The following is a 56,224-nucleotide window of genomic DNA, read 5'->3' on the forward strand; positions in this document are numbered from 1 at the left end:
GAATTAAGTAAAACGTATCGCGAAGGTAGCATGAATGTTCGTCAACTTGTTCATCACATTGCAGATTCACAGTTGAACATGTATCAACGTTTGAAGCTGGCTTTAACAGATGACCACCCAACCGTACCCGCTTTTGATCAAGATAAGTGGGCCATTCAACCTGATACAGAGCTTCCTGTAGAAAGTTCCATTAAAATGTTAGAAGGGATAAATGAGCGCATCGTATCTTTAGGTCATCATTTAACAGAGGAACAATTAGACCGTGCCTTTATCCATGAGAATAACGGAAAAATAACTGTTGCAACAAAAGTGGCTAAGTTAGCCTGGCATGAAGAGCATCACTTAGCCCATATCAAAAATGCATTATCAATTTAATGCGAAAATGGCTTATCGAACCTCGATAAGCCATTTCTGTTAAACAGTTTATTTATCCTCTTCCGTATCCTCAATTTTTTCCTGTATCTTTTGTTCTTCTTCTCTCCACCATAGCTCTTGATCTGTTTCTTTTATAACTTCTTTGACTTCATGCTCATCCGTCACTGCAGGTGGGGAACCCCTAAGTGGTTTGCCGGATGTATTTTTCAGAAATAAAGAAACCACCACAATACCTATGAGCGAAGCTACTATTAGATAGTACGCCGGTATTAACTCGCTGGCCGTAACGCTGATTAAGTAGGAAATCAGTAAAGGAGTCGTTCCTCCAAATACAGACGCGGAAATATTGTAGGCAATAGCCAATCCTCCATACCTGACTTCCGTAAAAAATAGGGATGGTAATTGGGAAGTCATCGTACCTTTTATAGACGACAAAAGCGTTCCTAAAATCAACAATCCAAAGAATACAAGCCAATTATTCCCACTTCCGATTAATAAAAACGATGGAACCGCCAACAAAATAATACTTATCAAACTCACTTGAATGATTCGTTTATTCCCGACTCTGTCACCCAAATAACCTATAGTTAATACAATCGGTATCATGATAAACATTACAATCAAAATTAACAGGAGTCCTTTTGTCTCTCCATATCCTAAAACCGCTGTTAAGTGGGAAGGCATGTAGGTTAGGACGGTATAATCGATTACATTATAGAAGAAAACTAAAATTAAACACATTAATAGTGAACGTCGATGAAACTGAAACAATTCTTTCATAGAGACATGCGGTCTTTTTTCCATCTCTTTCGTTTTCTCTTCCATCGCTGCGAAGGCAGGGGATTCCTCTAGGTGGCTTCGGAGATACAGTCCTATGATTCCAATTGGGCCGGCAATTAGAAATGGAACTCTCCATCCCCAATCATACATCGTTTCTGATCCCAAAATATAGGTAAGTAACGTAACTAGTCCTGCCCCAAAAATATAACCGACTAATGTTCCTACTTCCAACCCACTTGCCATAAAACCACGTTTTTTATCCGGGGTAGATTCTGCAATAAAGGTCATTGCACCAGCATATTCACCCCCCGTAGAAAACCCCTGTACCAACCTAGCAATAAGCAATAGAATTGGTGCAGTGATTCCAATAGAGGCATAACTTGGGATTAATCCGATACTGAACGTTGCAACAGCCATCATAATCAATGTGATAGCTAAAATCTTTTTTCGTCCCAATCGGTCACCCAACATTCCAAAGAACATCCCGCCAATTGGCCGAACAAGAAAGGCAACGGCAAACGTACCAAAACTAAAAACCAATTGAGCAGAATCACTGACACCAGAATAAAACACATGCCCTATGATCACAACTAAATAAGAATAAATTCCAAAATCAAACCATTCCATGGCATTACCCAATGCGGTGGTCACCACAGATTTTTTTGCTAAATCAGTGTCAATGACTGTTACATCGTCCTCACGAAGCTTGCGTTTTTTACGTTTTCTTTTATCTTTTTTCTGAGCCACTATTAGATACCTCCTCTTTACTTAGATATTCCCTTGACGGTTGTAAATATTCGTTACCCAACTCTATATTTGGATGTAAACAACTATCTTTTTTAGCTGTATGCAAACGGGCACTGGAAGGGTATATAAAAGCTTAGAAGGAATAAACCTCCCCTTTCCCTAATATGTATAGGAATGTGTGATGAATAGTACGCAAAGGATGGAGGTTATTATGGATAACGAAAAATCATCTTCAAGAAAAAATTCTGGTGACAAGAAAGATGAACAGCTTGAAAACTATCGTCATAAAAACACAGGTCCCGGGAAGAAGATGACCGATGATAATGGTACAAGAGTTTCCAATGATCGAACCTCTTTAAGAGCGGGAAGGCGCGGTCCAGCACTTCTTCAAGACTTTCATTTTTACAAAAAACAGACGCACTTTGATCGGGAAAGAATACCGGAAAAAGTGGTTCATGCAAGAGGTTTTAATGTGTATGGGGAATTTGAGGCCTATCAATCAATGAAACATGTGACACGAACGCATTTCCTTGGCGAGGCGGGCCGAAAAACTCCCGTAAATGTACGTTTTTCCACATTCCAAGGAAGCAAAGGATCCAAAGACACGGCTGTAGATATTCGAGGATTTGCAACCAAGTTCTACACACAAGAAGGGAATTACGATTTGTTATCCCTGCAATTCCCCGTATTTATTGTCGCGGATGGAATGAAATTTATGGATGTCGTTCATGCTGCAAAACCAAATCCACGCAATGAAATACCACAAGCCACAACGGCACATGATAATTTTTGGGACTATATCGCCAATAATCAGGAAAGCGCACATATGGTGATGTGGTTGATGTCCATGCGTGGCCGTCCTCGAAGTTGGCGGATGATGGCAGGCTGGCCGATTAATACATTTTTGTTTGTGAATGAACAAGGAAAAGGCACTTTTGTCCGGTTTAAATGGATTCCTAAGCTGGGTGTTCATTCTTTGTTACTTGATGAAGCCAATGTCATCGGAGGGGTCGATCCCGACTTCCATCGCCGGGATATAATAGAAGCCATACAAAAAGGTTATTATCCGGAATATGAACTAGGTGTCCAGATGATTGCGATGGAAGACGAATTTAAGTATGATTTTGATGTCTTAGATAATACGAAACTTTGGCCAGAAGAAGTGATCCCTATGGAAGTAGTCGGTAAGATGACGCTAAACCGGCTCGTCGATAATTTTTTTGCGGAGGGAGAACAATCTGCCTTTGACCCTGCGAATGTCGTTCCAGGAATCGACTTTACCAATGACCCTGTTTTACAGACACGAGCCATTGCATATCGGGATACCGAATTGCACCGTCATCATTCGGCTAATTTTGAAGAATTACCAGTTAATAAACCGATTGTCGAAACGGATTATAACTTGAGGGACAGTTATTTAAGGTACAGGATTGATGTGGATTCTGTCCATTATCATAATAATTCATTAGCTGGAAACACACCATCTGAAGCAACACCGGAAGAAGGCGGCTATGTTCATTATCCGGAGGAAGTAGAAGGTCAAATGACAAGAGATGTCCCAAGTGACTCCTTTACCGATTTCTTTTCCCAACCTAGAATGTTTTGGAACAGTTTATCATCCATTGAGAGACAGGACCTCAAAGAATGCCTTACGTATCATCTTCAGTATGTTAAAAGTAAATCAGTCAGACAGCAAAATGTTGATATGTGGGCAAATGTAGATATCGGTTTGGCAACGGTTTTAGCAGAGAAATTAGGAGTAAATCCTCCTAAAGGATCCCATGTACCGGTTGAAGCCAGTTACCCTTCCCTTAGCCAATTAAATACACCACATGTAGCTACTACGCAAAAAGTAGGGGTTCTCATTGGTAATGGGTTTAATGGTAGGGAAGTAAAAAATATGTTGAACACTTTCAAACAAAAAGGGGTATTTATGGATGTTATTAGTGAACACCTTGGCTTTGTTACCGGATCAGATGGTACGAAAATAGAGGTAAACGAAACGTTTCTAACTAAATATCCTGTTTTATATGATTCCCTTTACGTTGTTGGTGGAAAAGCTCAGAATCAAGCAAGGTTCATGCAAGACGTACAGGAATTTGTTTTTAAGGCCTATAAACACTTTAAACCAATTGGTGTTGCAACAACTGGCCAATCGTTTATCTTAACATCTAAAGATAATAACCTAGCGGGCGTTGTTTTTGCAGAAAATAACCCCAATTTTGAGCAAGATTTTATCACTGCTATAGGTAAACAGCGTTTTTGGAATCGAACGTAATTTCTTTGCTTATTGAAAAACAGACAACGAACATACAACACACACTATTTCTTCGCAGAAGTAGTGTGTGTTTGTTGGTATAATGGTTAAATGATTTTTAGGATGCTAAATTATTAAGTCAGAATGGTATTGTAGTTGACAGTTTCCAAACAATTATCAATAATTTAGCTATAATTACTAAACAAAATAGGTGATGGAGTTCACCATAAACCGCCCGTATGAGGCTGATGACTCCTGCCAAAGATAAAAGGGATACCTATGTCTTTTGGCAGGAGTCCTTTTATTTTTTTACAACTGAAAAACAGAGGGGTAATTTAAATGAATTTATTATTAGTGATGACTGGTGGTTTTTTTGGAGCTATATGTAGATTTACTTTGGGTGAATGGATATATACAAACAACGGATTTCCTTTAGGTACCTTTTTAATCAACCTCATTGGATGTTTTATTCTAGGGTGGTTTCTAACATTCGTTAGCCAAAATAAAAAAATAAGACCTGAGTATACTCTGCTAATTGGAACAGGATTTATCGGTTCTTTTACAACTTTTTCAACCTTTTCGGTAGAGACTCTTAACTTATTCCAGGAAGGTCTTATATTTATGGGGATACTCTATGTGTTGGCTACCACAGTGTCAGGGTTAGTGCTGGCATATGTAGGTCGCAAATTAGCTTTATCAAGAGAAAGGGAAGGTGATGTAATGTGATATGGGTTATAGGAATAGGTGGTTCTTTAGGTGGCGCAGCTAGATTTATAGTAGGAAACTTGATTAGTAAAGGAGCACAAAAATCACATACCTTTCCAATGGGGACTTGGATAATAAATATCACTGGTTCATTTTTACTTGGATTAATTACTCACCTTCACCTTTCGAATCATATTAGCGAGTGGTTATGGCTTTTTGGTGGTGTAGGTTTTTGTGGTGCATTTACAACTTTCTCAACCTTTGGGAATGAAACCATAACTCTAATACAATTAAATAAAATTAAATTAGCTACCATATATGTCGTTACATCAATTGTAGTAGGTATTATTTCAGCAATGATTGGTTTTTACATTTAGAATATGTGAATAGGTCAATTAAGTAAGAAGGGCAATCACCCCTTGTGCTAACTGGTTCTTTTCTTCCAGAAGCCAATGGCACCCTTTTTATTAGCAGATTAGTGAAACAGTACAGATTGTAACATTAAATAAAAACACGACATAAGGAGGAGATTTGATGACATCTTGGGTTTCTTGGGTAGCTGTGGGACTTATAGTATCTGTATTAATTTATGCGTTTTTTAGCTTATATTTAAAGAAACCGATTGCAGCTGCTTTCCATATTGTTTTGGGGATTTTGTCACTTCCTTCAATTGGATTATATGTGGATAAACAAACCTGTTATATTGAATATTTTAAACACTCTAGCCAACATTATTAAACTATCCTCAACCTATCATGGGGATAGTTTTAATACAAACGTGAGAATCTTCCAGCTGAAGCAATTGCAGGTTTACCGGTTTCTTCCGGAGTTATAGAGGGAAGAGCGCTCGTCATCTTAAAAATGGAAGATGCAAATCTAGAAGATGGTGATAACTTAGTAACATCCTTTACTGACCCTAGCTGGACACCATTATTTGTATCCATAAAAGGCCTCGTCACTGAAGTTGGTGGATTGATGACCCATGGAGCAGTTATTGCACGTGAATATGGATTACCAGCAGTTGTTGGGGTGGAGAATGCTACTAAACGAATAAAAGACGGGCAACGCATTCGCGTGCATGGAACAGAAGGGTATATACAAATATTATAAATGATAATTTCCTCAGTAATTTCAAATTAAGTATTCAATCATTATCGAATATCTTATAGAATAAAAGAGAATGTGATGGAAGTTGCCCTTGTTCTTTACAGTGGTAGAGAATGACCAGAATTAGAATTAAATGAATAACATCATGACTATGGATTATGGTTATGATGTTATTTTGTTATATAGGTGAAAGAATACACGTAAACAAACTGGTGCGGTACTTGAACAAGCGTATAAAGTATATCCAGTTATTTCTTGAATGGAAGGAGGAGAAAAAATGGGAACGTTGCTTGATTTACTTGGTTCAATAGGAACGTTAGTAATTTCTTCTATGAAGGATGTTACGGAAGAGGAAATTGAAAAAAACATTGAATTCTTAAAAAAATATCAATGGTTCCAGGATTACCTGGATAATGAAGAATATAAGCATCTAATCCATGAAAATAATAATGTGCGGAACACCATTGGAAAACTTGATACATATAAAATGGTGAAAAATTCCTATCAACAAAAGTGGAGAAGGAAAATATTCAAATCGTTACTTAAAAATCTACGATAGTGTATTGATTTATCGAAGCAGGCTTTCATTTTCTTTTATTTATATGGCTGGTACGTGAAATGTTTACTCATACAGAATATCCTTTTATGTATTACTTTCTAGTACCTTTTTCAATATTTAATCTTGTAGTTATCTTTATCCATTTTAAGTTTAAGATAGCAGAAGGTTCAAATCCTTTTATTTGCACTTATGATTTACAAAAAGGAAATGGACCATAAACAAATGGATTGTATGAAGTTTAAACGTGTTGGTTGGGGAAAGAAAAGTGTTACTGTAAAAAGCAATAAAGGTTTTAATTTGCGAATTTCTAATTTTTATCCAGAACGAATTTATAATGATTTGATTGACTTTGCAAGTAAGTATGGAATACCTATTTCTAAGAAAAAGGATTATTTATTATTAGAAAAACGAAAATGATGTTTTCATTGTGGATCTACGTCCATATTTCAGACACAAAATAGTTACATTTAAAAATACCTTCTAAATTGTACTATTATTTAACCTTTCGAGGCTTGACATGGACGCCTCGAAAGGCATGATTTCGATGCCTGGAAGCCGGCTATATTAAAAACAATACTAGCATGCTACTGGAGGCTATCATACCCACCACTCCATGTAAAGCCCCGTGCAGGGAATTGTCTGTTGTGCAATGCCATCCCTCCTATATTTTTCTTTACTGTGTTGGTCTAAACTTCTTAGAACGAATATTAGCCTATTTCATCTTACTTCGTTGAGAAGAAAGTCAAAAATATTCTACAACGTTGAAATGCATGATAATATAAGCACATGTTCCTTATTCCATATTGGTTAGAATGGGGAGTATAGTGAAGCTAAGGGTACAACCTTTCTAAACTGGGAAAACGACCAGGATAGCAACAAACATTGAACCAATTGTAGATATTACAATTACCCCATAATCACCGGGGGTATACTTTAGTGTAAATACCAGTTTATTCATTTAAAGTCATGTATATATATTTACATACGAAGATAATCCAGATTGTCTAATGTGTTTCATAATTTAATAGAAGTAATATTATTGCTAAAGAAGTTAGAAATTGAAAATTAGAGAATTTACTTTAACTACCATTTTTTTATCGGTCATATTATTATGCGCTTTTACACCATTTGGTTTTATACATTTAGGAGTAATTAAAGCGACGATAATCCATATTCCAATCATTATAGGTTCCATTATATTAGGACCAAAAATTGGTGCTTTCCTAGGATGTGTGTTTGGAATCACTAGTATTGTAACTAATACGCTCGCTCCAACATTACTGTCATTTGCTTTTTCCCCAGCGATTCCTGTTTTGGGCACAAGCCAAGGAAGTCTTTGGGCATTATGTATTGCAATCGTTCCAAGAGTAATAATTGGTTTTATCCCTTACTATATTTTTAAAGCTGTTGATAAAACTATAATAAAGAAAAAGTCCAACCAGAAACCGGCTTTATTTTTAACTGGTCTGCTTACAACGTTTATACATACATTTTTAGTAATGGGTTCTATATCTTTAATATTTCAGGATGCCTATGCTCAAGCTATTCAAGCCAGTAGCACGAGTGCCATTTACCAAGCAGTTTTAACTGTGTTTTTTACAAATGGAATCGTTGAGGCATTTCTTGCTGCATTTGTAACAGCGACAGTTGTCCCCCCGCTATTTAAACTATCAAAAAAATAAATACCGTAATTTAACAACAAAGAAGTCGTGGAATATTTGAGAAACTTGTCTATTCCTCCGCCCGATATCAATACTGTCAGGGGAAAACAAGGATAAAATACGGTCATTAACACCACATACACTTCGTCATGGGTTTGCTATATTGAGTGTAGAACATAAAATGGATGTGTATCGGATTATGCAAACCCTGGGACACGAAATAATTGAGACCACTCCAATTTATTTAGAGAACAAGCAAAGTAAAGAAACGAATGCAGCACATGATTGGAAAAATAATACACACCTTAATATGAGGCCGGGACAAAAGTGTTTATATCAATGTGAAATCCGAACATGGTCGTGCATATAATCCGCTACGGAAATACACTACGCTTTCCGCGGCCGCTGCTGAGCCTACTTCGAGCTATCGCTCTTCGTAGTCTCACCTAGGCTTTTCTTGCCGCAGGAGTCTCCGTGTATTTCCTTCGCTAGTAAGATGCAATGTTTGGATTTGGGCTAAACACTTTAGTTATGTCCCAGACTCTTTTTTCTAAAAAAGTCTACCGCTTCGAGCGTTGAAGGAAACAACCCAAAGACTTTTTCTTTTCTATTTTTCTTAGACCTATTGTAATGCTTTTGCGGAAGATGAAATTTTTCGTATTTTTTTCAGGTCTCCTAAAGTATCTTCCAAACTAGTAACATTGAAATCCCTTTCTAATAAAATCATATCTGGTTTTGATCAGGTAGCTTGTTAACAATTAGATCGATATCAAGTCGGTCTTTTTAATTTATTTAATTTCCTGAATATTGTAAGTGGACAAATGAAATGTATGTTAGGATAAACTGTTAGGGGGATTAAAATGGGAAAAGGCAAAGAAACACCTGAAGAAAGAAGAGAAAGACTAAGACAACAAGGATGGAAAGACAACCAGACTGGCAATTTAAACGATTCATTAAATAGAGGTGCTAATGGTAGCCTTGCTGATTTAGTGGGCGGTTTAGGTTGGAAAGGTACAGGAATACTTATTCTTGTCATACTATTAGGATTTATAATATATGCCGTTTTCTCTCGTTAATTGGTGCTCTTCTTGAATAAGAAGGTGTCTTTTTGATATGCCTTCCACATGAAGGGATTAGATGTATAAAGGAAAAAACATGGTGAACTTTTTCGATCTGGTGTGTGTAAGAAGATAAACGCTCAGAGTTTAAAATTTCTGAGCGCTTTTTATGGTATTTTATCAAAAATGTGGGGGTCACCTCAAACCTGTCTTCGTGCCCCTTACTTCGTTATTCCTGACATTCCTTGGGACGCGGGACCTGACCCCATGTCCCGGTCCCAGAAGCGGGATTGGGCAATAGCTGTAACAAAATCCTGCTTAAAATTGGTACTATTTGCTGCCATGACGACACCTACTAGGTTTTCCGAATCTGTTGGTGCAATCATGGACTGACCAGTAGTAGCAATACCTAGAGGCTTGTAGAGTTTATAAGCCATGTTCACAAACTCTAAAACATTTTGCTTAAACCTTTTTTCATTAGGAGTATTTCCTCCGACAACGTAAACGGAGTCAACTAAGTATGGACCAGAAGTCAGGAACGTTTTATTCACCTTGATTTTTCCTCCATTGGCTCCAGTGACGAATCCAAGCCGCTCGCTAATAATATCGTAAAAAACCTTTTGCTCGTCAAAGAACTGAAGAACCTCGGTTACTTCTTGATCATTAAAACCATTGCCAATCAGTACACCAACTTTTTTCGTATACGCGCTAGGAGGTGTGTTGAATTGACTTAAAGATGGATAACTATCCGAAACTGGGACATGGCTGCCTGATGGACGAGCAACACCAATATTATCTGCAACAGTCGACGCCAGTTCTACATCGACATTGGCTAATAAATTTACATTTTGTTGACGAACGGATTCATCCATTACGTTACCGAGCTGATAGCTAAACGCTTCGATGGTATGCATTTTTTCTACAGGAGTTAAGCTATTCCAGAATATTCGTGTCTGTGAAAAGTAATCATTGGCCGAATCAATCCGTTTACGCGTTGTGCGAGCCCCTACTTCTTTCGGATAATGTTCATAACCACCTTCGTCGATTGGTGTTTCATGAGGGGTATTATCCGCTAACGAATTATTATGGTAGTTCACATGGTCCACATCAATTCGATAACGCATCGGTCCACGTCTTTGGTTATTATGGAATGGACAAACCGGTTTATTAATTGGCAACTGTTGGAAATTTGGCCCAATCCGATAAAGTTGTGCACTATGATACGCAACTAATCTACCTTGCAATACAGGATCATTGGAAAAATCAATCCCAGGAACAACGTTGGCAGGATTAAACGCGACTTGTTCGGATTCAGTATGGTAATTTTCAATGTTTCGATTTAGCGTCATTTTACCAATGATCTCTACGGGAATCAGTTCTTCTGGCCAGAACTTGGTCGGGTCAAGGACGTCAATATCATATTTGTGCTCATCTTCAACAGGGATAAGTTGAACCCCTAATTCGTATTCCGGATAAGCACCACGGTCAATTGCTTCCCGGAGGTCTTTTCGATGAAAATCAGGATCAATTCCACCGATTTTAATTGCCTCTTCTTGAAGAAAAGATTCAACCCCAAGAACAGGTTTCCAAACAAACCGTACATAAGTTGCTTTCCCTTGTTCATTCACAAACGTATACGTATTAATGGACCACGACTCCATATGGCGATAACTTCTTAACACCCCTCTGTCTGACATAATCCATGTAACCATATGAACCGCCTCGGGATTATTCGCGACATAATCCCAAAATTTGTCGTGAGCACCTGTAGCTGTTGGGATATCATCATCCTGTTTGGATTGGTATGCATGCATTGCATCCGGGAATTTCATTGCGTCAAAGTTAATAAGTACAGGCATAGCAATGGTTGTTAAGTCATAATTTCCCTCTTCCGTGTATAACTTAACACCCTGACAACGTAAATCTCTCGCTGTATCATACGAACCTCTTGGCCCTTGGACGGTTGAAAAACGAATAGTTAGAGGGGTCTTTTTCCCAGATTCTTGTAGAAAATTTGCTTTTGTAACATGTTTCATTGATTTGTAACATTCAAACTCCCCATGGGCACTGTACCCTCGGGCATGGACCACCCTTTCAGGTTCCTCTTCATGTACAAAATGAGTGATTTTTTCAAAGTACTGCCAATCCTCATGTAATGTTGGTCCACGTTCGCCTGCTTTTAATAATTCCCTGTCATTTGCAATGGTCCTTCCTTGACCGGTCGTCAATGGTTTCCCGATGTGCTGAACACGATACTCGTCTAATTGTTTTTGTTTCTTATCTTTCATTGGATCGTTATTCAAAATAATATTCCTCCTAAAGGTTTTTAAGAAATACGATTATTAGATTTCACCAACAACCCACAAATATGCATACTTGGTAAAATTTTGGGGCGTAAAGGAAGAAGTTTTACTATGAGATGCATGTCATCATAATGAGCTAATTTTATATCCAGTATTGAGCTGCCCGAGAAGGATTAATCGCCTGGATGGGGCAGAAGAGTGGAATGAGGAACAAGGTGCGTAATGGATCTATGTTATAAATAATGAAGTTTTCACCATTCCTTATTTAAATTTGCAAACATACATATCGTCGGTCGTCTCTTTTCTTCCAAATGGAGGAAATTATTTTTGAATGTTGTGTTAGTATGGAGTGGGATAGGAGAAGGATGTACGGAAGAATAGATGATCGAAAACTGGTTATGGAAATGGGGGAAGTATATGCGAAAATTTAGTAAATCATTTCTAATATATTTTAGTGGTATCGTTGTATTAACATTAGGAATTTCTCTCACGATTCAATCTGAATTAGGAACTTCTCCGTTTGATGCATTACTCGTTGGTTTATATCGCACATTTGGGTTAACGATAGGTAGTTGGGAAATTGTTGTTGGGTCTGCGATGGTGTTGCTGAATGCCATAGCTCTAAAAGCAAGACCCGAACTTTTAGCTATATTAACTTCCCTTATTACAGGAATTGGTATTGATACGTGGCTTTTATTATTAGGAGAATGGTTAATACCGCAATATTTCTTGGAACAAGTTTTATTCGTGTTACTAGGCATTCTTTTTAGCGGGATAGGTATTGCTATTTATTTAGAGTCAAGCTTTGCACCGAACCCAATGGACCGCTCGATGGTTATTTTAACAGATAAAACAGGGTGGTCCTTTAGTAGGTCACGGGCAATCATTAGTATTGTATTAGTCATTATTGCTTTCTTTTTCAATGGTGCGATTGGTATTGGCACCTTGCTTAACGCATTACTTACTGGGGTTATTATCCAGTGGATTCGCCCATATGTGTTAAACATGCTTTATAGACACCCTATAAAAAAGGAACATATCAGCTAGTTGTTCCAATAATTTGGTGCCTTCCTCAATAAGGATGGTGCTATTTTTTTGTATTTTTTTCTTGATAATTCATGCGTAAAAATGAAATCCTGCCGTAAATAAGATTTGACAATATGGAAATGTCGGTTTAAAATTACTTTAAATTAAGTATATATTAATTCATTATATATTAATTAAAAGTAAATAAACAAAAATCCTCTGGGAGGAGAATGAATGGGCTGAATTGGAAAACCTAGTAAAGGAACGACGCTCATTAATAATTTTTACCTAATAATCCGATTACTAGAAAAGAATTAAATGAGATATTTGGATAAATAGGAGGATTGTTCATGCTTTCTTTTGACCCTCGAAATAATAAAGAGCGGGAAAATTATAAACTGCTAATCGGCAGTATTGTGCCGAGACCGATTGCGTTTGTGACAAGTATTGCGGAAGATGGAACAGTAAACGGTGCGCCATTTAGTTATTTCAATATTGTTTCGTCCAATCCACCCATGTTATCTGTATCAACCCAACGGAAAAATGGAGAGATGAAAGATACTGCACGAAACATTAAGGAGAATAAAGAATTTGTTGTGCATATCGTGGATGAACAAAATGTTGAAAAAATGAACATCACGGCAGCATCCTTACCACCTAACGTGAGTGAAATTGAAAAAGCGGACTTATCACCGATTGAGAGTGAAAAACTTTCCGTACCAGGTGTGAAAGAAGCCAAAGTCCGATTGGAATGTAAATTAGAGTATTCCCTTGAACTTGGCGAAAATGATTCGATTGGCACGGACTTCATAATTGGAAAGGTCGTCCAATTTCACATAGATGAGGCTATCTATGAAAATGGAAGAATAAATCACGAGACGCTCGGTGCGGTTAGCCGACTAGCTGGATCTAATTATGCGAAGATCGGTGATGTATTTTCCATAGAAAGACCAAAGTAAAGGGGGAAGAATAAGCTTGAAAACATCCGGAATTCATCATATTACGGCAATTGTCAATGATCCACAAGTAAATGTTGATTTTTATTCCAACGTATTGGGATTAAGACTTGTGAAAAAAACAGTGAACTTTGACCGACCGGAAGTATATCATTTATATTTTGGGAATGAATCAGGTCATCCTGGAACCATTATCACATTCTTTCCTTGGCCAAAACTTCCTAAAGGACGTATCGGTACTGGACAAGTAGGTACCACAAGTTATGCTATTCCGGTAGGTTCAATGGATTTTTGGAAAAATCGTTTGCGTGAACAAGGAATTTCTTTCACATCGGATGTCCGTTTTAACGAAACGTATATCGAGTTTGAAGATCCAGATGGACTAAAACTCGAGATGGTGGAACGGGAAGAAGGACCAGAAAATAGTTGGAGCACGAAGGGTATTCCATCCAAATACGCCATTAAAGGATTTGGTGGAGCCATTTTAAATTCCAAGCAGCCGAATCAGACGGTAGATATATTAGAAAATGTATTAGGAATGGAATTTATAGCTCAAGAGAATAATTATTTACGTTTTCAAACGCAAGGCTCCTTAGGGAATAGGATTGATATGAAACTATCTCCATCTGTCCGGGGTCTTGCTGGTGCAGGAACGATTCATCATATTGCATGGAGGGCGAAGGATGATGAAGAACATTCCAAATGGAGAGAGTTATTGGAAAAGAAGGGATATAAACCGACTGAAATAAAGGAACGTCATTATTTTAAAGCCATTTATTTTTATGAACCAGGGGGAATCCTTTTTGAAATAGCGACCGATCCTCCAGGGTTTGCAGTGGATGAAGAACCAGAAAAACTTGGTGAGGAATTGATGCTACCAAGTTGGTTGGAAGCAAAAAGGAAAAAATTTGAAAAGACTTTACCATCTATTAGGGAGGAATAAAATTGAATCAATTAAAAGGTCTACATCACATAACAGCAATCACAAGCAGTGCAGAAAAGATTTATGAATTTTTCACGTATGTGCTAGGCATGCGTTTAGTTAAAAAAACGGTGAATCAAGACGATATTCAAACGTATCATTTATATTTTACAGATGATAAAGGAAGCCCGGGTACCGACATGACGTTCTTTGATTTTCCTGGTATACCAAAAGGCGTTCACGGTACGAATGAAATTTTCAAAACATCCTTCCGTGTGCCGAATGATAAGGCACTGGATTATTGGGTAAAACGTTTCAATCGGCTTGAAGTGAAACATACAGGAATAAAAGAGCAATTTGGCAAAAAGACACTTTCTTTTGTCGACTTTGATGACCAGCAATATCAGTTGATTTCTGATGAAACCAACACAGGTGTTGATTCCGGTACACCATGGCAAAAGGGACCTATTCCTTTAGAATATGCGATTACTGGTTTAGGCCCAATCTTTGTACGGGTTGACAATGTTGATTATTTTAAGGAAATGATGGAAAGAGTTCTATTATTTAAAGAAATAGATAACGAAGGTTCCTTCCACCTATTTGAAACGGGTGAAGGTGGAAATGGTGCCCAAGTCATTGTGGAGTATAATACGATTCTACCTCCAGCACGACAAGGATATGGAACGGTTCACCATGCAGCATTCCGTGTTAATGACCGTCAAGAATTGGATGAATGGATGAAACAATTGAACACCTTCCGCTTTCCTAATTCCGGATATGTGGAACGTTACTATTTTGGATCATTGTATACGAATGTGGCACCACAAATATTATTTGAAATGGCAACAGATGGCCCAGGGTTTATGGGGGATGAGCCCTATGAAACACTTGGAGAAAAATTAGCTTTACCTCCTTTCTTTGAATCCAAAAGGGAAGAGATTGAAAAGTTAGTTCGACCTATTGACACAGTGAGAAGTACAAAAGAGTTTGTGAAGGAATATGAGGAATAAAAATGGAATCTCAACCAATAAAAAAAGGGGAATTGACGATGAAACATATCTTTCAAAAAGGAAATGATCCATCCAAACCAACATTACTATTATTGCATGGAACAGGAGGGACAGAACATGACCTTCTGCCACTCACAGATAAGATTGATCCAGATGCCAATATTTTAAGTGTACGAGGAAATGTTCTGGAGAATGGAATGCCACGCTTTTTTAAAAGATTAGCGGAAGGGGTATTTGATGAAGAAGACTTGATCTTCCGTACAAAAGAATTGAATGAGTTTTTAGATGACGCAGCTGGTAAATGGTACAAGGGTGTATAAACATTTACTGCTCGCTATTAACTGGGATGACGGTTAATAGTGAAAGAATGATGTAGTTTTTAAAAAAGGAAAAGAGGTGCTCGTTGTATGGTAACCCTCTATATAACGCCAAGCTGTACGTCCTGTAGAAAGGCTAGAGCATGGTTTCAAGAAAATGAAATACCATATAAAGAACGAAACATGTTTTCTGAAACTATGTCGATCGATGAGATAAAAGAAATATTACGATTAACGGAAAATGGGACAGAAGAAATCATTTCAACGCGCTCCAAGGTATTTCAAGAATTAGATGGTGATATGAATCAGCTGCCAATGAAAGAGCTATACCCAATGATTCAAAAAAACCCTGGAATTTTAAAAAGACCAATTATTGTTGATGGAAAAAGATTGCAAGTAGGTTATAACGAAGACGAGATTCGAAGTTTTCTCCCTCGATCCATAAAGACACTTCATTTACATGAAGCTCAAAGAATAATCGATGAAACGGCAATGGGCTAAAACAAATCCCTAGGAGCATTAGATGATATAGGAGTACTTCCTCCAGGCATATTTGTGAGATTCATGAATAATAACTGTTGACAAATGTGTGACCAAGGGTTATGTTTATATTGAATTAAATATAAACTAACTCGTAATATATTAATTATATATATTTATAAAGGAGGGAAGGATATATTCGTATTTGTTTAAAAAGCATAAGAATTTTTTAATCAATTTGAAATAGAGATTTATTAATTGTACGTTACCTTTCGTTATATTGACATTTGGTACAGTGCGAGATAAATTATATTTAGTATGAATTTGGGATATATAATTGGATATATATAAATTAAAGGCTTTATATTGCCTCCGTACAGAAAAGTTAAAAGGAATGAATAAAATGGATAAGTCTAAGCAATACAATGAAAACTCTGAATCATCTTTAAAATTATTCATTGTTTTGTCTCGCGCGTTAGAATCTATTGAAAAAAAGTTAGCTGAAAGTATCAAGGGCTATGGACTGAATCTAACAGAGTTTGGAGTTCTTGAGTTGTTATTTCATAAAGGTGACCAGCCTATACAGAAAATCGGAAAAAAAATACTGATTGCTTCGAGCAGCATCACCTATGTTGTGGACAAATTGGAAAAGAAAAAATACATCAAACGAGTGGCCTGTCCAACCGATCGGAGGGTTACTTATGCTGCTATTACCGATGAGGGTAGAGAGTTGATGGAAGAGATTTTTCCGAAACATCAAGCATTAATGACGGAAATGATGAGTGTTTTAGATTTAGAAGAAAAGGCGACTATGATTGAGCAATTAAAGAAATTAGGGTTATCTGTAAAGAACTATACAATAGAGTAATTTTTATAAAAAGGCTATTGACAACTCATAGGAGGTAACATACAATCTGTATTAGATTAATATATTATGAATTAAATATAATTGTATGTTTCCATTTTTTAAGTAGATATTTCAGTTTAGTAATATACTAATTAGCATTATTAAGTAGGAAGGTTGTTTTTATTTTTTTTGACTAATATCTTTAATTACTAATATATCAAATAATAATATATTAATCAGGAATAATTAAGTAATCATATGGAATGGAGGAATTATTTTTATGTTATATACAAACAGAGTTGAAATTGGTAATTTTTTACTTCGTGTTGTGATAGGACTTGTTTTCTTAGCAAATGGAGTATCTAAGTTTCAAGGTGGAATAGGTAATACAGTTGGTTGGTTTGAAAGTTTAGGAATACCAGGATTCCTTGCCTATGTAGTAGCCATAGTAGAATTAGTAGGTGGTATTGCAATCATCCTTGGGTTAGGAACCAAGATTGTATCGGTATTATTCGGATTAATTATGCTTGGCGCCATCTTTACGGTTAAACTTCCAGATGGATTTCTAAATGGATATGTGTATGATCTTGTTTTACTAATCATTTCTGTACACTTGATTATAAATGGCAGCAAGCTTTTATCTCTTAATCATTTCTTTTTTAAAGGGCAAAATGAGAGTAATTTAAGTAGCTAAATCAAGCTTAAATAAATGAAAGAAATAATAAATGGAGATTCAAATAAATTCCTCTAATATGGGGATAAGAAGTATGGAGTAACTTCGAGTTCCCCGTTTTAATGGAGGTGGTTTTTATAAGAGTAAGTAGAAAAACAACCTAGAAAGGGTGCATAAAAAAATGGGATTATTAGACAAATTATTTGGAAAAACAAAGGAGAATGAAACTATGTCAAACGTTAATTTAGCAGTTGTTTTTTATAGTATGAGTGGAACAAACTACCAGTTGGCAAAATGGGCAGAAGAAGGAGCAAAAGCAGCAGGTGCTGAAGTAAAAGTATTAAAAGTAGAAGAATTAGCTCCAGAATCTGTTATTGAAGGAAACGAAGCTTGGAAAAATACAGTGGAAGCTACAAAAGACGTTCCGGTAGCAACTTCTGATGATCTGGAATGGGCAGATGCAATCATCTTCAGTGTACCTACACGATTTGGTAATATGCCTTCCCAAATGAAACAGTTCCTTGATATACAAGGCGGACTTTGGGCAAATGGTAAAACAATCAATAAGGTTGTAAGTGGTATGACTTCTGCACAAAACCCACACGGTGGTCAAGAAGCAACACTTCTATCATTGTATACATCCATGATGCACTGGGGTGCAATTATTGCAACACCAGGTTACACAGATCCAGTCATTTTCGGTTCGGGTGGAAATCCATATGGAACAAGTGTAACCGTAGACCAAGACGGTAAGATGGTTGAAGATGTAGAAGGTGCTGTGAAACATCAAGCAAAACGTACGGTAACGATTGCTGAATACGTTAAAAAAGGACAGCAATAATTTAAATAGATGAAGTGAACTCACATATAGGATAAAACATTTATGATATAATCGTTTTTCCTAAAAAGGTTCACGAAAGCCTAATGTCTCATTTACAAGAGATATTAGGCTTTTTTATGTTTCTTTGCTTACATCCATGTTTTGAAATCCTATCTTGATTAGCAATTATGCTAAATGGGAGGATTGCTGAATAAGCAAAACAGGGTTTTGATACGATTAAGTGGGAAATCGGCCTAAAATTGGAACTTCTATCCGATTCAACCGTATTAAAATATAAAAGGGTGGGATTATTGAATATTAAACCAGACACCATATTTTCTATTGTAGGAATAATACTGTGTTTTATCTTATTTGTCGTAGGTATGCTGTTTGCTGAACAAATTCCTTTACTTATTATAGTAGGTATCTTAGGGCTTGGTGGTATGGGTTATTTTGTGTCTCGCATTGTAACGAGGGCTATGAGAAATCAGAAATAATTACCTATAATATATTTAAATAAACCAGCAAATAAAGGATGTTTTTTTAAACAAAAGGTTGCAATACAGTAAGAAGATGATCTAAAATGGTCGCCTTTAATTCATTCCAATAATATGCTTTGGAATATTATATTAGCATGGATGTGGAAGTTATTATACGGAGCAGGATCGATATCAAATGGAAAGGGAGGATAACATGGACGAAACAAAATGGAATATACAAGAAGTGAAGCGCTTGAAAAAGAAGCAATTAGTCCAAAACAATCTCGTATTGCTTCTGATATTCGCTCTTTTTGGTTATTTTGCCGAGAACGGAAAGTCCTCCCTTCTCATTGGCGGATTTTGTGTGCTTATGTGGATTATCGTAGTCATCACGTTGTACACCTTAAAGACGGGAAGACCTATTGGTACAAAGACAAATAGAATGGTGCACAAATTGGACAGCATTCGTTTGGGGGAGAAGCGTTGGAAGCGAAGGAAAATCATTGATACCGTTATTATCAGTGCTATCAGTGTTCTTATTACAGTTTTAGTGTTCGTTAATGGTTTAAACTCTATAAGATTGGACTTTCCTATGGATGCTTTCCCATTTATAGGTGCTTGGGTAGGCTATAATATTGGAGAGATTATCCGAATGAAAAATTTGTCAGGGTGATTGAAATAAATAAAAGCTTTTATTCAAGGACCCGGAGCGATTGTTCAATAAGTGGCAGTCACCATTCCTTCTGTATCTCATAAATAGAGGAAAAACGAATTATGTAGGTGGGGGATGAAAGACCCCACCTGATGGAAGATTCACTTCATTCTTTTTAAAACAGCCTTACATCTGTCGCTAACTGATTATACAAATGCATCTTCAAAGAATGCCATTGCTTTTTTAATTCCGCTCACGAGTGAGGTAACATCTTCTTCTGTATTGTACAGAGAGAAACTAGCGCGTGCTGTTGCGGATACCTGTAACCATTTCATTAAAGGTTGGCAGCAATGGTGTCCAGCTCGTATGGCAATTCCTTCCGAGTCTAAGACGGTTGCCAAATCATGAGGATGGACATGATCCACATTAAATGTAATTAATCCCCCTCTTTGTTTCGGGTTCGTTGGTCCATAGATGGAAATGCCATCGATTGAAGATAGTTGCTCCAATGCAACGCTTGTTAGTTTTTCCTCATGAAGTCGTATCGCTTCCGGTCCAATTTGCCCCAAAAAGTCAATGGCTGCGCCAAGACCGATTGCTCCTGCAACGATTGGCGTACCACCTTCAAACTTCCAAGGGAGTTCTTTCCAGGTAGATTCATATAAACCAACAAAATCTATCATTTCTCCACCATATTCAACCGGAGGCATTTTTTCTAAGATTTCCTTTTTCCCATATAAAACGCCAATTCCAGTTGGCCCCATCATTTTGTGACCAGAAAACGCTAAGAAGTCACAATTAAGGTCTTGCACGTCTACCGGAAGATGGGAAACACTTTGGGCGGCATCCACGCAAAGGACTGCTCCTTGTTTATGTGCTAGCTCTGCGATTTCTTTGATCGGATTAATCGTTCCTAATACATTCGAAACATGTGTAATCGAAATAAATTTTGTCTTCGCAGTGATGGATTTCTTTACATTCTCCAAATCTATCGTTCCATCTGGGGATAGGGGAATGTACGTTAATTTCGCTCCTATCTTTTTGGCTACCTGCTGCCAGGGTATTAGATTGCTATGATGTTCCATCTCGGTAATTAAAATTTCATCGTCTTCATGGAGAAATTCTCTCACATAACTTTGAGCAACCAAATTTAAGGAGGTAGTGGTACCGCGTGTAAAAATAATTTCCGCCACTTCTTTTGCATGTATAAACGTTTTCACTTTTTCTCTTGCCTCTTCATAAGCATCGGTTGCTTTCATTCCCAATGTATGTACTCCTCGGTGTGGATTGGCATTGTAAGATCGATAGTATGTTTCCAATGCATCGATAACCACTTTTGGTTTTTGCGAAGTGGCCGCATTATCTAAATAAACTAAAGGGTGTCCATTAATAGATTGCTCCAAAATGGGAAACTGGTTTTTTATTTCTGTTACGTTCATCTTCTATACTCCTCTCACTAGATTCCTATCTTTATTTTGACAGCGAAAAGAGTATAATACAAATATAATTATTATTATAATACTATAACAAAAATATTATAGGTGGGATGATGGATGAATACGAATCATTTATCTGTATTTAAGAGAGTGATGGAGATAGGGAATATTAGCCGCGTTGCAAAAGAAATCCATGTCAGTCAACCGGCTATCTCGATGATGATTAAACGGCTGGAACAGGATGTAGGCGTCCACTTATATACCGTTGTCGGGAGAGACTTAATGCCAACCGAAGCTGGTCAAACGTTATTGGAGTATGCGGAATCCATTCTGTCTTTAGAAGAACAAGCCTATCGGGCAATGGAAGAATTTCAGGAAGGGAGTAAAGGAAGAATTGTTGTCGGCACCTCCCAAGTATTAGGTACCTATTTATTACCGAGCATTATCCGTTCTTTTCATGAAAACCATCCCAATATTACGGTAGATTGGGAAATAAGAGCAGATCAGGAAATGGAAAGGTTCGTTCGATCAGGCCGTATTGATATAGGTATTACATTAGCACCTCCAGAGGATCATTTTTCTTTACGAATAAGGAAAGTATCTGATGATAAACTTATAGGAATTCAGCCTCCATATCCTATCGATTCCCAAACGATATTTATTCCTAGTGACATTCCTATAAATGGGGAATTAAATGACCAAACGAAGCGCATCTTTTCAACAGAGGCGGTAAAGCAATATGTCATAAAAGGTATGGGATATGGAATGGTATTAAAATCTGCGGTAGAGTTAGAGATTTCGTGTGGGAAGTTAAGGGATTGGGATGGATTAGAACCGAGATCTATCCTGTCTAATGTTATAACGCGCCCAGCGGAACGTCTTTCTAAAAGTGTATGGCTCTTTCTCCATCATTTATCGGAAGAAAGATAATTCCATGTGGATGGGTTCACTTTATCGCAGGTTAAGGAGCAGTAATCCCCCACCTCGGGAAATGGAGGAAACATTAATCTTTTTAGGTGGGGGAGGGTCTTGTGTCATACCCATGTGGTATAAACTGCCCCTAAAAGCCCGATTCGTTCATCTAACAATCAGTGGGGATGAAAGGTCAACAAAAACGCGACGTCCTGGGACTGCGATTACTCGCCCCACCAAAAAACATTTGTCGCATTGTCGACACTAGCACGACCTGTATCGAAAATCCCCACTGATTGAGATTCACTTTATCTTCAGGATTTTCTGGATCCATCCTATATGCAATAGCAAACCAAATTCTGATAAGCTATGAAAGGAAGAGAATATGGAAGGAGGATAAAAATGGACGTGGAACAAAATATCTTTATCAAGCAGCCATTGATTTGATAGAAAAAAGATATCCTACGTATACTGTATACGGAAGATGGTCGAATGTTAACAAGTGTAGCGCCAGACGTTATCAATGCTTCTACTGAATTATGTATGGGTGCAATCCTGGAAGCACATAAACGGAATACTAAGGTTACACATACGGTTTGTGTTGTAAGGGATGATGAAAATGCGGAGTTTACCGTTTTAACCCCTTGTGGTGTATGTCAGGAAAGACTTTTTTACTGGGGAGAAAATGTCAAAGCGGCTGTAACGAATCCAAGTGGTAAACTAGAGTATAAAACATTAAAGGAAATACAACCATATCATTGGTATAAAGCCTATGAAGCATCATTTTAGGCATAAAAGGAGGTTTCTATGAAACGATCGTTTGTACATTCATTTTGGTTTATATTTTCTGTTATCCTTAATGCTTTGGGGAATAGTTTTATGATTATTTCTAACCTGGGCAGTGCACCCTGGACCTCTGCGGGGGAAAATCTCGTGTACGTGTTACCTTTTTCCATCGGTGTTTGCATTATTATTTTGCATCTTTTTGCCTTGTTACTCAGCTATTTTATGAAGGTGAAAATTACGGTGGGAGTAATTATTAAAAGTATGCTTCTGGCATTCCTATTTGGCGTTTGCATTGATTTATTTTTATACATACACCAGCTCGTATATGTGCCGGAACATACGGCTATCCGTTATATATACTTATTCATCGGGCTCAATTTCATAGCCATAGCAATATGTATCTATTTCCAAGCAAGTTCTATCTATCTACCTACTGATTTTTTACTGAAGGCCTTCGGGAAACTCATGAAAAATTATACATTGGGAACGATTGTATGGACGGCAATACCGTTATCCATAGGGGTGATCATTAGTATCTATCGCCAACAACTAATTGGAATCGGCCCGGGAACATTGTTGTTTATGTTCGGAAGTGGATTGTTGATAGATTTGTATAATCGTTGGATTGTTATTCGAAAAACTCCTGATAATTTGTATGTTTAGTTTTACTGATCTATGAGGTGCTATTATTAGGCGAAAGTCTATTTTACAGACATGGAGAACAAATAGGGGACCAGCTTCGAAGCATTTCGAAGGCTGGTCCCAGTTTGTGGTTATGGATTTTTTTTAGAGTTTGCCGGCCAGAAAAGCCCAATCACTGTACCGACTAGAGCTGGTAACATCCAGCCGAGACCAATCTCGTAAAACGGCAAATAATCCATATAAAATAAGGTAATCGATTCAAACAAAGCGATGGCAGTGCCTGGCACGCTATCCACTAACGCGTTGTAGCCGTCGAAGAAGCTTACACCGAACGTAAATACGATGGCTGATGCGTAAACACTTTGCTTATGACCGAATAATGGTGAACAAAGGGTTAATAAAATCAGAACAATGGCTAACGGATACAATAACATTAATACGGGTACTGCATATTGAATGATATTGGTTAGACCAAAGTTGGCAATGAAAAATGACAGAAGACATAGAATCAGAACGAACCATTTATAGCTTATTTTTGGAAAAACCTGATTAAAAAATTCGCTACAAGATATAATCAGTCCGATACTGGTTTTTAAACAAGCTAGTACAATAATAATAGCCAGTAAAATATTTCCGAATGGTCCAAAATAATGCTGAGCAACTGCTGCAAAAATTAAACCACCGTTTTCAAATGCCCCGATGGCCGATATACTCGATGCCCCCATATAAGCGATAAGTCCGAAAAGGAGCATCATTAGTCCCATGGCGAAAATGCCTGATTTCAACGTCGCTTTGGCGATTTCCTTCGAATGATGGATGCCTTGTCCCTTTATTGCCTTGATGACAACAATCCCGAATGCGAGGGATGCAAGGGCATCCATGGTGTTATACCCCTCTTTAAACCCTGTTATAAAAGGTAAGCCGCTATAATCACCAGTTGGCTGACCGAAGTGTCCCATTGGTTTCACGATAGCAGTGATAATGATAATAAATAAAAACAGTAAGAACGCAGGCGTTAAATATTTTCCGATATAGTCTATAATCTTTGCCGGATTCAAAGAGAAGAAATAGACAATCACAAAAAACATCAAGCTAAAGATTCCTAAATATAAACTGCTTTGTGTGGGAGATATAAATGGTTCAAATCCGACCACGAAAGGAACCGTTGCTGTCCGTGGAATCGCAAAAAACGGCCCGATGGTTAAGTAAAGTGCGATGGAAAAGACCAATCCAAATAGCGGATGGACTCGACCTGCTAAATCACGTAATCCACTACTCCCAGATAAACCAAATGCCAAAATCCCTATAAATGGTAGCCCAATAGCAGTTATAAGGAATCCAATTAATGCCGGCCAAAAATTCGTACCAGCGAGTTGCCCCAATTGGATTGGAAAAATTAAGTTTCCCGCACCAAAGAACATTCCAAACAGCATCGTGCCAATGATGGCATAAGTAGAAAATGAAATTCGTTGTTGCATAATTGTGCTCCTTCTAGTTGAATTGAAACTATTTTAACACCTATAGTAGGCGTTATCTATAGCTATAAAATAATAGAAATAGTGGAATATTTCACTTAAATATCGGAAGGGGGAGATTGATAGGAAAGCTGATAAGTTAGTGTGAAAGCTGATAAGTTAGTGTGAAAGCTGATAAGTTTGTGTGAAAGCCGATAAACTAGTGTGAAAGCCGATAAATCAGAGTGAAAGCCGGTAAACCAGTGTGAAAGCCGATAAGTCAGAGTGAAAGCTGATAAGTTTGTGTGAAAGCTGATAAGTTTGTGTGAAAGCTGATAAGTTTGTGTGAAAGCTGATAAGTTTGTGTGAAAGCTGATAAGTTTGTGTGAAAGCTGATAAGTTTGTGTGAAAGCTGATAAGTTAGTGTGAAAGCTGATAAGTTAGTGTGAAAGCTGATAAGTTAGTGTGAAAGCCGATAAGTTAGTGTGAAAGCCGATAAGTTAGTGTGAAAGCCGATAAGTTAGTGTGAAAGCCGATAAGTTAGTGTGAAAGCCGATAAGTTAGTGTGAAAGCCGATAAGTCAGAGTGAAAGCTGATAAATGGGAAGGACCGCTGATAAAATGAAAGGACTGAACGACTATGAACCTATCATTACATGGATAATAAAAGGACCCTACATTCTAGACTTATCTGAAATGTATGGTCCAATATTTTATCCAAAAATTTAACAAATCCCTTGTCTCACCCTACGAGATAAGTTACATTCAATCAAACTTTACATAATCCCCTTCTTTAATTTGATTCTTTTCAAACCATCCTAGATTCACTTCGATGGCATATTGATAAAAACGTTCTGGATTATAGATGGGACAGTCATTCCCTTGACAAGGTTGCATATCTAGTATTTTTAGAATTTCCCCATCTGAATCAAGAAAAGCAATCGATAAAGGAATGCATGTGTTTTTCATCCAAAAGCCACCATATATTTTTCCCGGAAACACAAATAACATCCCCTCATTTTCGGGTAATATTTCAACAAACATTAATCCTTTTTCTATTTTTCTAGGAGTATCTGAAACATGAACCATTAATCTAGTTTCCCTGTATCCACTAAGTATTTTTATTGTTTTCATTCTATTTCTCATGTTCACTCACCTTCAAGTACAGGAAAGAAATTTGGAGATAAAACGAAAGCAAGAAGAAATAATAACTAGCAATCTCCTTTTTCATACTTATTCAACGGGTTTCCATTTCATACTCTTTTAATTGAAAAAGGATGGGTCAAAATAATTGGAGTTTCTCCTATTTATTTTCTGTTTTGATGTTAACTTTTTAATATACAAATCGTTTAATAAGTAGAAGGGAGGGGAGTTGTTGAAATTAAATGCAGATCTGCAAGAAATGTTACAGGAAAAATCCGAAATCATTTTTAAGTATTTAGTGAAAATTGGGGCTGCTCCTAGTGATGCAGAAGATATCATACAAGAAGCGTTATATAAATTTATCTTATATATGGATTCGATTGATTCTAACAAGGCATACAGTTGGCTATTCCGTGTTTCCCTTAATCGATATTATGACTTATGTCGGAAGCAAAAAAGAAACGTTCGAGTATCCATGGAAAACGTTGAACTCGTAGATGAATCTCTTTTACCGGAAGAATTTATTCAACAAGATGAAAGGAACAAGGAGATCCAAGATTTACTTAATCAATTAACTCCTCTTCACAAGCAACTATTATTATTAAAATATGATTTGGAGTTAAGTTATCAAGAAATTGCTGAAATGTTGGATTTAAACATAGGTACGTTAAAAACGTATTTATATCGTGCTAGGGAATCGTTTAAACAAAAGTACAGAAGGGAGCAAACAAAAAATGACGGATCACAAAGATAGTAAAAAGGAAAAAGAACTCAATGAGCTTTTTAATGGTAATTTAAATAAGCCTACATTTAAAAGAACAGTTAGAAAGGCCAAAATAATGACCATTATTCGTAACATCGCTATTACGTTATTTGTTGTAATGTTTTTAGTTATCGTCTTAGGTTTTTCTTGGTTATCCATGATGAGATGGAATCAAGAGAATGCAGTACGAGATATTGAATTATTTACCCGAATAAGTGACCCGAACATAGAAGCGTTAGGCGTTCAAAAGATGGGAAATGGCCTTTTCGAGGGAATTTTAATTTTTGACCGCTATAAAGAGATAGAGGGAATACCAGTTAACTGGAGTGATCAAGTGGTTACGTATAGTCTCTTTGGGGGAATTAGTCGTTTAGCAGGAGACCATACACCGATTCAGTTAATCGACGAAAAGGATGGCCAAAAAAGGTATTACAATCGTGACACCAAACAAAGGATTATGCAATTCTATCATCCAGAAGTGACATACAATGATGTTAGAAATGACCTGAATCGCTTAAATAATTTGACCGACGAAACGCTCGTTGAAATGGCTCTATCATTTGATAAAAAATATACACCAGAAGAAGTACGTGATTTCATTCATGAAGATGTCACACTCGAATGGTACTGGGCAGATACGTATACGAATTTGGATGGGATAAAAGAAATAAATCGTGGAGATGAAACCATACCAGCATTTCCAGAATTAGCATCTCAGGTATATGGATTCAACCATTTGCCTCATAATCCTTCCCAAAGTGAAGAGGTGTTTATTGAAGACATTAAAACAGGATTTAGTATAGAAGGTGGGAAATACTTTGGAGAATTCCAACGTATTTATAACTATATAAAAGGGAAAACTTCTACTCTTTCTGCGGACCATGTAGACGTATTAGGTGTTGTTGTAACGGGTACAGCAGCAGAATTAAAAAAATTAAATGATTCCGATATGATTCGTGCATCCGTATTAGGCGTTACAGCAAATCCATATTAAGTAGTATATTTCAAAAAGGCATCAATCTTACATAAGATGGGTGCCTTCATATTTGCACATGTCATGAAATGGTAATGACATGTTTTGAAATATTTGGTACGAGGCAATATGGAGGGAATCCTTTTAATAAGGTTTCCCTATTAATCTAATCGGCCAGTTTAGAATGGAACGAATCCTGTCTGATAGTAATTGGACAAGAGCTTGTTCAGCGATTGCTTAGGTTTAGTTATTTTCTTTTTCTGATAGTAACTTATCTAATTTTTCTTCGATGTTTTTTAAACGCTTATTTTTTTTATTAAACTGAAAAGGGAGCGCAATAATCATTACAACGATTGCAATGAAAACGATGAAAAAAATCAGTTGAAAAATCATATCTCCTACGTTTAATCCACCAATGGCTGCTAACAAAAAAATAATATATTCCTCCAATCTGAATTTCGGGCAAGTATTTTTATAACCGGATATCTTTTACTATCTTTCTTCTATGACTTCTGCTGCATCCCCTCGTTATGATTTGCATTGGTTTCTTCTATCCTTATCTTCAATAACCATACCATGTCATCTTGTTTTATCATGTTATTTAAAGACTCCTTATCTTGGTAATCAACTGTACGAATGGAATTACCTTCCGTTTCCCTATATACTGCTAAGATTTTTGTTTCACCTAATGCTAACTCTACTTCTTCATCGCCAATGGCATAGTCCCATGATGTTAACATATCGTCTTTAGTTTCCTTTTCGATTCGTGATGGTTCGGTTCTTACATCGGGTCCATATAGAAAAACAAAAGTGTCTTCAGAAATTGGATTTATCACTCCAAAACCCAATTGTCCTTCGTTACCATGATTCGGACTGTTGCCGTAAGATAATTGTGTTAGTGGTTGTGATTCTTTTATTCCGTTTTGGTATCTTTCCATCCAAAGATCTACCCAATGCTTATCTGCATGAAGTAATTTGAAATCAAAATCGAATAGTATCCCTAAATGTAAATCTTCAAAGGTTTGCACATATTCAGAATCAGAATGAGCGGAAATGGTAGCTACCTTGTCCTTTGAATTGTCGCAACCTGAGATGAGTAGTATGCAACATAATAGAATAACATGGAAAATGAAATAGTTTTTCATCAAAAAGGTCCCCCACAATCTGAAAAGTGAGACTGCCTCAATAAGACAATCCCCGGTTAGCGAGGATGTTAGTTTTGATAGCACGTTTCATATTCGTCTTGCATGATCCAACTTTTACAAGCTAACCCATTTTCGTGATAAATTTCTTTCCCTATTTCTAATTCGATACTTCGATTTGAGTTTGGATAATCCGGTTCGTTATTTAGAATGTATAGGGTATCCCCATCCAGCCATTCCAATGATATACTCCGTTTTGCGTCACTATAATAAACCGTCTGAACTTCATTCTTCTCATGGTCCGTGATTTCGACTCATACATTAACACCGCCTGCAGCACCACCATATAGTTCATAATAGGCATTAGCTGTATATGCATCCGTGGGGGATGTTACAGGTCCTGGTCCTCTTTGAATGGATTCTCGGTCTATTTCATCAAATGTAAGAAAGTACATTTCATATAGATAGATGGATGATACCATCACAACCCCCGACAACGTTGCTATCAATAAATTTTTAGGAAACGATTTCTTTTTAATGAAAAAGATTAGTAGATTCGTACAAAACATCAAAAATAATATAATGGTAATGAACGCAATCAAGAAACCAACTGTAATTAAAATGATAATCCCCCCAAGTTCCATAACGGCCATCTAAATATCATTTAACAATCAATGGGGTTAGAGGAAGAACCCTTTGATTGAAGATTCACTATATCTTGTCTATTCCATACTAACATACATAATATTCCAATAATATGGTTGAATTTTAAACAAGAAAAGGCGACCACCCCAATTAGGTGAATGCGAAAAATTATTTCTTTTTCATTTCCTCCAATAAAGAAATGATCTTTTCGTTTTGCTCAATGATGGTTTCATTTTGTTGTTTTAACTTTGTAAAATCAAAGGAGTACAATAATAAAAAGCCAAAAAGTAAAATAAACACGATTACTCCACCCATGTTCTACCCTCCCAAACTTCCATTTTTAGGTATTTTTAATATACGTTTTCTTTTTCAATCCTGCAATAAGGAAAAATCGGTGCTTCTCCTTCTTTAGGAAGCACAGGTTATTATAACTGCAATCTATTAGATGTTTGGTGAAAAAAAGAAATGGAAACGTAAATGTTAAGTATGATTATGATTCCGATTTTGACTAAAATCACAAATAGACTGAAATCCGTAAAGAATGATGGCTCTGAAAAATGTACTTAGTAAGTACTGTAACTTCGACATTTTCTCCAGTGAAAATATCTTATACCTTTGTACAAAGGTTAATCCCCCATAGAAAGTAAATACAAATTGCAAAATAAAATTTGATATTAAATACAGCGGTAACTTATCATACGTAAATTTTAACATCCAAAAGCTACTCACGACATAAGGGCCAAGGTTAAAGAAGTTTATACTTTTGAAAAATGGTATACTTTTATAAAACTTCCACCATTTTCTATTCTCTCCGAATCCATCTAAGGCTTTCGTTACGGTTGCAATAAATATCACTGCTGGGAGATATTTTTTAAATTCATTCTTTTTAAGTAAAGGGATTGTCAACCAAGGAAGAACGAATAGTCCTAATAAAAATAATCTATTTCTTTTCATCACGACACCTCCGATCTTAGTATCTACATCTTTATGGAAGCTAATCTAAAAAGAAATGATTAAGATAAACGAAACTGGCCGTTACATAATAAATTAGCGACTGTTGCTTGTTCAGCAATCGTACCCTAAAGTAGTGCCCTTTAGAATCTTCTTTTACACTTTAGCATAATCCCGTTCATGTATTTTTCTAAAATTTGACTCATTGCAAAGAAGACGCCTTCTTATAAAAGAAAGGCGCCCTTCTGCGTAAGGATGACAGATCAAAAGGTAGCTAACAAAAATGGAAAGTAGAGAATCCATTTTTGTTAGCTTTTTTCAATGAATACTTGGGTAGATAGTTCCTTTCCATGGTTTAACGATCTTCTTCTACGATAGTACAGGAAACATCTGAAATATTAGCCTCAATAAAAGTTCCCTCAGGGTAATAAAGAACAATTTGATCCACGGTGGTAATGGGTACGTCAAAGTCGCAAAGGGGGATGTCATTACAGTAGTATTGAACGCGATAAAGAATCGTGAATCGTATGGAAACCAAGTTAGCTTCAGGGATTCCAGGGATGGGCCTAACGTCATCATTTAGGACGGTAAACTCTCCTGAGCCTGGGATGGCATTGCAACGGACGGTAAGTTCGTCTCCAGCCGCTTCACACCGAAGAATTTGTGCATTGCAATGTTCTGGAACGAAAACCCTTCTTTGATGGTCTGTATAAAAAGCCACCCAATCGTAAACTAGTTGAGTTCGGATAATTTCGAAACCATTACTGTCCTGAAGAGAGAAATCACTTACTTCCTGCTGGTTAAGTAAGGTGTTTCGTGGTTCACCTAAGTTTGCCTGGACTTCCAATGTGACATTAGAATGTACTTGAACATCTTTAAACAACCCAACATTTAATAGCAACGTGTTCTGACTTCTAACCCTTACTTGAACGGTAAAAGAGCAGGTAGTCATGTTTCCGGCGTTATCTTCTGCTGTACATGTAACCTCCGTCGTTCCTAAGGGGAAGAAAGTCCCGGATGGAGGGGAGCAGGAGAAGGTTACCCCCGGGCAATTATCTGTAACAGTAGGATCAGGGTAGGTTACAACGGTTCCTTCTTCCCCTGGATCCACTTCTACGAGTAAGTCACTCGAACAGGAAATTCTAGGCGGCTCGGTATCATGGACTGTCACTTCAAATGAACAAGAGTCACTACTGTTCCCTGATGCATCGGTTGCCGTACACTCGACCGTAGTCATTCCTACCGGGAAAAAGCTACCAGATGAAGGAGTACAAGCAACGGTAGAATTTGGGCAATTATCCTGTACGATAGGATCTGGAAAAGTAACAATTGCCCCACATTCCCCAGGATCATTGTTCACCACGATATCGTCCGGACAAGTAATTTCCGGCGGTTCGGTATCGTTCACAGTGACGGTAAATGTACATTCCGCCGTATTCCCAGCAGCATCGGTAGCGGTACACGTCACTGTATTCGTGCCCACTGGAAAAAAGGAACCAGAAGCTGGTGTACAGGAAAATGTGACAACCGTACAGTTGTCGGTGACCGTAGGCTCGGTATAGGTAACCATCGCCCCACATTCCCCAGGATCATTGTTAACCACAATGTCGTCCGGACAAGAAATCTCCGGAGGTTCGGTATCGTTAACGGTAACGGAAAACGTACATGTAGATGTATTTCCAGCGGCATCGGTAGCGGTACACGCCACTGTATTCGTTCCCACTGGAAAGAAGGAACCGGAAGCTGGTGTACAGGAAAATGTGACATTTGGGCAGTTGTCGATAACCGTAGGCTCAGTATAGGTGACATTCGCTCCACATTCCCCAGGATCATTGTTCACCACGATGTCGTCCGGACAAGTAATTTCCGGAGGTTCGGTATCGTTCACGGTTACCGTAAACGAACACTCAGCTGTATCCCCACTTGCATTGGTAGCTGTATATGTCACCAAGGTGCTACCGACTGGGAACGTCTGTTGCTCAGATAAGGTAACAGATGGTTGAGGTGGTGAATAAGTCTCGGTTTGACCATTGCCTGTAATTTCCGTAATTCCGCAATCGTTACTGGATGCTGAAATGGTATACGAAACGACGGCTGAACATTCTCCTGTATCATTTTCGACGGTTATATTTTCTGGACATGTAATCCTAGGATTGCAAACAGGGGCAGCAGAGCTTAACCAAGGATCGTAATCTACATTCCCAACCACTGTATCCCCACCAGGAGTATTTGGACCATCCGGACTTCCCCACCAGTTATTCTCCGCATTCAAAGGTGTCCCTGTCAGTGAATTATAAAAAAGCCCACCATCGATGTTATCAAAAATGTTGTTAAAGTTTACATGAACATTCGTAGGGAGTTTGTTATCTATCCCACCCCGTATACCATACGTGGTTTTCCCATCTCCTAGGACACCGTTATCGTGAATACAGTTATTGATGATGTCAATATTATCTATATCATAGTCTAGAAATATGGCTCCGTTCCTACTTGTACTGTTATAAATTTCGTTTCCTTCCACTACCGTATCACTTGTTTTAACCGTGATGCCATCTTCAATGATGTCATGAACCAGATTGTTGAGAATAAGCCCACCCGAGAGATTAGCATCAACCCCACCAGCATCTCCAAGCTTAATTCCATCATTAATACTAACGTTGTAAACAATGTTTCCTTCAATTCTCATAAAGGTTGATTCGTATACATAAATCGCCGCATCCGGTGAACGAATATCATGTACCTCATTAAAGCTAATGACACTGTCGGTTGTTCCGCAACACATGTTGATTCCATCACCTGCTGTATCGAATACATGGTTATAGCTAATGACACCTTCTACAATGTTGCGCAGTTGGATTCCTTCATCTCGATTTGCCGCGTGGATGATATTATAAATGACCTTTGGACGTTGTTTAACTGGTGCGGCAGCTAAGGAGTCGACTAAATCTCCTGTTCCATTTCTTATTTCGAAACCGTTCAATGTAACATCATCTGCTTGGATTCTGATAATGGTTGACAAGGTATTATTTCCATCAATGATAGCTTCCGTAGTCGTATCACCCGGGGTACGTGTCGTGAAGCAGTTTGGGCGTGGATCTACATTTGCTTGCGGCCCGAGAATCGTAACAGGTTTCGTAATGAGGATGGTTGATGAAGGGGTATATAGCCCAGCAGCAACATGGACCGTTCCCCCGCTATCTACAGCATTAATTCCAGCTTGTATGGTTGGAAAGTCATCTGGTATAAAAACCTCAGAAGGCATGTTATTCCACCTTTCCGAAAAAAGTTATCCATGGGATAGACTATTGAACGTACGTGTATGATACGATATCCCATACTGATAACTAATATATGGAGAAATAACAAAAATGGGTGGGTGAGAAGTATTATAGGGACAGTTCTTCATGTAGAAAAATAGGATTTTGGTACCACACCCTCTACCGGTATCATAGGAACCGTCCCAAGTTTTTGATGAAAACACTGGTTTGGATATTCTGAATTGTCATCACAAAAGGGGAATTAATAGTATCATCGAATTAGATTATCCTGTTAATGAACAGTATAGTGTAGGAATGATGATTATATTTTTATACTGAAAAGGGGATGGAATCATGTTTCAAGATGTTTGGAATCCGACCCAAGAAGAAATAAAAAAGTGGGCATACAGTGAGGCAGACATTCCCGAACAAGATTGGGAATTAACTATCAGTTCGTTTGAAAATATACCGATGATTTGTGCGAGTATAGAGATAAAAACTGTCATCACACTTCCTTTTTTTTGTCAGACTGCTGAAAAAAACAAAGCAAGAAAGAAAACCAACAACCTCTGAATGTGCAATATATGTCCTAACAAAGGTTGCCATGGTGGTATGGGTTGGTAGTTTTCTTCTACTTCGATATGGATTTACCCGTTAAAACGTAGGTTGCTATCGGATAAAACCCTTGAATAAGGAATCACATGGTTTCACTAAAGTCAGTCGTTTTACTCACCATCATCCCCAATGTCACCGCCGTTATCCATTCCATCTCCATGACCACTATCATGATCACTTTTAAAAAAATCATTGACTTTTGTGATTATCGTTGTATCCTTTGCTTCTATATTTTTTTGTTGTAAAAACTCCCCAAGGGAAAAGCTTTCTACTATCTTTTCTTTATCTTTTTGAAGGAATAAAATAATAACCAATAGGAGTATCAGCACGATAATCAATAAGACGAGCTTCATAAAATTCCCCCCTTTTAATAGGATACTAGTAGAAAACAAAAATAGAACGGTAAACTAGTGAGGGTGTCTTTCTCGAATTCATCATCGTGAAGAATATATGATGGTTGGAGAAAAAACACTCATAATGGAGGTGTGGTTATGCAGGAATATATTGCTGTCCTATCATTACTGTTCATTATCATGATGGTTATTATTCGTGCTAAACAGTTAAGAAAAAAGGGTATTAAGGCTATTAGAATTGGTGAGCTAGATAAAAAAGATTTCATCATTATTCCATTTGCATTGCTGTTTTTTTATATCGTTCTCTCTAGTGTTTTTGATTTACCGAAATTAGGTACCGAATTATTTAGCAATAGCATCCTTCGTTGGCTTGGTGTCGTTTTGTGCCTGAGCGGTTTAATATTATTCTTGTTCAGTATCCTTTCATTTGGGAAAAGTTTTAGGGTTGGAATTGATGAAGAAAAGCCAGGTGAACTAATAACAACAGGTGTTTTTGCAATCAGCCGTAATCCTATTTACACTGCTTTTGGGCTTATTCTAACAGGGATCTTTTTGATTTTACCAAACTGGATAGTGTTATTATTCGTTGTTGGGGGATTTTGGCTTTTTCATCGTCAGGTTAAATTGGAGGAAAAATCCCTGAAAAAGATTTACGGTAGAGAATACGAAGAATATTGTAAAAGCGTTCGTAGGTACCTTTAGAGCCATTGATAGGGAAATGGGAAGTTATGAAATGTTACAACCTTAGATCAAACGTTTGTTTTCATTCATCTTGGGACGAAGGGAAACCGTTCCATTTAAGTATAGTGGTAAGAGAGGACAATCAATTGTGTTGCGAACAAGAAGGCAAGGGGTAGATGTAACTAAAAAAGATATCCTTCATCTCTAATCATCATAAAAAACCGATTCTTAATTTCCTTTTAGAATCGGTTTCATGGATCACCTTTATTTGGTTTGGAAAGAAACATCGTAACATCCTTTCTTTCTATACTTAAATACGTCACTCTAACCATGAAGTCTTTTATCGATGGTTTAGTTTATCATAAGCATTAGCATATAACTCAAAGGCTTCTTTTATTGCTTGTTTAATTTTATTCATCCTTTTCCCTCCTTTCTTTTGTTACTTATATTATCTTAGAAATAGGATCAATTTACAAAGCCGATGGAATCGATAACATTCATCATGAAAACGACAACAAGTGAGATGGAAACGGGAACATCTCTATTTTTCTTAGATTTACACCGTTTTTCTCCTGTTTCCGAGTGAAAAGATAGCTTTCATTTTTGTGAATGTGGTGTTCGTGATGTAGTGGGGCGGTTCTCAGGCGGCAGTTACTATGATTTACTTTTCGGTTAAACGTTTGTTTTCATGACTTTTCTTGTTGTAGGAGCGGGAAGGGAGGTAAGTTTGCTGGGATGGCGGCATTCGCAATCTACTTATGGTGACTTAGTGTAATCGGGTTCCGATATCCAATCCTTGCCGCTACCAAATGATACAACCAGAACGGTCCTCCTCCCTAGGCACAATTTTTATAAATAGAAATAAAATAACCTATAGAATGAAAAAAATGGGTGACGACAGTGTATAAAAATGGAGGATATAAGTCGAAGAGAAATATTGCAGAATACATGTCCAATCAACTTGGAACAAGTGGAAATAAAGGTGACTTCATACAATTATTTGGTGGAGTATTAAATATAATTGGGGACTCCATGGGGGTTTACGGTCAGATCATTTCTATGATGGAAGATGAGCAAGATGATTTACAACAGCAGCAACAACAACAGCAAATGCAAGACCAAATTGACCAATTGCAGCAGCAGTTACAGCAACAGCAACAAGATCAACAACAAAAGGAACAACAAATGGCACAACAAATCGAACAAATTCAGCAGCAACAACAGCAAGGTCAAATGCAAAACAATCAACAAATGATACAGCCACTGATGGAACAAATTCTACAACAAAGCCAGCCATCCAATCAACCATCACAAGATATACAAATACAGAAACAGATACAGCAACTACAGAGCCAGATGAATAAAACGCAAGAAAATCAGAAGGAACAGCTGGAAATTTTAAAGGCCTTGATTCAAGAAATTAAAAAAGATAAATAAGAAAAAAGTTCGTTAAGGTTCCATTCCAAAGGGAGTTGAATCTTCTTTAACCTAGGTAAAGGGCTGTAATACCCCCATCTCAAGAAAAAGAAGAAATCAATTTTTAGGTGGGGGATGAAAGCAAAATCCAACAGGGGTTGAAGATTCACTTTTTTTGGGATTGCCCCAATTTTTATGATCTAACTATTACAAGGCATCTATTTGCTTGAAGGAAATAATGTGCGGAAATTGAGGATTTTTGCACGATAATGTCACAAGCAATGGTACCACTTCTAGGATTGTTATTGTTCACGCACATAAAGGGGAAAAAGCAATGAATCCACTCCCATTATAAAACTATGTTATAGCGATATCGTTAGGATCTATTGCATCTAAAGGATTATGGTAAAATACGAATGGTTGGGGGAGAAAAAGAAAATAATTCACAACCAATAGATGGTTTGATCGCGCTTCATTGGGTAAATGCGCATTTCATAGGGTATATGTATGAAGCAGTAAGCGAAGTTACCCTATTCGAAGCAAGATCAACACGGAGTACGAGAGGTGTATTGTATGAAATTTGATGCGTTTGATATAGGACAGAAAGTTGAAACGAAGTCTTTTAAAGTAACAAAAGAGGATATTATGAGGTTTGCGAGAGAATATGACCCTCAATATATGCATTTGGATGAGGAAAAAGCAAAACAGGGAAGATTTAATGGAATTATTGCTTCTGGAATACATACGTTAGGCATATCATTTAAACTTTGGGTGGAACATGGTACCTATGGTGATGATGTCATAGCAGGAACTGGGATGAATCATATTCAATTTAAAAAACCAGTATACCCTGATGATGAATTACATACCATTGTCGAGGTTATGCATAAGAAACAGGTGAGTAAAGAAACTGGGATTATTACTGTATTACTAACTACGTATAATGATAAAGGGGAAAAAGTGTTTAAAGGGGAGTTATCGGCATTAATGAAGCGATAAAGAGTGTGGGTTCGGATTACGCTAGCTTGACCGGAAACAGTGGAGTGGTATAAGAGAACTCTATTGGCCTTTTATGAAGGGAATCGTTACCTATTTCTAGAGAATTTCGATATGTATTAACAAAAACAGGACTGGGACAAAAGTATTTTTCAACACAAAACCCGAACGGTTGATGAGCCTCCTTCGTGCTAACGCACTACGGTGTCTCACCTAGGCCTCTCATCCCGCAGGACAAGGAACGCTTCGTCAGCGAAACATCGCACGCAGAAAATGCGAATGCATTTTCAAGGAGTCTACGTATATTTACTGCGCTAATCAGTGCATTGTTCGTTTTTTGAGTTAAACACATTAGTTATGTCCCAGCCCGTTTTCATTGTGTTTCCCTAGACCTATTCCTCACCTTTATGATGGTGTAATGGAGGTGGAACTAACCAACCTTTTTCCTTGTTTAATCGAAGAACTTTGGCGCCAAGTGTCGCTTTTTGAACATGAAACTGTCCAAACATGGTCGCTATGTCTTCGCGAATGGATTGCGCAATCATCGTACTGCAAGCAACTAGTCCCGCTCCAATATTTCCAGATAGCATAGCAGCAATTTCAGTGTCTGTCACACGCGCCCCAGCTGGAATTTCATCTAAATGAGCATCAGGTCGATCGGGAGGAGTTGGTGGTAAACCTACTCCATTTTCCTTAAGTAACGTTTCAATTTGATTAACTTCCTGTTGTCCACCATCAATGGCTTCCTGAAGCAATCTCTTTAAATCTTCATCACCAGAATGATTAAGGTACGTTTGATAACCGGCAATGGTTCCCTTAGTGGTTAACAGAAAGGACCATGCACCATAGACTTCACCGTAATGCATTGGTTCATCTTTTGGATTTCCGCTTAATACACCCATTTTTTTAATCCTCCTAATTAAATTCATCATAGTGCCACCCTTCTATCATGCACTCTGTCATATGTTTCTCCAAAAGTGGAATTTTATCCATTATTTTTCCAGAGAGTGGGGACAGTTTTTTTCCGCCGTTACAAAGTAGTGGTGGTTTCTGTTCTAGCTGCTAGATAATCGATTGAAAAAGAGAATAAGATCAAACGTTTGTTTTGTATATCAGGATTTGTTGCTGGTTAAGGGGGAAGTAATACCTCCACTGATTCAAGATTCACTTATCGTTGGGGGAGGATGGAAAAGCCCTTCTATGACAGGGCTAAAAATAATATGGTCTTTTTATCTAAATCCATCTCACATGGTTATGACGTAAATTCTTTTAAGAAGTAAATATGTTTACTATTCAAAAGAAGGAGCGGGGCAACTTCTACATCATGCCCCTTTATTTTTTCCTTGCTAGTTCATCACGATTTAATGTTTGTGGTGGTTCTTCTACCCATCCATGATCAATCATAATATTTGCTCCATCTTCTGCATATAGTAATATTTCCATGTTTAATTTACCATACATGATGCCAATATCCCTTCTAGGGCTCATGGACATACTTGCCCCGTAATAACCAATACCTAATGCAATTAATGTTGTCGTATAAAACATGATAAGCTTGTCTGAAAAGGTAAAGGAAGTGGAATCTGTCACCTCTGAACTTAATGACAGAGGGGCAATAAGATCATCTTCACTTAAAACAGAACCAAACGTCTTACAATGTTTTTTAGCAATCTTTTTTCCTCTAAGCAAAAATTCACTTACAGCTTTATTTTTTGCAACCTGACTGAATCCCATCATGGTAGCTGCCCCTAGTGCATTTCGTTGGAAGTTCCCGTATAAGTTTGTTATTTCCGGACCTGTCAATGGTCTTCTTTCACCAAAATAACCAGTTAAAAAGCTTTGTTTTTTAACAAAGTCCACTTTATCTGGTATAGGTAGATAGGGTGTTTTAGTGTAAAGGCCTTTTGAAAGTAGTACATCCGTTGCTTTTCGAAGTAACTTATCTGCTTCAGCAAGGCATTCACTAAAGAATGAATACACATCTTTTCTTGGTGAATACGATAAACACATACTGTAGGAAGTTAAGCCAATCCTTCCCATTTGTTCAAGATAATTTAACACATAGAGATCCGAAAATAACCTAGGTGCATGGATATCCACATCTTCTTCTAAATGAAATCCGTATGGAATCGGATACTTTTCCTCATGAAGAAATTCCGTTATTTTCGTTATGTGTGATTGTGCTACCTCTAAAGCATCATGGATGACAGGTTTAATTTCTTCATCTTCACATTTTGTTTTAAAATAGGTTAGCTGACAGATTGCCGCACTATCATTCATGTAAGCAGTCCACAAATTTGTCAATTCAGAAGATGTTAATTTCTCTTTTCCTTCCATATAAATCTTCCCCTTCTGAGGGCATTTTTATATAACATAGTGTAACCAAATAGATAAAGGATATGATGAAATAAAAATAATTTTGCAATGTTTTGATGGGAAGGGTACGCATGCAGCTTTTACGATTGGTTCCTTCTAGATCAAACGTTTGTTTTAATGAAACTAACTTTGGAGTGGGATGTATTAATGTTTTCTTTTTTCCTCTAATTCTGGGATTCAATAGAGGGGGGGATCGGGAGGCGCTCACTAGGGTCATATTGTAGACCAATTCCCTCTGTGCATGGTGCAGTCAGACTGTACTTACAGCGCTTATGTACAGAGGTTGCGGGGCGCTTACTGACGCGCTGTCTTCTTTATCGGAGCCTGTGAGACGAACCATGGCGCTCTGGTGAAACCTTCTATCCTAATTTCCCTGTAATCATTGTTCGACAAATAAATACGAATATTTCCTAGGAAATTGTCGATATTTTTTGGGAAATGTAGGAATACATCTTCTCTTCTGCTTTTCACGAAATGATAAATAATCGTTTTAAAAGCAAATCGAGTTTGGGTTACACAATGACTCTGTATAAGTTCAAAGTTTAATCTCCTGTACCTTTAAAATAATTTCTCATTCATTTCCTCCTCCACTGACGGAAGTAGGTTTTCCTGTTGCGGTCATCTTTTATTTACTACACCGGATGGAAACGGAACCAGTTCATTCGATACATGCTTTGCCAGAGAAAATGAATCCGTAGAATAGGCCAGGGGGGAGGCAGCGGGGCGATTTCCCAAAACACCACCATAAAATATACTCAAAAAAATGGTGCAGGAGGAATCGTTCCTCCTGCACCAAATCTTTTTCCATGATCAAAATCCAGGGCGCATGGCCATCCATAGTTTGATAACGAAAGAAGTGATTACTTCTTTTTCGATTGGTTTGAGTTCACCATCATTCCCGTTTTCGGGTGGTTTGGTTTCGTCTGTGTTTGATTCCCCATAAATAGCTTGCATGTTATCGATATAAACGGTTGCTGCATTTTTATTGGAATTGTCGGTTTCCATCACGCGGAAGGCTAGGTCTACTTTTAATGGCGTTGCTTTCCCTTTTGGAATGCTTGCTTCGACATACTTCCATCCATTCCAATTGACTCCTGTTTGATCATCGGTGAAATCAATCGGAAATGCATTGCCGTTCCCATCTCGCAATTGGGCACGAAGCCAGTGACCATCATTGGCACCATACACCCATAAGCCGATTTTCTCAGGATAACCTTCCAGCACAATATCTTCTGAAGGTAAAGCATATGCACCAGATGTTCCTTTTTGGCCAGTAAAATCATAATCTAATCGAAGGGAATGCTCTCCAGATTGGACGAACGCTGGATCACTGGCTAAGGATATATCGATAGAATTGTAACGTGCTCCCGATTTGGTCCAACCGCTAAGGCCGTCTTCAAAATCCTCTATGATCATCGGTGGTTTGCCCACTTCCACCTTGATTTCTTCTACTAAATCTCCATAACTAACTTTGATCCTTCCAGATGCCGTACCATTGACCGCTGTAAATTGGCCATGTTCATCGATGCTTCCAATGTCGCCAATCACTTCATAGGTAAAGGCATCGTCATCAGCTATAATAGGCGTTCCATGGTGGTATGCTTTTACATTTATTTTATGGGATTCCCCTCGTCCGAGAGATAACTCCGTTTGACCTAATTCCATACGTTCCATGGTAGTTACTACTTCAACTGGGACCGCCCCACTAACCGATCCTGTGGATGCTACGATATCTCCGGTTTGTGCTTTGGTACCTGCTTGAAATTCCCCATCATCCTTAAATGCTCCTAAATCTGACTCAGCTGACCATGTAATAGGTTCTGTGATTTCAGCTGGATGATAATATTGGTCCTGTCCTTTTACGGAAAACGTCGCATGACTTCCAGCGAGAATTTTTGCATTCTGTGGGGAAACGGTTAATTGACTTAATTCCCCTTTAGGTGCCGTACTGACAATCAAGAGTGTATTCGAAATGTTCCGCTGCCCATTGCCAGAGGGGCTGTTGATTACACTTATTTGGCTGTCACCTGGCTGACGAGCTGCAAAGGTGGAAGAACCACCTCCATCCAAGTTAATGGCTGTTACTGCTCCTTGGTCTTTCATCATACGTCCTAAATCGGTTAAAGAGACACCTTCACTAAAACCTGATTGCCGTCCGTCTATCACCATCAAAATGACGGTGCCATCTTCTTTGATTCCAACTGCAGTCCGGGGATGCACGGAGGAATCAGAGAAAACCACGGCTTCTCCATTTTTGACAACGATTTGCTTACCGCCGATTGCTTCTTCCACATTTTCAAAGGGTGCTTGCGTTTTGGTTTCGATGGTTATTTGATCACCAGGGCTTAGAGAATCAAGAATACCTCTGCTTGTCCCATGCCCAGACAATACGAGTTGTCCTTCTGTTAAGTTGGTATTTCCTTTTCCAGAACGAACCTCTTTGACAACGGCTGAAACGTTGCCGGTCGGCTTCAATACACCACTTACGTTTTCTAAAATCACTTCTGTTCCATATGAATTGGTATGAGTGGAACTATCATAATCCGCACTATAAATCACTAAATCATTTGCATGACGTGTTCGATTAATCGAAGTGATTTGAATAGGTCCGCTAGCTACATGAGCGGAAGCGATTTTTGCTTGTAGATTTGTTTTTTCCGATTTCTGTGAAACTTCTTGTGTTTCTTCTACGTTAGGATTCTCTTGTTCAGATTGCTCTGGTGTATCTTCCGTTGTATCCGTTTGTGGATTCACTTCTTCCGTTTGCTGTGACGCTTCCTTTTCTATTTCTTTCTGAGAATCCGTTTCTTCCGGTTCCTCTGATGTCTCTTCTGTTATTTCTTGTTGTGGATCTACTTCCTCCGATTCCTCGGACGTTTCTTCTGTTGTTTCTACTTGATGGTCCACTTCTTCGGAATCCTCTGAAGTATCTTGATTTGCTTCTGCTTTTGTATCTATTTCTTCGGAGTCCTGTGAAGTATCTTGATTGGTTTCTCCTTTTGTATGGACTTCTTCAGAATTCTGTGAGGTATCTTGATCTGTTTCGGCTTTTAAAACCTCTTCATCCGGTTCTTGTGAAGCTTTTTCTTTGGACTTATCGGAAGTGACTTGTGAAACGTGCGCCTTTTCTGCTGAAGGGTTAATGCTCATTTCTATTTGCATGCATAATGGAGCAATCTTTACCTCTCCCGATTCTAAAACACCGACAACACTGCGATTGGCATTACTCCTCATGATACGTCCATCATGGATAACAGCCTCCGTTGGTATACCAGTGGCAGTACTAAAATAATCTCCATTAATACCACCAACCACTTCATGCCCAGGCTTGCTTATCTGTTTTGCTTGCTCTGTTAAGGTCTGAAAACCTGTTAATTTACCATGTGAACTCACTGCATCCATTTCTACATATGGATTCGATGGGTCAATGTTCATTTGATAGATTTGAAGTGGTTTTTGGTTCGCTTCTACGGAAAGCCTTGTTTGTTCTACACCTGGAGAAATCATAGTTTGCGATTCATGGACAACTTCTCCTATGGATAGATTACTAGATTTAGCTTGAACCATCTGTTGAGATGAAAGTCCCCCAAAGTTGGACATGACTAAAATAAAAGCTAAAAATACCATAAAACTTTTTTTATGTATGATCTTTATTCGGCCTTTCAACATAATCCCCCTTACCTAGCATAGTAGTAAATTCTTCCATCTATTATTCTAGTACTTTTGGGAATAGATTACTAGTAGGAGAAGGGAGGGTGGTTCTGATGGTGTAGTAGGATAAGCTCATCCTACTACACCATGTTCATGAACACATGAATAAGAGCATATTTTCGTTCATTTATACAATGAAATGCTTATAGGTGAGGCTTTGTGCAGGGGGGGCCTAGGCGGACTCTCTCTATTTGTCTTTTTTTAACATATTTAGGCAGGAAGACCCCATCCTGGAACGAAGTGGGATGGATATGAATCACCTTCAGACAAAGGGATAGATGAGATAACAGGGAGGATGTATCTTGTTTGGGAGGAGTTGTTTTGATGCATGAGGGACCGGTTCTTTGGATGGGGCACATTCCGGCAGTGCACTAAGTGAACCGTCTCTCATGAACTCCCGAGTGAACCACGTCCCCTATGTTACCTTTCTGATATTGAAAAACTTGGTTAATAGCCATGGGCCTTGAGAGAATCCGAAGCCAATTTGCCATGCTCCTATTCCTTGAAGTTGATATTCACGTACGAGCTGCATCTTTGCAGCAATACTTCGGGTGTCTTCAAACCATACGACATGACGCTGTCCCGCTTCATCGACATAGTAAAAATAAGGCGTTTCATCTTCTGTTGAGTAATGAATCGGTATGTTGTTATTCATTGCAAAATCTATTGCATCTTGATTGGAAACGGCAGTTGCCAGGTTTTCCAGATGATATGGCAGGGTCCAATGGAAACCGTATAAGGGGATGCCGAGAATAACCTTCCTGCTATCCATTTTTTCCAATGCAAATTCGATGGTATTTCTCACTGGACGAATGGGTGCTACTGGACCAGGTTCACTCGCCGTATGGTGCCAATTATAGGTCATAATGAACATAAAATCGACGATAGATCCGATGGCTTCGTAGTCATAACCTGCATACCAGGGGATATCTTCACTTGTTTTTGGTGGGATGGCAATAGTTAGTAATAAGCCTGCCTCGTGAAGCAGGTCGCCTAATTCGCTTAAAAATCTAGTAAAGATAGTACGATCTTCTGGTAACGTTCCTTCAAAGTCGATATTGACGCCAGCATATCCTCTTTGCGTCACAAGGGTAAAAATATTGTTTACTAAATTTAGCCTTGACGAGGCGTTGTTTAGCGTTTCGCTTGTTAATACACCGCTGAATCCTGCTGCCGTTAGATTTGTAATCGTCATTAATGGAGCTGTATGACTGTTCCACGCTGATTCTATTGCGGTTAAATCATCTAATGAACTAAGGGAACCATCCACATTAAAGTAATATCTAAAAAAGGAATAATAGGTGGTATATGGAGCAAAGTCGTTAATGAAGAGCGAATCATTTTGCGTTCCCGTTATGAAGAGATAATTTAAAACGGAAGTGGTGTATTCTGGTAGTTCAGGAAGGACAATTTTCGTTCCAGGTTGTAAAAAGTATGGATGTAATTCAGGATTTGCCGCCATTAACCGATCTAAGGGAATGTAAGCCATTTGTGAAATCGTATAGAAACTGTCCCCCGGCTGAATGGTATATACATTTGTGTCTATTAATAATGCTTGACCGGGAACAATGGTTGGACGAATTAATCCATTTACACTGCGAATGCTATCCATGGAAATATCATACTTTTGACTAATGGTAAACAAAGAATCCCCGGATTTAACTGTATAAACAAACAATATTATTCCTCTTTTCTTATGATTTACCTAAAGCATGATAAGGTTAGGCTCTCTAATCAATATATTGCTAGCCAACTTATTTTGTGATAGTGGGGGGGGCGGTCCTCATGCGGTAATTTCGAATAGGAAAATGGTCCAGATCAAACGTTTGTTTTATGATTTTGATAGAAGGTAAGGGGAGAGAGGGGCCAAATGGCATCGCCCCTCTAGCATGAGAAAAGTCATCGTTTGTGCATCATCGCCAATGCATCACTACATCCAATGAACCTCATTTTCCTTATGTTGCCTGTTTTTTCTCGTATCGATTTCCTAGGTACCGCAGTAGGAAAAATTGTATGATGATGCCTGCGATTAATAGAATGTAACCGTTACCAATAAAGGAGTAGGAAAGGTACAACACAGATGCAATTCCTGCTGGTATGAGTGCATAAGGTGCTTGTGTGTTAACATGGGCGATGTGATCGGAACCAGAAAAGATGGATGCCATGACAGTGGTGTCCGAGATTGGCGAAACATGATCCCCAAAGATGGAGCCTGCAAAGATAGCACCAATGATGATTGGGATAAGTTCCTCTCCACCAAAGGTATATGCCAGTGGAATCGCTATGGGTGTAAGGATGGACATGGTTCCCCACGACGTCCCAGTTGCAAAGGAAATAAACATACCAATAATAAAAATAAGAAATGGCAATAGGGCAGCAGTCATCCATCCTTGGGTAGCACTAACCACGTATTCTGCGGTTCCAAGGTCCGAGGTGACGGTTCCGATTGACCATGCTAAAACAATGATGATCAGCGCCGGTAGCATGGTGCGAATACCACCTAGTAATGTTTCCTCACATGCTTTTAGGCTCATACCTTGAAGGAGTGCCAAGATAAGCCCAGTGACCGTCATGGCGAATGCACCCCATGTTAAAGCGATTGAAACGTCGGTGGCAGCCAAAGCATCCATCATGGATTTTCCTTCTGCACCGCCACCTGTATACCATAACCCCCATAAACTAACAGAAATAAGAGTGATGAGTGGTAAGAAAAAGTTCCAAACGTTTCCTTCCTTTTGAAATGGTTCTCCTAAGTCATCCTCTACAGACGATAGGGGCACCGAACCTTCAGGAATGAGCTTTCCGGTAGTTTGTGCTCGTTTTTCTGCTTTTGCCATGGGACCGAAGTCTTTTCCAAGAATGATCATAGGTACTGCAAGCAAACACAGAATAGCATAGAAATTCCATGGAATCGATTGTAAGAAAGAAAAATAAGGCTCTAGACCAACGATACTGGCACTGGCAAAGGCTGCAGCAATGAGGGAAACTTGGAAGCCAATCCAGTCTGAGACGGGTCCAATGGTAGCAATGGGAGCGGACGTAGAATCAATAATGTAGGATAATTTTTCTCTAGAAACCTTCTTTTTTCCTGTAATATCTTTAGAAGCATTCCCAACGATAACGGAGTTTACATAGTCATTGAAGAAAATAATCAGCCCTAGGAAGTATGGTAATAATTGTACTCTTTTTCTGGAATTTATTTTTTTTCCTAATGCGCGAATCAGTCCCTGTGCACCACCTGTTTTAAACATGAAGGCCGCACCTGTCCCAAGCAGTGCTGTCATAACCAGGAATCTAGCATTCCAAGGATCAATCATGACATCCTTCATCCAAGTAAATGTCTGTCCAACTGCCGCAAACGGGTTTCCACCAGCAAAGATAATACCGCCTACCCAAATACTGATGAAAAGTGACAATAACACACGCCTTGTTATAATCGCCAAAACAACCGCAACAATGGGCGGTATGACAGAAAGAAAATCCATCCATTATCCCTCCTATATTCCTAGTGGTTAAATCGAGAAGGTTCCCTTTATAGGTTCGGCGCCCTCCTAAACCGTTTCATCCGCCTCCTTTCGTTCTGTAGTGGTGAAATGGTAGCCTGTCTGGTTATAAAAGAAAAGAGACAGGCAAGTAGGAATGGTTGGTATAAATAAATTCAATATCCTTTACAATTTATATGTTCGTATGAAAAAGAAGATGATTAAAAAGATATGTTAAGCGGGAAGCGCATTGTCTCCATATCTGACTCGTATTGTCGAGCTATGTACAAGCTATTTACAATGATTTAGGAATAACTTGTCGATATTGCCCAGGAAATGGAAATAATTCACATATGTTGTGTGGCTATCGCTTCGTTATCCGTTGAAAAAAGGGGAAATGTCAGGTTTATGGGTATTTTCGGTTGTTTATTTATGATGAAGTAACTATGACTTCAGAAAATGATAGTCAATGAGGAATTAGGTAGAGGGGAAAGAGTACCATTCATGAACGGGACTGTTCCATGTGAACAATAGAACTATCCAACGATTGGGCCATTATATGGAATAAGACGTATTGAGTTTCCTGCACCATAATGTAATAAGAGGATAAAAAAGAGGCTAATTGATTAGTCCCTTTTAAATTAAAAGTATTATTGTTGCTTTGGTTACTCATAATACTTTTATCCATTAAGGACATAATATATTAGTGTATAAAATAGGAGGGTTGTTGCATGGATCATAATCAGGAGTACATCAAATTAACATCTGCTGAAATCGCAGCTCTTTGGAGAACATATATTCACAACACATCCGTAAGATGTATTTACAAACATTTTCTTCAACATCTCCAAGATGTTGAAATAAAATCAATTATTGAGGAAGTTGATGTTTTAGTTCAAACAGTTATCGAAAAAATTGAAAAGATTTTTGAAAAAGAAGACTTTCCCATACCAAAAGGGTTTTCTGATGAGGATATTGATTTATCTGCGCCTGCCCTATATACAGACTTATTTGCATTAAGCTTTGTTTATCGTGGAGGGCAAATCATTATGCCTCAATATACAAAGGCTCTTACTAAGGTAACGCGAATGGATATTTATGACTTTTTTAAAGAATGTCTATACAGTGAGACGGAATTACATAAGAAAGCATTACAACTTATGCTTTCCAAAGGATTAAATGATCGACCTCCAAATATAGAATATCCAAAAGAAGTACAGTTTGTTCGACATCAACCATCTTTAATGGATACTTGGTTAGGTGAAAAGAGACCCTTAAATACCTTAGAAATAACAGAACTTTTTGCCGGTATCGAAAGAAATGCGATTGGTCTCATTTTATTGATGGGATTTATACAGGTAACAAAAGATAAGGAAATAAAGGACCATTTATTAAAAGGAAAAAAACTAGCTGAAAAGAAAATGGATATATATGATAAGTTGCTAAGAAAAGATAATCATTTTATTGGATTCCCAATGACGATGGAGGTAAAAAATTCAACCACTTCTCCATTTTCTGAGAGATTAATGCTGTTTATGGTAAGTACGCTAAGCACTATTTCTATTTATGAACTTGGACATTCGTTGTCCGTCTCCATGAGAAAGGATCTAGCAGTTGATTTTTCTCTTTTAACAGCAGATGTATTGAAGTACGGTAACGAAGGGCTTAAACTTCTCATTGAGCGAGGCTGGATGGAGCAACCTCCACAACCGATAGATAGAAACGAATTTTATAAATCATAAATCAAAAGGAAAAAGGAGTTTTACGAAACCATTTATTTTATTTCGTAAAATACTATAGAATTCGATAAAGACAATTATTTGGTAAGAAAGTTTTGGAGTGTCTAGGAAATTTCGATAATGGGATAATCAAAAATCAGTAATATTATATGAACTAAGAAACGTACATATAACAAGAGGAGGTAACAAAAGGAGGGAACTTCTAAATGTCTGATGATAATATTATTATTAAGCCTATATACAATTTAACTGGTATTGCTCCGTCTTTAAATTCCATGTTTGATAGATTACAGACTTCTGGGCTGACTCCACTTTTTAACTATTCATCAACTTATGGTATTTCAACATTAAGAGATGTCATATTAACCTCTGGAGGAGGGACGGTTACCAATACTTCTGGATATTATCAAATTTCCACCCCTTCAAGTGCAAATGCGTCGGCTTTATTAGAAACAGTAGAAAGAGGAAAGTTGTTCCCAGGAAATTCATTTGAAGCTGGGGTATCTGTTCGATTACCTACTAAACCTACAGGAACTCAAAAGGCGACTTGGGGATATTTTGATGGGAACAATGGTGCATATTTTGGGCAGGATGTTAATGGGATGTATATTGGGATTCTTAGTAACGGAGTTGAAGTGACAAAATATACCAATCTTCATGGAATGGTGATCAATTAAATGATTTAGGTCCAAGCAATCCGATTTTTGATACAACATCTGGTAAAATGTTTCAGATTCGATATGGGTATGAATATGGAATTATTGAATTCCGAGTTGTATTTGTTAATTCTTCTAACTTTCAACAAATCGTTGTATGTCATCGGCTATCTATATCAGCTATCACTCAAGCTAACTTTATTGATCCAAACCAACCCATACGTGTACATATTCAAAATGGTACATCGGGTGGAACATTTACTGCCATTGTGCGGGGAAGATACTATGCTATTCTTGGGTCAATTACCCCAACCAATCGAATTACAGCGGAGCGTCGTTTACGTTTATCTGCAACAGCCAATGCCATGGTACCGACCGTTAGCTTCCGAAGAAAGTCTATTTTTCCTGATGGTACAGGACAAAATAATTCCATCAATGTTCAAATTTTAAATTTTGATATCATTTCATCTGCTGACATTGTTTGGCAATTACGATTAGGATCAAATTTAACTGGTGCGAATTTTGGGGATGTAAGTGAAACACCTACTTCTGAAACATGCTGTTTATCTGATGTTTCGGCTACAGCAATTGATACAAGAACAGGTATTAAAATTCTAAGTGGATTAACAAAGGGGGGACAAAGATCAACAGTTGAAAACTTTCCCGTTGATATCGTTCTTTCAAGGACTACTCCAGTTACACTAGCGGTCATGAGTATTTCAGGAAATGCCACTATTGATGTTAATTTTCGGGTTCATGAAGATTGGTGATAGATTTTAAGAATGTATTTTTCCCTCAAATAGGAAATTTGATATTTTTATCTAATCCTAGTGAAAAGGGTTATTTTTTGAAATTTCCCAAATTGCCACAGGATTATTATTCTGTGACAATTTTCCTTCATTTTTTGGGTAAAATAGAGATAGGCTTTCAAGGGGAATCTGATACAAATTCCATTTAAAATGTGTCACAGAAGTAAAGGGTGTTTTTCAATGAATTTTCTTTCTAGTTCATCTATTTCATTTCAATTTGCCACTATTGAGTGGGGGATGAAAGAAAACCCCCCACTAATCGAAGAATCCCTTTCATCTATAAATCTTGTGATAGTCGAATCATATCTCTACACTGTATACCATTCTCGAAAATTTCTTCTTGATAATGTCTAATGAAAAAGTCGATATCCACACCCATTATTCGAAAGCCACATTTTTGATAAAGAGCCAGTTGCCCGATGCTTGAATTTCCAGTTCCGATTTCTATGGTTTGGTAGCCTTTTGTTTTAGCTACCTTAACTGCATCCATTACCAACTGTTTTCCTATCCCTCTCCCATGCTGCTCTTCTATGACTGCTACATTCACAAGCTCTACTGTCCCTGGTCTTGTTGGAAGTAATACATAAGCCCCAATAATTTGCTGGTCAGTTTCAGCTATAAAACATTCGCCTCTATTCACATAATCCACAACCATCTCTTTGGAAGGGTCAGCCAATAATAACAATTCCATTGGAAGGTTTTCATCTTTATTCCGTTGCCTGATATTCATCTTGATCCCCTTTGACTTCTTTTTTGGTTTCTTTGATTCATTATCCTTTTATCCTAACCTGTCAGTTGAAGAACCTACTTTTCCAAAATAGGTACGGATAGTTTAACATAATATGGCTGCAGAATGGACATATCCATGGACAACGAAAATAGCACCCTTATCTAGTTGTCGATACCTATTGTTAAGATGCTTAAAGGGTGCTACTATTTGGCATATCAAAGAAACCGGGGTGCTGTTAACCTGTTTCTTTCAGCTTTTCTCCATGGTTAACTCAAAACACCTAACAACCAAGGAGCAGCATACAGCACCATAAACATCACTCCATAATTGACACCATGGCGGTGAAGCAACCCGGATACCAAGGCAACCAAAAGAACGCCGAAAATATTGACCCATCCTGCATCCATGTAAGCAAGCATGATAACGAGACCAGCAAATAGTCCGATTAGTGCTTCATGTGGAATATATTTAAATACGAAAGAACAGATTTGTGTGGCATATTTGATGGTGACATAGAACGTAATGAGTAGAGCAATAGCGGCTCCGATAATCGTTGCAGTCATGATTTCTCCCATGGAAAGGATGTGATGAATATTATGTTCCGGTGTGAATACAGGTGGTGCGTTGAATAATCCTGCTGCTGGTCCGATCGCCATTGGAGATAGTGGCAATCCAATAGCGATAAGTGGAATAAGTGCACCTGCTATATAGGATGCATTCGTGAGCCCGTCCATGGTTGAAATGGCCCGTGATGCTCGTTTTACAGGGTCTTTAATATGTCTTGTTAGTGCTTCCCCTAAAAATACAGTCATTCCGACTGGAGTAAGAAAGAAGGTAGCGGAACCTAAAACACTACCAAAGGCAGCAGAACTTGATTCTTTCTTGGTTAATACCTTAAATGGATTGGGTAAACCTTTTACTTTTTTTGAATAGCGAACATGAATTTCTTTCTTTCCAAGTGGTTTTAACTTTTTACGATGTTCGGTATGAAGTAATTCAAATAAAGAGAAAGCAATGGGTCCAATGGTAATTCCTAAGAAAAAGGATACAAAAACAGTAACATCCGATGGAACCACGTCAAGTCCCCAATATAAATGGCGCAATCCCTGTATGAGTAAGGCAAAAGGAACGATCATCACTAAAGATAAAATCTTACTTTTCGTCATAAGGGCTAAAAAGACGGCACCAAGGAAAAAGATGAGTCCAGCATATTCGCTGATTGTATCTGCAAATGGAAGAATGGCATTTGCGATTAAAAAGCTTACAGGTATGGAAACGAATGTACCGATAACAGAACCAGACGCCATTTTTCGAATACTAACATCAGGCAATCCATAACGTTTTAATACCATCGCATGTTCAACCATCGGTGCGGACATCACACCACCTGGAATACCAGCGATGGCAACAGGGATGGAGTCTGTTAATTTTTTGGCAACAATAGCCGACATAAAAAATGCCAAAATAATGTAGGGAGATAAGCCAAGTAACACAAGTGCAATGGTAACCGGTGCAAGGACTGCTGTCTCATCGGTTCCTGGTGCAATTCCTATAATGGTATATAGACCGGCTCCAGCAATGGCAGCAAGAATCATTTGCAAAATAAGAACCATATCCATCCTACTCATCCTCCTTTATTTCCGTTATATTTCGCTTCGGCTTAATTACAAAACTACTAATCACAAATCCAATCACGCCACCTATAATGCCAACAATCAAAGGTTGCGGCGCTTCACCTGGGGCGATTATGTATCCACCAAGTGCGAAACCAATGCAAAGTCCCATCGCTATTCCAAGGTCTTTGATGTCTACGTTATCACCCCAAATATCTACTAAACGCTTATATTCTTTACTCATTTTTTCACCCCTTTTTTCTGTACTTATATAGGAGTAAATAATATCAAATATAAAGGATTGTCTTATTCCATTTTATTCATAGTATCAACTATTTCTTTAATTTCATCAAAGCGATAACTTCCTTTTTGGGTAACACATTTGACGACTTCATTTAGTTGATTCTCTTTTGCACCAGCCATGATTGCCAAATTTCTAGCATGTAGTTTCATATGTCCTTTTTGAACGCCTTCTCCTGCTAATGCTTTTAATGCGGCAAAATTCTGTGCTAAACCAACCGAAGCGATAACACCAGCAAGTTCCTCCGCTGTCTCAACTTGCATGATTTTCGTTGCGAGTGTTGCAATAGGATGGGATTTCGTAGCACCACCAATGAGTCCAACTGCAAGAGGTAATTCGATTGTTCCGACTAGGCTATTGTTTTCACCGCGCTCCCAATGTGTTAACGATTGATAATGGTTCGTCATCGAAGCATACGCATGGGCACCTGCTTCCACTGCTCTTGTATCGTTTCCAGTAGCTAAAACGACCGCTGAAATACCATTCATTATTCCTTTATTATGTGTTGCTGCACGGTAGGGGTCGATAAGCGCCAATTCATAAGCGGACAAGAAATTCTCCATCGCTTCTTCGTTATCTTGGAATGGATTTTCGAATACCCCCCGAGCACGAATAATGCGCTTGTCCGCCAGATTAGAGAGAATACGTAAAATTGCCTTACCATGAGCGATTTCTTCAATGACTGGGGCAACGGCTTCTGCCATGGTATTGATGGCATTCGCGCCCATTGCATCCTGGGAATCAACGAGTAAATGAACAACGACCATTTTCTGAGTAAGCCCATCGATAACAAAAACCTCTAAATCCTTAGCACCCCCGCCTAATGAAACAAGGGTAGGATCCTGTTCATTGCACATGGCTAATATTTTTTCCTTGTTTTCATAAATTCGAGCAAGCGCACCATAGGGATCGTTTACATTCGTTAATTGAATTTGCCCTCGCATGATAGAACCACTGTAGGATGTGGTAAACCCACCAGTGTTATATGTGTATTTCGCCGCATTACTGGCTGCAGCAACCACAGATGGTTCCTCTGTTGCCATTGGAACAAAAATATCTTTCCCGTTTACTTTAAAATTAACAGCAATCCCTAGTGGTATCGGCATGTAGCCAATGACATTCTCTATCATTCGATCCGCGTCCGCAACGGAAAAACCTTTACCTCCTTTTATTATTTCCGTTTCTTCTTTTGAGAGATTGGCATGTTTGGCAAGGTGTTCCAATCTCTTATTCGGCGATAGGTTATAGAATCCAGGTATACGTGTTGACAAGAGGATGCCTCCTTTTTCTTTTAGTAAATTGTATTCGATGTAGTTTATTCGTATTCAACCTAGTTGAATGATCCGTTGGTAAGGTTCTGTCATAGTATCGCTTTTAAGGGGGATTAGGGAAGGTTCTCTTGATGATGCAATGAGAATCGTAACATTTTCTTTACAAAATGGACTTGCTTGTAACAAAACGTCCCATCTTAGATGATTGTCAATAGCCATTTATTAGTATTTTTTTCCAATTCATATGAAATATTCCAATCCACCTCATACGAAATATGTCGATGAAATAAAGGATTGTCTGTTCCATCCCTATGAAAATATTTTCATTTGATAGGGTTGGAAAAATATTTCAAATATATTACAGAAATCCCATGCTATGATAGTAACCGTAAGACACAGAGCAAGTTCTTAGAAAACGAATCAAAAAACGAATCAAAGGAGAGGAAAACAACGATGTTTAAGAAAATAGGAATCGTTACAGCACTATCAACAGCATTGATTTTGGGTACAGGTTTTCAAAGTGCGGAAGCATCATCAAATGACATAGAGTCAAATACTTCTTATAAAATCTATTATTCTATTAATGGAGAAAAGGCTAACATCTCTAGTGGTGATATCAATCAATATATCTCAGATGAGAAATTAAATAAACTAATCAATCAAGCGATGAAGCAATTCCAAATGGAGTGGAATTGGAATAATCAGGGTTCTGTAGAGCAACCTGAAGAACAAGCTGCCCCTGAAACAGAAGAAAAAGAGCAAACAGAAGCACCAGCTGAGCAGCCTGAAAAAGAGCAAACAGAAGCACCAGTTGAGCAGCCTGAAAAAGAACAACCAAAAGCAGAAGCACCTGCTAAGCAACAACCTGCAAAAGAACAAACAGAAACAACACAAAAAGAACAACAACCATCAGCTTTAAGTCAATTTGAAAAAGAAGTAGTAGAATTGACTAACCAAGAAAGAGCGAAATACGGGTTACCTGCCCTTGAAATTGATACTGAACTAAGTAAAGTAGCACGTGATAAATCAAAAGATATGGCAGAAAATAACTACTTCTCACACAATAGCCCTGTTTACGGTTCACCGTTTGACATGATGAAAAGCTATGGAATTTCTTACAAAACAGCAGGTGAAAACATTGCCAAAGGCCAAAGAACTCCTGCAGAAGTAGTAAATGCATGGATGAATAGTGACGGACACCGTGCGAACATTCTTAACGAAAACTTTACGCACATTGGTGTAGGCTACGTGGAGAATGGAAATATTTGGACACAACAATTTATTGGTAAATAAATAAACACATCATGGAACTAACCAATTTCGGTTAGTTCTTTTTTTCGTGCTAGAGGGACGATTTTTATCTCCCCATTTCGTCCATCAATAGAATGACCCACGACGTACTACAGATTATTAGTCTAGTACGTCTATACTAATAATTTTCATAATATTCCCATATAATTAACCAGATGTTTATTAACTGTCAGAGAGGATGCGATTTCGGAGCGCTGATAAAAGGGGAGGATTGCTGATAAAAGAGGAGGAATGCCGATAAACCTGGGGGAGAGCCGATAACCGAGAAGGAGAGCCGATAAACGCGAAGGAGAGCCGATAACCGAGAAGGGGAGCCGATAAACCTGG

Annotated in this window: 56 protein-coding genes, 3 pseudogenes and 1 riboswitch (1 of these 60 only partly in view); of the genes and pseudogenes, 36 read left to right on the forward strand and 23 right to left on the reverse strand. The window is 38.0% G+C overall.

Features of this window, described 5'->3' with window-relative positions; translation table 11 throughout:
- Nucleotides 1-375: the 3' portion of a YfiT family bacillithiol transferase gene (locus CAO17_RS20345; protein ID WP_085994278.1), read on the forward strand. It extends 135 nt beyond the left edge of the window; the window shows 375 of its 510 coding nt (coding positions 136-510); its start codon lies beyond the left edge, outside the window; it ends in the stop codon at nt 373-375.
- 48 nt (nt 376-423) lie between these two features.
- On the opposite strand, the gene CAO17_RS20350 is transcribed toward CAO17_RS20345, so the two are convergent.
- Nucleotides 424-1,902 carry an MFS transporter gene (locus CAO17_RS20350; RefSeq protein WP_245831885.1) on the reverse strand — a complete coding sequence of 493 codons (1,479 nt, stop codon included), beginning with the start codon at nt 1,900-1,902 and terminating at the stop codon, nt 424-426.
- 199 nt (nt 1,903-2,101) lie between these two features.
- On the opposite strand from CAO17_RS20350, the gene CAO17_RS20355 reads away from it, so the two are divergent.
- The 10 genes and pseudogenes from CAO17_RS20355 to CAO17_RS20400 all read left to right on the forward strand — a co-directional run bounded on the left by CAO17_RS20355 (nt 2,102) and on the right by CAO17_RS20400 (nt 9,267).
- The gene (locus tag CAO17_RS20355; protein WP_425435900.1) at nt 2,102-4,180 is read left to right on the forward strand and encodes a catalase; all 2,079 of its coding nucleotides are present in this window, start codon (nt 2,102-2,104) and stop codon (nt 4,178-4,180) included.
- Between the two features lie 180 nt (nt 4,181-4,360).
- Nucleotides 4,361-4,424: riboswitch (Fluoride riboswitch) on the forward strand.
- 74 nt (nt 4,425-4,498) lie between these two features.
- Nucleotides 4,499-4,885, forward strand: a complete 387-nt coding sequence (crcB, locus tag CAO17_RS20360) for a fluoride efflux transporter CrcB (RefSeq protein WP_085994281.1) — start codon at nt 4,499-4,501, stop codon at nt 4,883-4,885.
- Nucleotides 4,882-5,241, forward strand: a complete 360-nt coding sequence (gene crcB, locus CAO17_RS20365) for a fluoride efflux transporter CrcB (protein ID WP_085994282.1) — start codon at nt 4,882-4,884, stop codon at nt 5,239-5,241. Before crcB (CAO17_RS20360) ends, crcB (CAO17_RS20365) begins: the two co-directional genes overlap by 4 nt.
- A gap of 157 nt (nt 5,242-5,398) precedes the next feature.
- Nucleotides 5,399-5,602, forward strand: coding sequence for a hypothetical protein (locus CAO17_RS20370; protein ID WP_085994283.1), 204 nt, complete (start codon nt 5,399-5,401; stop codon nt 5,600-5,602).
- 33 nt (nt 5,603-5,635) lie between these two features.
- Nucleotides 5,636-5,974: pseudogene (locus CAO17_RS20375) on the forward strand (PEP-utilizing enzyme); the annotation flags it as partial.
- A 274-nt stretch (nt 5,975-6,248) separates the two neighbouring features.
- Nucleotides 6,249-6,530: a hypothetical protein gene (locus CAO17_RS20380; RefSeq protein ID WP_085994284.1), complete on the forward strand. Its 282-nt coding sequence runs from the start codon at nt 6,249-6,251 to the stop codon at nt 6,528-6,530.
- Nucleotides 6,531-6,719: 189 nt separating this feature from the next.
- Nucleotides 6,720-6,947 (forward strand): hypothetical protein, encoded by a 228-nt coding sequence (locus CAO17_RS20385; protein ID WP_085994285.1) that lies wholly within the window; start codon nt 6,720-6,722, stop codon nt 6,945-6,947.
- Nucleotides 6,948-7,588: 641 nt separating this feature from the next.
- Nucleotides 7,589-8,212, forward strand: coding sequence for an ECF transporter S component (locus CAO17_RS20390; protein WP_085994286.1), 624 nt, complete (start codon nt 7,589-7,591; stop codon nt 8,210-8,212).
- A 97-nt stretch (nt 8,213-8,309) separates the two neighbouring features.
- On the forward strand, nt 8,310-8,561 hold the full coding sequence (locus CAO17_RS20395) for a tyrosine-type recombinase/integrase (RefSeq protein ID WP_281252968.1): 252 nt from the start codon (nt 8,310-8,312) through the stop codon (nt 8,559-8,561).
- 490 nt (nt 8,562-9,051) lie between these two features.
- On the forward strand, nt 9,052-9,267 hold the full coding sequence (locus CAO17_RS20400) for a DUF6366 family protein (RefSeq protein WP_085994288.1): 216 nt from the start codon (nt 9,052-9,054) through the stop codon (nt 9,265-9,267).
- Between the two features lie 203 nt (nt 9,268-9,470).
- Here CAO17_RS20400 and CAO17_RS20405 read toward each other — a convergent pair whose 3' ends face one another.
- Complete coding sequence (locus tag CAO17_RS20405; RefSeq protein ID WP_085994602.1) at nt 9,471-11,537, reverse strand: catalase; 2,067 nt, start codon at nt 11,535-11,537, stop codon at nt 9,471-9,473.
- A gap of 432 nt (nt 11,538-11,969) precedes the next feature.
- Here CAO17_RS20405 and CAO17_RS20410 point away from each other — a divergent pair, with 432 nt between their 5' ends.
- The 11 genes and pseudogenes from CAO17_RS20410 (at nt 11,970) to CAO17_RS20460 (ending at nt 19,755) form a co-directional block, all read left to right on the forward strand.
- The gene (locus CAO17_RS20410; RefSeq protein WP_085994289.1) at nt 11,970-12,599 is read left to right on the forward strand and encodes a YczE/YyaS/YitT family protein; all 630 of its coding nucleotides are present in this window, start codon (nt 11,970-11,972) and stop codon (nt 12,597-12,599) included.
- Between the two features lie 329 nt (nt 12,600-12,928).
- The gene (locus tag CAO17_RS20415; protein ID WP_085994290.1) at nt 12,929-13,537 is read left to right on the forward strand and encodes a flavin reductase family protein; all 609 of its coding nucleotides are present in this window, start codon (nt 12,929-12,931) and stop codon (nt 13,535-13,537) included.
- Between the two features lie 10 nt (nt 13,538-13,547).
- Nucleotides 13,548-14,477, forward strand: a complete 930-nt coding sequence (locus CAO17_RS20420) for a ring-cleaving dioxygenase (RefSeq protein WP_085994291.1) — start codon at nt 13,548-13,550, stop codon at nt 14,475-14,477.
- A 2-nt stretch (nt 14,478-14,479) separates the two neighbouring features.
- Entirely contained in the window at nt 14,480-15,466 is a 987-nt protein-coding gene (locus CAO17_RS20425; protein WP_085994292.1) for a ring-cleaving dioxygenase, read from the forward strand.
- Nucleotides 15,467-15,504: 38 nt separating this feature from the next.
- Nucleotides 15,505-15,762: pseudogene (locus tag CAO17_RS20430) on the forward strand (alpha/beta hydrolase); the annotation flags it as partial.
- 111 nt (nt 15,763-15,873) lie between these two features.
- On the forward strand, nt 15,874-16,284 hold the full coding sequence (gene spxA / locus CAO17_RS20435) for a transcriptional regulator SpxA (RefSeq protein ID WP_085994293.1): 411 nt from the start codon (nt 15,874-15,876) through the stop codon (nt 16,282-16,284).
- Between the two features lie 382 nt (nt 16,285-16,666).
- Nucleotides 16,667-17,131, forward strand: a complete 465-nt coding sequence (locus CAO17_RS20440) for a MarR family winged helix-turn-helix transcriptional regulator (RefSeq protein WP_085994294.1) — start codon at nt 16,667-16,669, stop codon at nt 17,129-17,131.
- A gap of 259 nt (nt 17,132-17,390) precedes the next feature.
- Nucleotides 17,391-17,804, forward strand: a complete 414-nt coding sequence (locus CAO17_RS20445; protein ID WP_085994295.1) for a DoxX family protein — start codon at nt 17,391-17,393, stop codon at nt 17,802-17,804.
- Between the two features lie 208 nt (nt 17,805-18,012).
- Entirely contained in the window at nt 18,013-18,624 is a 612-nt protein-coding gene (gene wrbA, locus CAO17_RS20450) for an NAD(P)H:quinone oxidoreductase (RefSeq protein WP_085994604.1), read from the forward strand.
- A 239-nt stretch (nt 18,625-18,863) separates the two neighbouring features.
- The gene (locus tag CAO17_RS20455; RefSeq protein WP_245831886.1) at nt 18,864-19,100 is read left to right on the forward strand and encodes a hypothetical protein; all 237 of its coding nucleotides are present in this window, start codon (nt 18,864-18,866) and stop codon (nt 19,098-19,100) included.
- Nucleotides 19,101-19,296: 196 nt separating this feature from the next.
- Complete coding sequence (locus tag CAO17_RS20460) at nt 19,297-19,755, forward strand: hypothetical protein (RefSeq protein WP_085994297.1); 459 nt, start codon at nt 19,297-19,299, stop codon at nt 19,753-19,755.
- A gap of 185 nt (nt 19,756-19,940) precedes the next feature.
- Here the strand turns inward: CAO17_RS20460 and CAO17_RS20465 are convergent, their stop codons facing one another.
- Nucleotides 19,941-21,173, reverse strand: coding sequence for a cysteine desulfurase (locus tag CAO17_RS20465; RefSeq protein ID WP_085994298.1), 1,233 nt, complete (start codon nt 21,171-21,173; stop codon nt 19,941-19,943).
- Between the two features lie 114 nt (nt 21,174-21,287).
- On the opposite strand from CAO17_RS20465, the gene CAO17_RS20470 reads away from it, so the two are divergent.
- The 3 genes and pseudogenes from CAO17_RS20470 (at nt 21,288) to CAO17_RS20480 (ending at nt 23,531) form a co-directional block, all read left to right on the forward strand.
- Nucleotides 21,288-22,100, forward strand: coding sequence for a LysR family transcriptional regulator (locus CAO17_RS20470; RefSeq protein WP_085994299.1), 813 nt, complete (start codon nt 21,288-21,290; stop codon nt 22,098-22,100).
- A 365-nt stretch (nt 22,101-22,465) separates the two neighbouring features.
- Nucleotides 22,466-22,871 (forward strand): annotated as a pseudogene (locus CAO17_RS20475) (cytidine deaminase).
- Between the two features lie 18 nt (nt 22,872-22,889).
- Nucleotides 22,890-23,531: a DUF6198 family protein gene (locus tag CAO17_RS20480; RefSeq protein ID WP_085994300.1), complete on the forward strand. Its 642-nt coding sequence runs from the start codon at nt 22,890-22,892 to the stop codon at nt 23,529-23,531.
- A gap of 110 nt (nt 23,532-23,641) precedes the next feature.
- Here the strand turns inward: CAO17_RS20480 and brnQ are convergent, their stop codons facing one another.
- A complete protein-coding gene (gene brnQ, locus CAO17_RS20485) occupies nt 23,642-24,988 on the reverse strand; it encodes a branched-chain amino acid transport system II carrier protein (RefSeq protein WP_085994301.1) in 1,347 nt (448 codons plus the stop codon).
- 740 nt (nt 24,989-25,728) lie between these two features.
- Nucleotides 25,729-26,109, reverse strand: coding sequence for a DUF192 domain-containing protein (locus CAO17_RS20490; protein WP_085994302.1), 381 nt, complete (start codon nt 26,107-26,109; stop codon nt 25,729-25,731).
- Between the two features lie 229 nt (nt 26,110-26,338).
- Here CAO17_RS20490 and CAO17_RS20495 point away from each other — a divergent pair, with 229 nt between their 5' ends.
- Nucleotides 26,339-26,860, forward strand: coding sequence for an RNA polymerase sigma factor (locus tag CAO17_RS20495; protein WP_245831887.1), 522 nt, complete (start codon nt 26,339-26,341; stop codon nt 26,858-26,860).
- The gene (locus CAO17_RS20500) at nt 26,841-27,863 is read left to right on the forward strand and encodes an anti sigma factor C-terminal domain-containing protein (RefSeq protein WP_085994303.1); all 1,023 of its coding nucleotides are present in this window, start codon (nt 26,841-26,843) and stop codon (nt 27,861-27,863) included. Before CAO17_RS20495 ends, CAO17_RS20500 begins: the two co-directional genes overlap by 20 nt.
- Nucleotides 27,864-28,085: 222 nt before the next feature.
- Here the strand turns inward: CAO17_RS20500 and CAO17_RS20505 are convergent, their stop codons facing one another.
- The 7 genes from CAO17_RS20505 to CAO17_RS20525 all read right to left on the reverse strand — a co-directional run bounded on the left by CAO17_RS20505 (nt 28,086) and on the right by CAO17_RS20525 (nt 33,842).
- Nucleotides 28,086-28,292 carry a hypothetical protein gene (locus tag CAO17_RS20505; protein ID WP_218775591.1) on the reverse strand — a complete coding sequence of 69 codons (207 nt, stop codon included), beginning with the start codon at nt 28,290-28,292 and terminating at the stop codon, nt 28,086-28,088.
- Nucleotides 28,293-28,345: 53 nt separating this feature from the next.
- A complete protein-coding gene (locus CAO17_RS20510; protein ID WP_085994305.1) occupies nt 28,346-28,987 on the reverse strand; it encodes a hypothetical protein in 642 nt (213 codons plus the stop codon).
- Between the two features lie 68 nt (nt 28,988-29,055).
- Complete coding sequence (locus CAO17_RS21770; RefSeq protein WP_245831888.1) at nt 29,056-29,226, reverse strand: hypothetical protein; 171 nt, start codon at nt 29,224-29,226, stop codon at nt 29,056-29,058.
- Nucleotides 29,227-29,298: 72 nt separating this feature from the next.
- Nucleotides 29,299-29,628, reverse strand: a complete 330-nt coding sequence (locus CAO17_RS21775; protein WP_245831889.1) for a hypothetical protein — start codon at nt 29,626-29,628, stop codon at nt 29,299-29,301.
- A 169-nt stretch (nt 29,629-29,797) separates the two neighbouring features.
- A complete protein-coding gene (locus CAO17_RS21225) occupies nt 29,798-29,944 on the reverse strand; it encodes a hypothetical protein (protein ID WP_179152007.1) in 147 nt (48 codons plus the stop codon).
- Between the two features lie 165 nt (nt 29,945-30,109).
- Nucleotides 30,110-30,583, reverse strand: coding sequence for a hypothetical protein (locus tag CAO17_RS20520; RefSeq protein WP_085994306.1), 474 nt, complete (start codon nt 30,581-30,583; stop codon nt 30,110-30,112).
- A gap of 352 nt (nt 30,584-30,935) precedes the next feature.
- Nucleotides 30,936-33,842 carry an HYR domain-containing protein gene (locus tag CAO17_RS20525; protein WP_085994307.1) on the reverse strand — a complete coding sequence of 969 codons (2,907 nt, stop codon included), beginning with the start codon at nt 33,840-33,842 and terminating at the stop codon, nt 30,936-30,938.
- A gap of 349 nt (nt 33,843-34,191) precedes the next feature.
- Here CAO17_RS20525 and CAO17_RS20530 point away from each other — a divergent pair, with 349 nt between their 5' ends.
- Nucleotides 34,192-34,410 carry a hypothetical protein gene (locus CAO17_RS20530; protein WP_085994308.1) on the forward strand — a complete coding sequence of 73 codons (219 nt, stop codon included), beginning with the start codon at nt 34,192-34,194 and terminating at the stop codon, nt 34,408-34,410.
- A 152-nt stretch (nt 34,411-34,562) separates the two neighbouring features.
- On the opposite strand, the gene CAO17_RS20535 is transcribed toward CAO17_RS20530, so the two are convergent.
- On the reverse strand, nt 34,563-34,805 hold the full coding sequence (locus tag CAO17_RS20535) for a hypothetical protein (RefSeq protein WP_085994309.1): 243 nt from the start codon (nt 34,803-34,805) through the stop codon (nt 34,563-34,565).
- A gap of 138 nt (nt 34,806-34,943) precedes the next feature.
- On the opposite strand from CAO17_RS20535, the gene CAO17_RS20540 reads away from it, so the two are divergent.
- The 4 genes from CAO17_RS20540 (at nt 34,944) to CAO17_RS20550 (ending at nt 37,901) form a co-directional block, all read left to right on the forward strand.
- Nucleotides 34,944-35,507: a methyltransferase family protein gene (locus tag CAO17_RS20540; RefSeq protein WP_085994311.1), complete on the forward strand. Its 564-nt coding sequence runs from the start codon at nt 34,944-34,946 to the stop codon at nt 35,505-35,507.
- 870 nt (nt 35,508-36,377) lie between these two features.
- Complete coding sequence (locus CAO17_RS21230) at nt 36,378-36,923, forward strand: hypothetical protein (RefSeq protein ID WP_218775592.1); 546 nt, start codon at nt 36,378-36,380, stop codon at nt 36,921-36,923.
- A gap of 395 nt (nt 36,924-37,318) precedes the next feature.
- Nucleotides 37,319-37,486, forward strand: coding sequence for a hypothetical protein (locus tag CAO17_RS21510; protein WP_218775593.1), 168 nt, complete (start codon nt 37,319-37,321; stop codon nt 37,484-37,486).
- A complete protein-coding gene (locus tag CAO17_RS20550; RefSeq protein ID WP_085994313.1) occupies nt 37,476-37,901 on the forward strand; it encodes a MaoC family dehydratase in 426 nt (141 codons plus the stop codon). The genes CAO17_RS21510 and CAO17_RS20550 overlap by 11 nt, the downstream gene beginning before the upstream one ends.
- Nucleotides 37,902-38,290: 389 nt before the next feature.
- Here the strand turns inward: CAO17_RS20550 and CAO17_RS20555 are convergent, their stop codons facing one another.
- From CAO17_RS20555 to CAO17_RS20575, 5 genes are all read right to left on the reverse strand, one after another.
- Nucleotides 38,291-38,800 (reverse strand): DUF3231 family protein, encoded by a 510-nt coding sequence (locus tag CAO17_RS20555; RefSeq protein WP_085994314.1) that lies wholly within the window; start codon nt 38,798-38,800, stop codon nt 38,291-38,293.
- Between the two features lie 430 nt (nt 38,801-39,230).
- A complete protein-coding gene (locus CAO17_RS20560; RefSeq protein ID WP_085994316.1) occupies nt 39,231-40,235 on the reverse strand; it encodes a DUF3231 family protein in 1,005 nt (334 codons plus the stop codon).
- An 849-nt stretch (nt 40,236-41,084) separates the two neighbouring features.
- Nucleotides 41,085-43,940, reverse strand: a complete 2,856-nt coding sequence (locus CAO17_RS20565) for a phosphodiester glycosidase family protein (protein WP_179152009.1) — start codon at nt 43,938-43,940, stop codon at nt 41,085-41,087.
- A 460-nt stretch (nt 43,941-44,400) separates the two neighbouring features.
- Nucleotides 44,401-45,663, reverse strand: a complete 1,263-nt coding sequence (locus CAO17_RS20570) for a glycosyl hydrolase family 18 protein (protein WP_085994318.1) — start codon at nt 45,661-45,663, stop codon at nt 44,401-44,403.
- A gap of 277 nt (nt 45,664-45,940) precedes the next feature.
- On the reverse strand, nt 45,941-47,470 hold the full coding sequence (locus CAO17_RS20575; protein ID WP_085994319.1) for a Na+/H+ antiporter NhaC family protein: 1,530 nt from the start codon (nt 47,468-47,470) through the stop codon (nt 45,941-45,943).
- A gap of 728 nt (nt 47,471-48,198) precedes the next feature.
- Between CAO17_RS20575 and CAO17_RS20580 the strand changes: the two genes are divergently transcribed.
- From CAO17_RS20580 to CAO17_RS20590, 3 genes are all read left to right on the forward strand, one after another.
- Nucleotides 48,199-49,209 (forward strand): DUF3231 family protein, encoded by a 1,011-nt coding sequence (locus CAO17_RS20580; protein ID WP_085994321.1) that lies wholly within the window; start codon nt 48,199-48,201, stop codon nt 49,207-49,209.
- A 203-nt stretch (nt 49,210-49,412) separates the two neighbouring features.
- Complete coding sequence (locus CAO17_RS20585) at nt 49,413-49,883, forward strand: hypothetical protein (protein WP_085994323.1); 471 nt, start codon at nt 49,413-49,415, stop codon at nt 49,881-49,883.
- Between the two features lie 47 nt (nt 49,884-49,930).
- Nucleotides 49,931-50,632 (forward strand): hypothetical protein, encoded by a 702-nt coding sequence (locus CAO17_RS20590; RefSeq protein WP_085994324.1) that lies wholly within the window; start codon nt 49,931-49,933, stop codon nt 50,630-50,632.
- Nucleotides 50,633-50,948: 316 nt separating this feature from the next.
- Here the strand turns inward: CAO17_RS20590 and CAO17_RS20595 are convergent, their stop codons facing one another.
- The 4 genes from CAO17_RS20595 to CAO17_RS20610 form a co-directional block, all read right to left on the reverse strand.
- On the reverse strand, nt 50,949-51,401 hold the full coding sequence (locus CAO17_RS20595) for a GNAT family N-acetyltransferase (RefSeq protein ID WP_085994326.1): 453 nt from the start codon (nt 51,399-51,401) through the stop codon (nt 50,949-50,951).
- A 266-nt stretch (nt 51,402-51,667) separates the two neighbouring features.
- Complete coding sequence (locus CAO17_RS20600; RefSeq protein ID WP_085994328.1) at nt 51,668-53,020, reverse strand: tripartite tricarboxylate transporter permease; 1,353 nt, start codon at nt 53,018-53,020, stop codon at nt 51,668-51,670.
- A 1-nt stretch (nt 53,021) separates the two neighbouring features.
- Nucleotides 53,022-53,258, reverse strand: coding sequence for a hypothetical protein (locus CAO17_RS20605; RefSeq protein WP_085994329.1), 237 nt, complete (start codon nt 53,256-53,258; stop codon nt 53,022-53,024).
- A 62-nt stretch (nt 53,259-53,320) separates the two neighbouring features.
- Nucleotides 53,321-54,586 (reverse strand): hydroxymethylglutaryl-CoA reductase, degradative, encoded by a 1,266-nt coding sequence (locus CAO17_RS20610; RefSeq protein WP_085994330.1) that lies wholly within the window; start codon nt 54,584-54,586, stop codon nt 53,321-53,323.
- Between the two features lie 453 nt (nt 54,587-55,039).
- Between CAO17_RS20610 and CAO17_RS20615 the strand changes: the two genes are divergently transcribed.
- Nucleotides 55,040-55,879 carry a CAP domain-containing protein gene (locus CAO17_RS20615; protein WP_085994332.1) on the forward strand — a complete coding sequence of 280 codons (840 nt, stop codon included), beginning with the start codon at nt 55,040-55,042 and terminating at the stop codon, nt 55,877-55,879.
- A 146-nt stretch (nt 55,880-56,025) separates the two neighbouring features.
- On the opposite strand, the gene CAO17_RS21515 is transcribed toward CAO17_RS20615, so the two are convergent.
- Nucleotides 56,026-56,224: hypothetical protein (locus tag CAO17_RS21515; protein ID WP_218775594.1), on the reverse strand; the 199-nt coding region annotated here is incomplete at its 5' end.

Origin of the sequence: Oceanobacillus senegalensis (genome assembly GCF_900176885.1) — a bacterium.
GTDB lineage: Bacteria > Bacillota > Bacilli > Bacillales > Amphibacillaceae > Oceanobacillus > Oceanobacillus senegalensis.

Excerpts from the sequence above, each read along its gene's own strand:
- spxA (WP_085994293.1), top strand. The coding sequence starts at position 15,874 with ATGGTAACCCTCTATATAACGCCAAGCTGTACGTCCTGTAGAAAGGCT.
- CAO17_RS20510 (WP_085994305.1), bottom strand. The coding sequence starts at position 28,987 with ATGAAAAACTATTTCATTTTCCATGTTATTCTATTATGTTGCATACTA.
- CAO17_RS21510 (WP_218775593.1), top strand. The coding sequence starts at position 37,319 with ATGGTTGGGGGAGAAAAAGAAAATAATTCACAACCAATAGATGGTTTG.
- CAO17_RS20385 (WP_085994285.1), top strand. The coding sequence starts at position 6,720 with ATGATTTACAAAAAGGAAATGGACCATAAACAAATGGATTGTATGAAG.
- CAO17_RS21775 (WP_245831889.1), bottom strand. The coding sequence starts at position 29,628 with ATGGAACTTGGGGGGATTATCATTTTAATTACAGTTGGTTTCTTGATT.
- CAO17_RS20595 (WP_085994326.1), bottom strand. The coding sequence starts at position 51,401 with ATGAATATCAGGCAACGGAATAAAGATGAAAACCTTCCAATGGAATTG.
- CAO17_RS20355 (WP_425435900.1), top strand. The coding sequence starts at position 2,102 with ATGGAGGTTATTATGGATAACGAAAAATCATCTTCAAGAAAAAATTCT.
- CAO17_RS20440 (WP_085994294.1), top strand. The coding sequence starts at position 16,667 with ATGGATAAGTCTAAGCAATACAATGAAAACTCTGAATCATCTTTAAAA.
- CAO17_RS20535 (WP_085994309.1), bottom strand. The coding sequence starts at position 34,805 with ATGAAGCTCGTCTTATTGATTATCGTGCTGATACTCCTATTGGTTATT.
- CAO17_RS21225 (WP_179152007.1), bottom strand. The coding sequence starts at position 29,944 with ATGGGTGGAGTAATCGTGTTTATTTTACTTTTTGGCTTTTTATTATTG.
- brnQ (WP_085994301.1), bottom strand. The coding sequence starts at position 24,988 with ATGCAACAACGAATTTCATTTTCTACTTATGCCATCATTGGCACGATG.
- CAO17_RS20400 (WP_085994288.1), top strand. The coding sequence starts at position 9,052 with ATGGGAAAAGGCAAAGAAACACCTGAAGAAAGAAGAGAAAGACTAAGA.
- CAO17_RS20585 (WP_085994323.1), top strand. The coding sequence starts at position 49,413 with ATGTCTGATGATAATATTATTATTAAGCCTATATACAATTTAACTGGT.
- CAO17_RS20615 (WP_085994332.1), top strand. The coding sequence starts at position 55,040 with ATGTTTAAGAAAATAGGAATCGTTACAGCACTATCAACAGCATTGATT.
- CAO17_RS20415 (WP_085994290.1), top strand. The coding sequence starts at position 12,929 with ATGCTTTCTTTTGACCCTCGAAATAATAAAGAGCGGGAAAATTATAAA.
- CAO17_RS20605 (WP_085994329.1), bottom strand. The coding sequence starts at position 53,258 with ATGAGTAAAGAATATAAGCGTTTAGTAGATATTTGGGGTGATAACGTA.
- CAO17_RS20470 (WP_085994299.1), top strand. The coding sequence starts at position 21,288 with ATGAATACGAATCATTTATCTGTATTTAAGAGAGTGATGGAGATAGGG.
- CAO17_RS20540 (WP_085994311.1), top strand. The coding sequence starts at position 34,944 with ATGCAGGAATATATTGCTGTCCTATCATTACTGTTCATTATCATGATG.
- CAO17_RS20405 (WP_085994602.1), bottom strand. The coding sequence starts at position 11,537 with ATGAAAGATAAGAAACAAAAACAATTAGACGAGTATCGTGTTCAGCAC.
- CAO17_RS20480 (WP_085994300.1), top strand. The coding sequence starts at position 22,890 with ATGAAACGATCGTTTGTACATTCATTTTGGTTTATATTTTCTGTTATC.
- CAO17_RS20445 (WP_085994295.1), top strand. The coding sequence starts at position 17,391 with ATGTTATATACAAACAGAGTTGAAATTGGTAATTTTTTACTTCGTGTT.
- CAO17_RS20465 (WP_085994298.1), bottom strand. The coding sequence starts at position 21,173 with ATGAACGTAACAGAAATAAAAAACCAGTTTCCCATTTTGGAGCAATCT.
- crcB (WP_085994281.1), top strand. The coding sequence starts at position 4,499 with ATGAATTTATTATTAGTGATGACTGGTGGTTTTTTTGGAGCTATATGT.
- CAO17_RS20530 (WP_085994308.1), top strand. The coding sequence starts at position 34,192 with ATGTTTCAAGATGTTTGGAATCCGACCCAAGAAGAAATAAAAAAGTGG.
- CAO17_RS20550 (WP_085994313.1), top strand. The coding sequence starts at position 37,476 with ATGAAATTTGATGCGTTTGATATAGGACAGAAAGTTGAAACGAAGTCT.
- CAO17_RS20590 (WP_085994324.1), top strand. The coding sequence starts at position 49,931 with ATGTTTCAGATTCGATATGGGTATGAATATGGAATTATTGAATTCCGA.
- CAO17_RS20560 (WP_085994316.1), bottom strand. The coding sequence starts at position 40,235 with ATGGAAGGAAAAGAGAAATTAACATCTTCTGAATTGACAAATTTGTGG.
- CAO17_RS20370 (WP_085994283.1), top strand. The coding sequence starts at position 5,399 with ATGACATCTTGGGTTTCTTGGGTAGCTGTGGGACTTATAGTATCTGTA.
- CAO17_RS20580 (WP_085994321.1), top strand. The coding sequence starts at position 48,199 with ATGGATCATAATCAGGAGTACATCAAATTAACATCTGCTGAAATCGCA.
- CAO17_RS20600 (WP_085994328.1), bottom strand. The coding sequence starts at position 53,020 with ATGGATATGGTTCTTATTTTGCAAATGATTCTTGCTGCCATTGCTGGA.
- CAO17_RS20410 (WP_085994289.1), top strand. The coding sequence starts at position 11,970 with ATGCGAAAATTTAGTAAATCATTTCTAATATATTTTAGTGGTATCGTT.
- CAO17_RS20575 (WP_085994319.1), bottom strand. The coding sequence starts at position 47,470 with ATGGATTTTCTTTCTGTCATACCGCCCATTGTTGCGGTTGTTTTGGCG.
- CAO17_RS20520 (WP_085994306.1), bottom strand. The coding sequence starts at position 30,583 with ATGAAAAGAAATAGATTATTTTTATTAGGACTATTCGTTCTTCCTTGG.
- CAO17_RS20490 (WP_085994302.1), bottom strand. The coding sequence starts at position 26,109 with ATGAGAAATAGAATGAAAACAATAAAAATACTTAGTGGATACAGGGAA.
- CAO17_RS20500 (WP_085994303.1), top strand. The coding sequence starts at position 26,841 with ATGACGGATCACAAAGATAGTAAAAAGGAAAAAGAACTCAATGAGCTT.
- CAO17_RS20555 (WP_085994314.1), bottom strand. The coding sequence starts at position 38,800 with ATGGGTGTATTAAGCGGAAATCCAAAAGATGAACCAATGCATTACGGT.
- CAO17_RS20380 (WP_085994284.1), top strand. The coding sequence starts at position 6,249 with ATGGGAACGTTGCTTGATTTACTTGGTTCAATAGGAACGTTAGTAATT.
- wrbA (WP_085994604.1), top strand. The coding sequence starts at position 18,013 with ATGTCAAACGTTAATTTAGCAGTTGTTTTTTATAGTATGAGTGGAACA.
- CAO17_RS20460 (WP_085994297.1), top strand. The coding sequence starts at position 19,297 with ATGGACGAAACAAAATGGAATATACAAGAAGTGAAGCGCTTGAAAAAG.
- CAO17_RS20525 (WP_085994307.1), bottom strand. The coding sequence starts at position 33,842 with ATGCCTTCTGAGGTTTTTATACCAGATGACTTTCCAACCATACAAGCT.